This window comes from Caballeronia mineralivorans PML1(12), assembly GCF_001028175.1.
GTDB lineage: Bacteria > Pseudomonadota > Gammaproteobacteria > Burkholderiales > Burkholderiaceae > Caballeronia > Caballeronia mineralivorans.
Map to the genome: position 1 here is coordinate 57,672 of NZ_AEJF01000108.1, position 57,671 is coordinate 115,342.

Here is a 57,671-nt window from a genome sequence, read left to right on the forward strand (position 1 = left end):
TCGCTGCGATAGCCAGTGCCGGAGCGTTCGAAAAGCCTACGACCGCGGTAGCCGCTCCTGCACCGCAAACGCCTACAAGAATCGGTGCTTTACGGCAATTAACACGCCCGATCCCCCGACGTTCGAGCCAATCGGAACCGATTCCACCGATGAAAGCACCGAAGATTCCACCCAGAAACGGAATCGCAGCAAGCACCCCTGTCTTGGCAATACTGACATGAAACTCTAGTTCAAGATAAAGCGGCAGCCAGCCCGAGAACATCAAGCCCACCCAGCCGAGGCTGAAGGCACCAATCATGAGTCCCCATGTCGTCCTGAAGTGGAAGAGCGCTTTCCAACGCGCAAACGTAACGGGTACGTGAGACGCCCCTTTTACTGATCCGCCTTCGCCATCCGAAAGGAGCCGTCGCTCGCCGTCCGAGAGCTTTGCGCGACTCAAATCTCGATACATGACGAAATAGACAATGGAAAAAACGATTCCAGCGACACCCATGCACAGAAACATGTTCCGCCAGCCGAGATGTAACATCGCGCCAGTCAGTAAAAGCGGGGCAAGAAAAGGGCCGAGTGAGGTGGAGGACGTGTATACCGCAGTAGCCAAGCCGCGCCTGCGGATCGGAATCCATGTTGAAACCATCTTGGCGTTCGTGGGCGCGGTTGGTGATTCAGCGACGCCAAGGACAATGCGAGTGGCTAGCATTGGAAGGTAGCCACGGACAAGACCACCGGCCAACTGTGCGCACGACCACACCATGATGGCGCACGTCATAAGGTATCGAGCGCCAAGCCGATCAACGAGGTAACCTGCCGGCATGTTGCACAAGGCATAACTGAACGACCAGGCTGAGAGAAGGGCGCCCAGTTGCACTGCCGTGAGGCCAAGGTCAGACCGCATATGAACAGCAGCAATACTGATCGTACTTCGATCAAGGTAATTTATAACAGTCATTGCCAATGCAAGAATGACAAAGGTCACCTGTTTTCTGCGGAGACTACTTGCAGCAATCCGATCGTCCGTCAATATTCCCAAATTTAATTCACTCATTATTTCACCTGAAACCGTTTATTCGTAACGCTTAAAATTAGATCCAAGCAAGCCGCGCGATGCTGACCCTCTTGGCTGCAAAACCAGATAAAACGTGTCTGTCCAGAAATTGGAAGCCCCCAATGACGGAGAAAGGTTATCTCCTAAACAATCGCTACGCGGCGATCTAACGATCGGATATTGGAAATACACACCTTTTTTATCAAAACATAGGACTACTTTACATAGCAAATACTACCTGTTTAGCCGGCCAATTTGCCTACTGCCGGCTTTCGAAGAACGGACCACCTCGATGATGCTGGGGCCACCCTCTATGTGTCAGATTTTGTACCATCGCCTGGTATTGCCAGCGATGCTTCTAAGTTTGACCAGGCTGATGGGAGCCCAAAAAACACTTCTTGAAGTTGAACTTGGAGATCGTTTTTCTCGGTCTAGGTTGTCCTGCAGATTTACCAGTCGATCGTGTTGGTGGGTTCTACGCGTTGCGCTGGCTTTCCTGGGCCGTTAGCGGATTCCAGCCTCAGCGAGTCTGCGAGCAGCGTTGTATAGGTGCGTTTGAACAGCAGTGCGTGCGGCCATTGGATCGCCCGAACGAATAGTCGCGGCGATAGCCATATGCTCTTCACGGACTTGCCGTGAAAACCGCTCGCTCATCGCTTCATTGTGACGCGTCACAATAACGCCGGCCTCGAAGTACTGATTTAGAAATGTCAGTGTTTTGATAAAATAGGGATTGCCCGCAACAACTGCGATGGAATGGTGAAACCCGACATCTTCGGCGACCCCATCGCGTCCCTCTGCGACCGCGTCGTCAATCTTGGTCAGAGCAGAATCAATTTCCAGCATTTGGGCGTCAGTACGGTGCGTCGCTGCCTCAGACGCCGCTTCGGCCTCTATTGCGCGTCGCAGCGCAAGTAACTGGAAAATGGAGCCGCCCTCCGTCGCCTCAGCGTAGTCGATTCGCAAAGGACGGATCGCCCCATGCACTGATATATAGATCCCGCTACCTTGCCGTGGCTCCACAACACCCTCGTTTTTCAGTCGGGAAATCGCTTCGCGAATCACCGTACGGCTAACGCCGAACTCCTGCGCCAAGACGGCCTCCGTCGGCAGTTTACTGCCTCGCTTAAAGGCTCCATCGGCGATCTCGGCGAGCAACTTCTGCGCAACGGTGTCGCTAAGTGCCACGATTGGTAATTTTTCTAACATGAAAGTTTCAGAGAGCGTGCGTTGGTAAGTCATATTGTTATAGTACAAATTCGCGGTTGTCGAAGCATTCGGATAAACCCTTTACAAGAGCGTCTGACGGGAACGTATGGAGATCTTTTAAGCAACTATCCGCACGAGGAATCTTCTGTCCAAGCCTTATCCCACCTTAAGTTCCACGACTTGTCTCCAAACGCACAATGCCCATTATCAATTTCAGTGATATTTGATATCACAGCGAATCAAACCCAATCTCGGGATCCTCGAGACAGGGATAGGACAACGTCGCAACGACTACCGCAGCATCAGGGAAGTGCGTCTGTGGATGCAGCGCCATGAGGGCGGCGGCTGTCCGGCTGCCGGGTGTTGATCTCGACATACTTGTGCCATACCTCAAGCACGATCAATTAGCGCGAGTTTGCGTGGTACTCACCGACAAACCCGCTGGAAAGGCGCGCAAGTGGGTCCTCGCGTTGCACCACCCCTGATCAGCGATAAGTGGCGTGTGTCACTTCAAGCGCGAGCGTCCCGACAACCCGTCCTGAGTTGCATTGACCGTCTCGGGAGTATCGCGTCCGCTTAACGAAGGCTTGCGCCCGATATGCCATGCACCCTCACGAGGCTGTTGCCGCCACGTGCGCAGAGTGGCGGTGCCGGCCACGCCAATCGAAAGCGCTGCGCGAGTCCCGTCTCAACAGGCGCCCGAGATCTTCAGGCGTTTGCACGAAGCCGATCCACGACGACCCATGCCATGAGTTGGTCAACGCGGTGATCGCGTGGTCGGCGATGCGCGCAAGCCCGAAGCGCAGATACGCCTCGGGATCGACATCGTTAAGTTTGGCCGTGCCGATGAAGCTGTAGATCGCGGCAGCGCGTTCGCCGTCCGAGTCAGCGCCAGCAAACAGATAGTTGCGGCGACAATGCAATTATGTGCACTGAAAAGGAAACGGGCTTCGGGTTCAGCTCGCGCGGGCCGGCGTCAGGTGAACCGGACACGATGCTCCCAAGGCTGCTACGTCGATGCAAGATGCCATCACTGGCCGCTTACGGCGCTCCGCGCCCACAAGATCATAAACGAGATGAAGAAGGCAAAACGACAACTACTCCTCGGGTAACATTCCCTCGTGAGGCAACACGAGCGGACTTCCTAGTTGTCGCGCACCACCGGCTTTGTAAGCGCATGCAGTCCAAGGGGTCCCACGTGGCGTTTGGCTATGAGGCCGGATCGTGTGGGTTCGGACTGCACCGCCAACTGACGGACAAAGGTCATACTTGCATGGTCTGCGCGCCGTCACTGATTCCCAGGACGCTTGGCGAGCGAGTGAAAACTGATTGCCGCGATGCGGCCAAGCAGGTGCGATCGCTGCGTGCCGGGGGATCTCTCGCCTGCGCACGTGCCGACGGTCGAGGACGAGGCGTTCCGTGATCTGGTGCGTGCCTGGGGCGCGGCCAAATAGGATCTGAAGCAGGCACGGCAGCGTCTGAAGACATTCCTGCTGATTCCCGACGTGCGTTACTCCGGCCGCGCTGACTGGGGCCCGGGACACCGACGCTAGACAGTGGCTATCCATTTGATTCACCGTGGCAGCAACTCGCATTCGAGGAGCACCGCCGCACGATCGAGTACCGACTGACCCAATGCGAACGGCTGGAGGCAGCCCTGCGCGAAGTGGCACCACAGTGGCGTTTCTTCCATGTGTGAAGACTCTGCAGGCACTACGTGGCATCCAGTTCACCACGGCGATCGGCCTGCTGGCCGAACTCGGTGTCGCTGTCCACGCAGAATTGACCCTAACAGCAATGCGCGCCGTTTGCTGGTCAAAGTAGCGTGGTCTTACCGTCACCCGGCCAAGATCAGCCAAGCGATCCAGAAGCGACACGAAGCGCTACCCAAGCCCATCATGGACCGTGCCTGGGATGATCAACTGCACCTGTGCAAGCGCTACCGCAGACTTACTCACGCGGCACCCCCCCCCAACGTTGCTCTGGCAGCCGTCGCCCGTGAGCTGGCGGGTTTCGTCTGGGACCTCGCACAGATGACGCCCATCACCGCAACCGTGCAGGCCACGTAAAACCATCGGCTCAGGCCTCAGTCACGCGAGGGAGGATCAAGAGTCTTCTGAAGGCGGTGCGGCGCGGTCGGCGAACAACCCGCGAAGATCCTACGAGATGACATCTGATGCTGACTCCCAGTCATAGAGCGCGGAAGGTTCGCCAGACGGAGCCCTGTAATGTGCTAGCCAACCCACGAATATCAGAAGGATCCACCGTCGAAGTTACAGGCTGCGCCGCCTTGAGGAGATTCAAAAACACAGTGATGCACTAAGACAACGCGACCCGCGGTTCTTGACTACGGAAGTCATATCAGGAGCTAGTAAAGATCAACGCAGTCGGGTGGGCTACCGTTCTTTTAAGACAGAGACTGTATCCGCTCGTTTACCAAGCCACTCCACTCCGTCAAGATTGCTCGCGACGGAAATTCGCTCTGTAATGTGCGGGCGACAACTTCATTGCCTTTTTGAACGCTGTGCTGAAGGCACTTTCCGATGCATAACCCAATTCGTTGCCGATGTTAGCGACGGATCGGGCACTTTGCGTTAAGTACACAACGGCGCGCCGCATCCGCAAATCGCGCAAATATGCCTGTGGGGTAACGCCCACGCTCGTGCGAAATCGGCTTGCATAGCTGGTGCGAGACATATTGCAAGCATCGGCAAATTCTTGAAGTGTCCATGGATGCTCGGGACGATCATTCATAAGCCGCAGTGATTTAGAAATCCGTTGATCTTGGGTCGCGAGTGGCCAGCGTCCGCCGAGCGCACCAGCACTCTCCGAGGCCGTCTCTCGGTAGGCTCGAAGCACTCGGAGAAAGATGATTTGTGTCAACTTATCTACGGTCGACTTAGCGCCGATGTCGTTAGCCCGGACCTCATTAACAAGTTCGTCGTAAAGTAAATGCAATGTAGATTGACTGTCGTGACGGGCTCTGATAACAAAATAGTTTGGCAGTACGTTCATTAACATGTTCCCTGCACTTTCTTCGAGGGAAACAAAACATGCCAACGCCACGCAAGCCGACGAATGGTATGCGTCGCTTGTCATTTGCGCATCCTGGTGAAAGGTGACTTCGCCGCCTAAAGGCGCATCAATCGCACTTGACATGGTGTACGCATTTCCGCGTCGCACCAGGAAGAAATCTCCCCGATCCGCAAAAATCGGAAGGCCCCCCTCCAATGCGAAATAACAACGGGACTTCATCACGAAGAGCTTCAGAGATTTTGGGGATGGCAGGCGTGCGGCCCATTGTCCGGATGCAAGTACGGCACCGCTGATGCTGCAGCGCGCCTCGGCCAAGTCGACAAGATCTGAAAATGCGTCGGACATAATGTTGTACGAAATAGCAAGAAATGCGTACTCAAGAGTGTGCAAGAAACAAAAAATCCCGGCTACGATCCATCCCACTGCAGCGTACCACCAAATTGAACAGCGAAAAGGCGAATGAAGCTGCCGGATGCCACTCGAAACCTTTGGCGGCCGCCACGAGAAAGTGTCCCCAACAACAATGCGTCGCTTTTAGGCGCCAATTTAAGATGCAGGAGAATTGACTTTGACCGGTCCGTCCACCACACCCGTACGTTCCGATCGCGAATTGCCTAAATCGGCAGATGTGGTCGTCATCGGCGGCGGTATTGTCGGGGCATGTATTGCGCTGGAACTTGCGGAGCGTGGCGTTCGGGTAGTGCTCTGTGAGAAAGGCAATATAAACGAAGAGCAGTCCAGCCGAAACTTGGGATGGGTGCGGCTCACAAACCGTGCACCCGCCGAGATTCCTCTCATGATCGACTCGATTGGCCTTTGGGCAGATATGGATCGCCGGTTAGGTCGCGCCACGGGCTATGTGAAGTGCGGGATCGTGTTCTCGGATCGCACGGACGCTCAGGCCACGCAACGCCAAGATTGGTTGCTCAACTTGCGCAATACCGGTTTCCGCGTCGAGGAGTTAACAAAGGAGGCAATGGGCGCTCGTTTTGGTGGCAGCTCATTTCCCGCAACCTACAGCATATTCAGCCCTTTCGATGGACGCGCCGAGCCGCAGCTTGCCGCGCCCGCAATCGCCGAAGCGGCGCGGGATCGAGGCGCACTCATTTTTCAAGATTGTGCAGTGACTGCCATAGAGAAGTCTGGGGGAAAAGTTAGCAGTGTTGTCACTGAACGGGGCACAATCGCCACATCGACGGCGGTGATTGCTGCGGGCGCGTGGAGCGGTGCATTGTGCGAGAGCTTGAATATTCCGCTGCCGCATCTGGATGTTCTGGCTACCGCCTTTCGCACCACCGCCATCAACGACGGACCCGACGTCTCATTTGGCACCGGTGATTTCGCGGTCCGCAGGCGGCTCGACGGCGGATATACCGTTGGAAGCTTTCGTTCGCGTGCCGAGCTCGTGCCGAACTCATTTCGGTACGGTTGGAGATTCCGCAGCGCCCTACGTACACCCAATATGGGTATCCATGTGGGAAAGCGCTTTTATCGCGAGCTGAAACACACTTTTGGCAAGGCCGGCATCTTGGATCGCCTCGCGGGTGGACGGACCCTCGATCCCACGCCATGGTTTTGCCAAGACGCGGTACTTGACGAAGTGGCCGCCTACTTTCCGTTTCTTCGACAAGCGCGGGTAGCGCAGGCCTGGGCCGGCTGTATCGACGTGACGCCGGAGCAAATTCCGGTTATCAGCACGCTTGGAAAAACGCTAGGTCTTCACATCGCCAGTGGTTTTTCCGGCCACGGCTTCGGATTGGCACCAGGTGCAGGCCGACTCATGGCCGACTTGATCACGGGAAGATCCCCTCGCGTGGATCCGGCTCCATTTCAATTTTCTCGATATCAACGATGAGGAAATCCGACGCCAGCGGGACGTCAGCGTCGCCGAGCGATTAGCACACCTTTTTAATGAGACTATCGAAAACATGGAAATAACCACCACTGTCGGCCGCAACGGCCGTGTTTACGTACGAACCCAATCGAAGACCGAGAAATGGGTTAAATACTCGCGAGCCATCAAAGACGGCGAATGGGTGTTTGTATCGAACACTTCCGGTTTCCGTTACGACGAAAACCGCATTGATGAAGGCATCGTAGATCAAACGCGGCAGATGATCCTGAATATCAAGGCCGCGCTGCAAAGCGTTGGCGCGGCGCCGGAGGACATTGTCCGTGCCGTGATTTATTGCCCGCGTCCAGACGAATTTCCAAAAGCGCTCGATCTCATCGCCGGATTTTTTTCCTCCATTGAGCCTGCCGTTACCGCAGTTTGTGCGCCGCTCGCGGAACCAAGTCTCCTGATTGAAATGGAAGTTACCGCGCTAATGAAGCGCGCATAAACTTTAGCGGGAGAGATGTCCTGCTGCGGCGCGGCGACGCGCGAGTGCGTCGGTTCAAGATGTAGCGATGAGTAACCCGGGGCATAGTGTAAAGAGCATGATTTCAATAAACGATGTATCTAAGTGGTATGGAACGCAGCGAGTACTCTCGGGATGCTCGGCGACCATCTCAGAGGGGGAGGTTGTTGTGGTTTGCGGGCCGTCTGGTTCCGGAAAATCCACTTTAATAAAGACATTGAATGGCTTGGAGTCTATTCAGTCGGGACGAATCATCGCGGCGGGATGTGACCTGGCCGATCCCAAGACTGACTTGAACGCGTTGCGTTCGAAGGTAGGGATGGTTTTCCAACATTTCGAGCTGTTTCCCCACTTGACCGTGGAGGAAAACATCCTGCTTCCGCAGGTGAAGGTTCTCAAGCGCTCTCGCTCCGATGCGCGAGAGCGGGCAAATACACTGCTGCGCCGTGTAGGTCTGTCGCAAGTGGCGATGAAGCAACCGTCCCAGCTCTCTGGTGGGCAGCAACAACGCGTCGCCATTGCCCGCGCGCTCGCGATGGATCCGGTTGTGATGTTGTTTGACGAACCGACGTCTGCCTTGGATCCTGAAATGGTCAACGAAGTGTTGGACGTGATGACCGAACTGGCGCGGCGAGGGATGACGATGATCTGCGTGACACATGAGATGGCCTTCGCGCGGAAAGTCGCATCGAGGGTGCTGTTCATGGACCAAGGGTGCATCCTCGAGGATGGCGCGACGGAAGCGTTTTTTTCCCATTCCAAAACAGATCGGGCAAGGAAATTTTTGTCACAACTCGCTCACTAGAGCTTTCAGGCTAGGAAGGAAAAACATGAAATTACCAACCCTACTTAAAGCAATCTTATTGCTGCCATTGGTCGCAGCATCTATTGCGAACGCACAGGGCCAATCGGACGGAACGCTGACGCCGGGTAACCTCCTGGTCGGCGTGGATGCCAACAATAAACCGTACACGTATGTCGAGGATGGAAAGCTAACTGGATTCGATGTCGAAGTTCTGCGCAGTGTGGCGGAAAAAATGAACCTTGATGTTGATTTTCGTATCCAGGACTTCAGTGGATTATTGCCTAGCGTCGCAAATCGCCAGGTGGATGTGGCAGCGGGATGTATCGGCATTACGGATGCGAGATCCAAGATTGTAGATTTCAGCGACGGGTACTTATTGGGCATTTTGAGTCTCGCCGCGTTGCCCCATAGTCCAGTCACATCAAACCCGAACTCTCTCAAAGGAAAGCGAATTGGCGTAGTTCAAGGCACGATCGAGGATACGTCGGCCGACACCTTTATCGCAGGTGCACAGATCGTGCGCTTTCCTAACGTCAACGCGGGATTTCTCTCGCTGCAATCGCGGTTCATCGATGGCTATCTTATCGACAAGTCGCAACAGGATGCCTTGGCAAAGAAATATCCAAAAATTGGCTTGATTAGCGTGATCGATCTGACCGCAACGACCTTGATTGCTGGCTTTCCAATGCACAAAGGAAACGATGCGTTTAAAACTAAGTTCAACGCTGCATTGCGGGCAGTGGTCGCTGATGGAACATGGGCCAAGCTTTACGAAGAATATTTTCCGAATTACCCGATTTCCAAGGCCCTTCCGCCTGGTCTTAAGTGACGCTTGACAATTGATAACCTCTGGATATCCTGAACGATGGATGAACTCCTGAACAACTTTCTCGATTGGTCCCTGCTAATCGAGACGTTCCCGGCGCTACTCAAGACCGGCTTGCTAAACACCCTTGTCCTGTCCATGGTGTCGACGGTGTTAGGGATTATCGTCGGAATGGTTTTGGCGCTTTTTGCAGTGTCTCGGAAACGATGGTTGACGATCCCGGCGTTGCTGTATGTCGACATATTCCGTGGTCTTCCCGCGGCACTGATAATCTTGATCGTTGGGCAAGGACTCGCGCCGGTCGGACTATCGCTTTTTGGCCCAAATCCTTACCCGCTTGCCATCGTCGCTTTGGCATTGATCGCATCTGCTTATATCTCGGAAATTTTCCGTGCTGGGATCCAGAGCATCGGGCCAGGGCAATTGAACGCCTGCCGCGCGCTGGGGATGAATTACTGGACCAGCATGCGCTACGTGATCGTTCCGCAGGGCGTTCGACGAGTCCTGCCTGCCCTTGCGAACCAATTCGTTTCAATAATCAAAGACTCGAGCCTCGTTTATTTCTTGGGCCTGTTGACGTCGCAACGCGATCTTTTCACCATTGGTCAAAACATTTCGGTTAACTCTGCGAATCTAACGCCACTGGTAACATCCGGCTTGGTTTATCTCGTCATAACGGTTCCGCTCACGCACGCTATTAATTACGTCGACAGGAGAGGTCCTTTGATCTCCCTTCGCAAAAAGAAACCTGCCGTTGCTGTCGATGAAAATGGTGGTGTTGTGGAAAAGTCGGTCGCTTAACCGGGTGAACTCGAACGTATCGGGAGAGGTGATCGTTAAATCTCGTTGAGTGAGCTCTAGTACGTTCCAGCATGACAAATCTCAACAATTGAGGACTACAAAATGAAAGATACGCCCCGGAATGGTATGTCGATACCAAGTATTCCAGGCGTCAAGATCGCGGCGGGGATTGTTGCGTCTTTGGTTTGTCAACTTGCGTCGGCTCAAAGCAGTGTCGTACTTTCTGGCCTCGTCGACGACGGCATCACCTACACGAATAACGTCAAAGGTCATTCGGTCTGGCGTACCGATCAAGGTTTCGCGCAAAGCGGGCGCTGGGGCCTGAAGGGCATTGAAGAACTCGGCGATGGCTGGGCCGCGAATTTCGTTCTAGAAAATGGCTTCGATATAAATAGCGGCCGCTTATCACAAGGAGGCCGCGAGTTTGGGCGGCAGGCTCGCGTTGGATTGACATCCGCGAAGTTCGGCACGGTGTCGATGGGACGACAATATGATTCGGTCGTGGATTTCCTCGGTCCACTTACTGCAAACGGTGGGTGGGCGGGTGCCCCATTTTCGCATCCGTACGATAACGACAACACCGATAATTCGTTTCGTGTAAGTAACTCACTGAAATATCTGAGCCCGAATGTCTATGGTTTCACTGGTGGAACAATGTTTGCTTCCGGCAATGACACTGACTTCTCTAATAACCGCGCCTGGAGCGTCGGCGCGCGTTATGACCGAGGACCAATCCTCGTGGGCGCAGCCTATCTCCGCGCAAACCGATCAGGGCAAACCGCTGCGGGAGCAATCAGTACGACAGATGCGGTTATTTCCGCACAAGGGCAGCAGATCTGGGGCGGTGGCGTCAACTATAAGGTCGGGAAAGGCGTAATCGGCCTCAGCTATACCAACTCCGTATTCTACGGTCCAGGGATGAATAATCTCACGGGCATCGAATACAACGGCTCGAAAATGTCGTTCCAAAATATTGAGACAAGTGTTCGGTTTTTCGTGAAGCCCAACCTTCTGGTGGGCGGCATGTACACCTACACGAAAGGCGAACACACGGAGTCCGCGGGTGAACAGCACACGCATTGGAATCAAGCGGGACTCATGGCGGATTACTTCCTTTCCAAACGTTCGGACTTGTACGCGATGGCAGTTTGGCAGCGCTTGGGGGGCGATCACACTGGCGCAGGTGGGATGCAGGGCGCGCTCCTACTCGGGGCAGCGGGCGTGTCGGCCACCAGCAACCAAGTCCTTGTTCACGCGGGTATTCGCGTGAAATTCTGACAGCTCGCTTGCGTTTCGCCAGCGGCTTGAAAGCATTTCCCCTTCCTCGTTGCCGAATGGGATTCCAGGCCACTCGGGCAAAAAAAGCACAGTCTTCACACAAACCCATGTTAGCCGGCATGATGGGCGCCGACCCGGTCGAGGACCTCGCGTCTGCCTGGAACGGATGCAGAAAGCTCGGCGAGCAATTCGGATGCTCGGTCGTTGTGACCGCCGGCCCGCATGGCGCGGCGTGGAAGGATCACGCGGCTGACTATGGAACAGTTGCGGGCGAGAGAGTTGACGTCATCTCATCGCATGGGGCGGGGGATACTTTCATCGGACATCTGGTTGCACAGTGGGCAAGCGGGGCGCAGCTCGGCCAGGCGGTCGCCATCGCGAAAAGGCAGGCTGCAGTTTTCGTGTCGACGCCTCGAACAATGGCAGTCGCAGCGTGAGCGAGCCGCCTTTTAGTCCATTGACCCCTGCCAACGGAGCAGTTCCGTTCGACGCGGTGTTATTCGATTGTGATGGAACATTGGTTGAGTCGGAACCGATTACGTTCCGCGTCCTCTCGGACATGTTGCACGCGGCTGGGTGGAAAATATCCGCCCACGAGTTCTCGGAGCTCTTCTTTGGACAATCGGTGAAAAGTCGGTTCGATCTCATTCGATCGAGGACAGCAGTCGTGGATATCGAGGCCTGGTATCTCGATTACCGCGACAGACGCGATCAGGCGTTATCGCGAGAGGTTGCTGCCACGCCTTTTGCCGGTGAAACCGTGAAGCATCTGGCGTGGCACTCAGTTCGACTTGCAGTGGTTTCTGCCTCGAGCCGATCCAAGATCACACTACAACTTGACAAGGTTGGACTGACTGACTGGCTGGTTCGGTGGCCACATCTACAGTGGACAACACTCGCGACGAAATAAACAAATAAACCGTGGCCGGACGTGTACCTTGAGGCCGCATCGTTGTTGGGTGTCGATATAAGACGGTGTGCAATCGTGGAAGATTCTCCTTCCGGGGTATTGGCAGGAGTGTCTGCGGGCGCGACGGTGTACGCGTACAGTCCGTCGCACCGCGAACTAGGTCAATGCGGCAGACTGCTCGCAGCAGGCGCGAAGGACGTGTTTGGGGATATGCGGATGCTTAAGCGCCTGTTGACCGGAACGAGGATGGTGTGACAGTCGGGCGGGGAAAACCAACCCTATCGTGCCTTCCGGACAACCAGCTCAACGTGAGGTGATGTGAGGTTGTAGCGCACGCAGCCAGCAGGCAATGGCGACCGCGCCACCATCCGGCGAACCGAGCGCGCGGGCACCAAGATAGCTGGCCCGCCCGGCGCGCGGTGACATGTGCGCCGTATCCTGCGCGCCGGACTCCGCCGCGCTCACTGCGGCCGCCCACGCTTCAGCGGCATTCAGGCCACGCTTTAAACCCCCATCGAAAGCCTCGATAGCTGGCACCAGGGCATCAAGCATGGTGCGATCTCCTGCCTTCGCTCCGCCCAGTTCACTGATAGCGTCGGCGCTGCTCCTGAATGCAGCGGCCCAATCCTGAGCGGTCGGTTCAGCTGCATTCGCCAAGCTGCGCGAAGCGCGCACCAGCGCAGTAGCGTAGAACGGCCCAGAGCTTCCAGCGATTGCCCTTCGCAAAGCAGTGCCCAGTGTTGCAAGTGCACCGCTCGGAGTCGTCAAAGCGGTCGTTGGGACAGCCACGATCGCATCCGCTGCGCGCTTCATGCTTGCTCCGAGATCACCGTCGCCGGCCTTCGAGTCGAGATCCGTCAGGATCGCTTCATTGGCGATCAGCGCGTGCGCAACCGCGTCCAGCGCGGGCTTCAATCTCTGCGCCCAGCCGGCATCGTTTTCATGGGTGACCGTGCTGTTGGGCTCGGACGTGAGGTTCGATGTGACCGCGATCGGAATCCGTATGCTTTGATTCACCTTCCCGCCACTGGGCCATGAACGAGCCTCGGTTTCCAAATCCAGCAACGCCAGCCGTTCATCGTCGACGCGCAGCACGGAGATGGAGCAACCGGGCATATTGAGGGCCGAGAGCAGCGTGCCGCACCACGCTCGCTCGACCGTCACATTGCGGTGGGTGAGATTGTCGAACGCGGCGCGAAGCACAACGGCCAGTTCCATATCGGGCGTGGCGCCAAGTCCGTTCACCAGCAGCACGACACGCTCGCCGCTCTTTACTTGCAGATCTTCGATGATGTTTGAAAGCAGCGTCTCGGTCAGATGGTTTGCGGGCATTGGGGCCCTGCGCTCCACGCCTTTCTCGCCGTGAATTCCAAGTCCGAGCTCGATCTCGTTGTCCGCCAAGCTGAAGCCGGCCTTGTCGGCACCCGGTAGCGTGCATCCGTCGAGCGCAACGCCCATCGTCCCGAGATCGGCACAAGCTTCGCGGGCAGTTGCGGCTACTTGAGCCAGTGAAACGCCACGCGCGGCCATAGCGCCTGCAATCTTGTGCACCAGTACCGTACCCGCGATGCCACGGCGCTGATTGCGCTGGGATTGGGCGCGAAGTGACACGTCATCGGCCACGGTCACTATTTCGACCGGAATTCCCTCTGCTCTGGCAAGCTCCGCTGCAAGTCCGAAATTGAGCCGGTCTCCCGTGTAATTCTTCACAATCAACAACGCACCGTTCGGACCAGACGTTGCGCGGATCGCTTCGAGAACGGCGTCGGTGGACGGAGAGGTGAACACTTCACCGCAGACGGCGGCACTGAGCATGCCGGCGCCGACGTAACCCCCATGCGCCGGTTCATGCCCGCTGCCCCCGCCGGAGATGATGGCTACGGGGCGTTGCGGGGGCGCCGGCACTCCCCGTCGGACAAGAACGTTTTCATCCCCGAGAATAGCGACGTGCGGGTCCAGGCGGGCAAGCCCTTCCAGCATTTCGCGGACAACATTCGACGGGTCATTGAGAAGTTTTTTCATGGCTGGAGGCAGTGACAGTTTCGGATCGATTGGCGCTGAGTTTGCGATGCGTACTGATGCACTTACGCACTGACAAGCGCAGCACGAGACTCGACGACCGCGGCCGCGAGCACCGAACGCTCTGTTGCGACATCGAACGCGTGGGGCGCGTCAGGCTTGTGTTGCAACGTGATCGTCTTGCCAATTTCCAGTCCGGGCTGCCGCTCGAACTGAGCAACGACCAAACAATTCCCGACCGTCACCTGGACCATGACCTGAGAACCCAGCGGCTCGACCAGCTCGATACGTCCCTGCATCCAGCCACTTGCGGAATCCGTGAGACCGTCGCCGTCCGCTGCCGGAAAGAGATGCTCGGGACGAACGCCGGCGATGACTTTCCGGTTCGACAACTCCTTGAGCGCCCGGGCCATACGGTTAGACCCGCGCAGCTGGAAACCCGCTCCTCGCATCATCTCGCCGTCGCCATCTATCGTTGCTTCGAGGAAGTTCATCGACGGGCTTCCGATAAAACCAGCGACAAATCGATTAATGGGCTCGTCATAGATACGCTGAGGCGTGTCGATCTGCTGGGCGACGCCATCGCGCATCACAATGATTCGATGCCCCATGGTGAGCGCTTCCAACTGATCGTGTGTCACGTAAAAAGTTGTGACCTTGAGTCGCCGGCACAGCTTCGTGATTTCGCCGCGCATGTCCACGCGCAGCTTCGCGTCGAGGTTCGACAGCGGCTCATCCATGATGAAGATGCGCGGTTCGCGGACAATTGCTCGCCCAAGCGCAACGCGCTGCCGCTGTCCGCCGGAAAGCGCTGCCGGTTTGCGCTGCAAAAGCGGCGTCAGTGACAGTGATTCGGCAACGGTACGCACGCGCTCGTCAATGCGCGCCTTGGGCCAGTTGCGCACCTGCAGGCAAAACGCCATGTTTTCGTACACGCTCAGATGCGGATACAGCGCATAGTTCTGGAAAACCATGGCGACGTCCCGATCAGTTGGCGACAGGTTCGTCACATCCTGGCCGTCGATGAGTATCGAACCATCGGTTGCCTCTTCAAGTCCGGCGATCATCCGCATCGTCGTGGATTTTCCGCAGCCGGAAGGACCGACGATCACGATGAACTCACCGTCCTCGGTCGTGAGATTGAGCGATTCAACGGCGTCCACGCCACTGAATGTCTTCTTGAGATTTCGAATTTCAACAACAGCCACGTTTGTCTCCTCAATAGGGTGTTGCCAGCTCTTTGCCAGTCCGTCTGGAACCGGCACGCTGGCCGCTAGGCGGTCCGCTTTTCCTTAAATCGATCAAGCCGCTCCCGGAACTCCGGGTAGTACTGCTCGTAGATCTCTTCCCATTCCGCGAGCGGCTGGATAAACCGAACGTGCCGCTGAAAGGGCAGCCGTGTCTCTGATGACTCGATCGCATCGCGGGCGATCAAGGCGGCGCCAAGCGCAGTCAGCTCGCTTTCCTCGACCGAGGCGACTGCCTCGCCAAACACGCTCGCGCGCAGTTGCAGGAGCGCATCGGAACGCGCCCAGCCGCCGACCGCATAGATGGGCGTGGCCGATGAGCCCGTGTCTCGGATCGCTTCAAGCATCCGGCGGGCGTACAGACATGCCGATTCAAGCGTTGCCCTAAGCTGCACAGCGTCGCCATATGGCACCGGGTTGATTGTCGGAACCAGACCACGTTTCAATGCCTCGGCAATGTCCCCGGCCTCGCTGGGCTTTCCGGGCAAACGGCCGCCGGCAAGAAATGATCGTAATGCGACGCCTGCGTCTCGTGCGCGGAAAGGCTCCAGTGCAGCCGAAAACTCATAAACCCCAAGACAGGCGACACCGGGCGTGCCTAAAGCCGGTACGGAAAACGCCACGAAGGGATCAGTGCGCGGCTCAACGCTCTCGATCTCCGTGTACATGAGATTGGCGGTGCCCAGGGAGTCCACCAATGCCTGCCCGTTCAAACGCCGTACCGCAGAGGCGGCGATCGGATGGTCATGCCCGCCGGCCACAATAAGCGTATTGCCGGAGGCCGCTCCACTCTCGAGCAACGGACCCGCTGCAACGGTTCCGACTACGGTGCCGGCGGCGAGAACGGGAGGCAGTGGAGGCGCGCCACACGCGCCGAGCATGGCGGGCATCCACGTGCGACTGAAGACGTCATAACAAGCGGTGCGGGTCGCAAGCGTTTCACTGATGAACGGCGTGCGGCTCCACCAAGCGGCCGCGTAGTCCGTCAGCGTCAACCACAGTCGGGCGTCCCGCATGACCTCAGGGCGATTCTCGCGAAGCCACAGCCACTTCGCCGCCGTGCGAGACGAATCGATCGAAACGCCTGCGCGTGAAGACTCTCCAGCGAAGTCGCGCAGTCTTTCGCTTTCGTTGTCGGCACGCTTGTCAAACCAGGGGATCGCCAGGTCAAGCGGCCGCAAATCGTCGGATACAGGAACCCCATCTTCGCCAACGCCCGTGATCGAGATCGCGCGCAGAGGAGTCGCGGCACCGGTAGCACGCCACCCTTCGATAACCAGGCCTTCAAGCGTGGCAACAAGCGCCGAGGCGTCCGTTGCTGGCAGGCCGCCCTGCATGCTCCGCGGAACAGGAATCGCCTTGGTCCATACGGACCGCGCTGACCTGTCAACGAGGATGACCTTTACATTGGTCGACCCAACATCAATACCACATACAAGGGAATCCATTGCTAGCCTCTGCCTCTCGTCTTCCCTTGCGTAAATGGCATCCGGGTAAATCGCTTCGTGGCCATTTAAATCCCCATTGACGACTTAGGCGAAGCTAAGCTGCGTCTTGACCGCGTGCCCCGACTCCATGCTCTTTACAGCCGCGGCGAAGTCCCATACAGAAAAGGTATCGCCGATCAGTTTCGCGGCCTGTTGGGAAATGTCGGACATGAGGTCAACTGCCCCCGCAAACTGATTCGCCAACGAGTTCGAACCGATAATGCGCAGTTCGTGTTCGTAGACAGTGAACGGGTTGATATCGACCTTTGCGTCAACACCATGGACGCCGACCTGCACCAGCACGCCCGTCTTGCGGATAAGACCTAACGCTTGGCGCAGCGCCGGCATTGCGCCCGCGGCCTCGAAAATCACTTCGTATCGCTCATCGCGTAGTTCGTCGGGCGATGCGGCCCTGTTCGCACCGACTTCAAGAGCGATTGCATGCTTCGCAGGGTTCGGGTCAACGACGGTCACATCGGCCGCACCGAAATGCTTCGCGATGATCGTAGTGAGCAAGCCCATTGTTCCCGCACCCATCACCAGCACGCGCCGGTCCTTGATCCCCTGAGCGGACTCGACTGCGTGCAGCGCGCAAGCAAGAGGCTCGATGAGCGCGGCCACGCCATGCCCGATGCTCTCCCGCACGACAAACGCGTTGCCACCGGGAACGGCCACTTGCTCGGCCGCCGCACCGGCGCGACCGACCCCGATGGGCGTGAGCGCATTGCATAGATGCGGTTTGTTTTCCCTACACCATTCGCAATGTCCGCACGAGACATTGGGGTTCACCGCGACAAAGTCGCCTTCCTTGATACCGTTCACATTACGTCCGACCGCCAGCACGTGTCCGGCGAATTCGTGCCCAGGCGTGACCGGGTAATTCGTTCCCGGAAATCCATGTTGGCAGATGTGCAGATCGGTTCCGCAAATTCCACACGCAACGGGTCTGACAATGAGTTCGTCCGGCGTTAGTGTCGGAGCGTCGAGCTCGACGACGTCGATCATGTGATTGCTTCCAATACGGACAGCGCGCATTTCGAATCCTCAAGTGTTAGATCAGGAAAGACCAATTACCGAACCGCGCCGAACGTCAGACCGCGCGTGAGGCTCTTCTGAGCCAGCCAACCCGCCGCGACCACCGGGATGTTCAAAAGCGTTGCGACGGCGGCGACCTGAGCCGTGTACAGCTGACCGAAACTCAAGAACTTTTGCAGGAAGACCGGCAACGTGCTGACTGTCGTCGTGAGATTGACCGCGAGGAAAAACTCATTCCATGCAAAGATTCCGCATAGCAACGCTGTAGAAGCGAGGCCCGGCATGATCAGTGGGACGACGATCAGCAACAGCTCCCGAAAGAACCCCGCGCCATCAACACGTACCGCATCGAATACTTCAACCGGGATCTCGTTCATGAACGATCGGATCATCCATATCGCAAGCGGCAGATTCATCGACGTGTAGACGACGATCAGGACCGAGGCGCTATTCAAAAGCCCGAGGCTCTGCGCGACAAGGTAAATGGGTACGATCCCCGCTGCAATCGGCATCATCTTCGTCGAGATGAAAAAGAACAGGACATCGCGCCATTTTTCCACCGGCCTCACACACAGGGCGTAAGCTGCCGGGACCGCAAGACAGGTCACGATGGCGGTTGATATGCCCGTCGCCAGCACTGAGTTGATCGCGAACGAAGCAAACTCATTGTCGAAGATCTGGCGGTAGTGTGCCAGCGTAGGCTTGAAAAACAGCAACGGAGGTGAGCTGACGGCATCCTGCTCGGATTTGAAACTTGTCAAAACCATCCACGCGATCGGCGCAAACATGGCGAGAGCGCCCAGCCACGTCAACACAGTTATCAGCGCATTGAATGCGCCCTTGCCGACTTTGGAGTTCATGCGCGGCCTCCGGTGCGGAAGATACCGGCAACGACTTTCAGCATCGGCATCACGAGCGCGATGGCGATGGCAAGCGAAATGATGCCGTAGGCCGATGCCTGGCCAAGATCAAAGGCGCTAAACGCCTCGAGATAAACGTAGTAGGACAGATTCGTCGTGGCGTACGCCGGGCCCCCAGCGGTGAGGGTGGCGATAGCAGCGAAATTTTCGAGCACATACATGGACGCAAGAAGCGCCGTCAGCTCGAAGAATGGTCGCAGATGCGGCAACATCAGGCGACGAAACGTGAGCCAGCGGCCAGCGCCGTCAATGGCGGCCGCCTCGGTCACTTCAACGGGAAACGACTGCATTCCGGCAAGCAGGATCAGCAACGCGAACGACGACCATTGCCAGGCGGTGAGAATAACGATCGAAAGGCGAGGGTATTCGCTGACCCAATTGATCTTGCCCAAGCCAAGCGCCGCAGTTGACCAGCCAAGGAGGCCGAAGGTCGGGTCGAAGAGGCCAGCCTTCCAGAACAGTGCGGCGGCCACCGGCATGACGAAAAACGGCGTGATGGCGAGGGTTCTGGCAATGCCGCGCCCTCGGAAGTTACGATGCAGGCCGAGCGCAAGGAGCGTCCCGATCACAATGGCGCCCGCGACGATGCTGAGCGTCATGCCGGCCGTATTGGCGATGGCTTTCAAAAACACCGGATCGGTAACGGCACCCAGGTAGTTCTTGATGCCGACAAACCGCCTTGAGGAGGTCGACACCAGATTCCATCGGAAGAGGCTGTAGTAGAGGGTGATGACAAAGGGCGCCTGGGTCACCGCAATCACGACAAGCAATGCCGGCAAAAGCGGCGCCCTGAGCCGCCAGACCTTCAGTTGTTTTCTCTTTCCATCAGTCATTGGTTGCGCGACTTTGGGTGGAGCAGTAGTAACGCTTGAATAAGACATGACCGTTCTTCCCAGGTTGAAACAGCCGGCGTCGCGGACGCCGGCTCCGTTCTGATGAACTCAACGTGACTTTCGCATTACTTGGTGTATCCGCTGTCCTGCATGATGTCGACGATCTTCTTCTGGGACGCGTCGATCGCCTGGTCAACTGTGATCTGCCCGCTGATGGCGCCGGCAAGCTGCTGCGACGTGAAGTCGCCAATCTGTTCAAACTCCGGAATATCGACGTACTGCACGCCGGTGTAAGGGACTGGCATGATGGTCGGATGTAACGGATCGGCTGCGTTGATCGATGCGAGCGTCAGATCGCCGAATGCAACAGTGGCTTTCTTGTATTCCGGAATCTGGTAGGTTGACGTACGTGAACCGGGAGGCACCTGATCCCAGCCCGCTTTCGTGCCGGCCAGTTTGATGTACTCGGGGCTGGTCAACCAAGCGATCAGCTTCCACGCCGCTTCCTGGTTCCGGCTCGTCTTCGGGATGGCAAGCCCCCATGCCCAGAGCCAGCCGGAGGCCTTCGTCGCGTTCACTGGCGCCATCGCAAAGCCGATGTTGTCTTTCAAGCCCGGGGCCGCTTGTTCGAGGACCGGACCGGCAAACACCGTATCGTCGTACCACATCGCCGCATGGCCCTGAGTGAACAGTTGCAGACATTCCTGCCATCCATCTTTTGCCGCATCTGGTTGCCCGTGCTCGCGAAGCAGATTGACGTAGAAATTGATTGCGGCCTTTGTCTTGGTTTCGGAGAGTTGCGGCTGCCATTTCTCATTGAACCAACGGCCGCCGAACGTGTTGATCACCGTCGTCAAAGGCGCAAGATTCTGACCCCAGCCAGGAACGCCGCGCAGGCAGATTCCGGCTACCCCCGCGCTCTTGTTATCGAGCTTGGCTGCGTACTGGGAGACCTGGTCCCAGGTGGGCGTCGGCAGCATCGTCAAGCCTGCCTTGGCGAAGAGGTCTTTGCGGTAAAAGACAAATGATGACGATCCGTAGAAGGGCGTCGCGAAGAGCTTTCCCTGATACGAGACCAGATTGCGGATCGGCTTCAGAAGGTCAGCCTGGTTCCACGCGGTATCCGCGCTTGCATGGGTACTCAGATCGGTGATCCAGCCCTTCTGCGCCCACAGCGGTACTTCATACGCGCCAATCATCACGACATCGTACTGACCAGACTTCGTCGCAACATCCTTAAGCACCGCTGGCCGCAACTGGTTCTCGGGAAGCGTCTGGAACCGCACTTTGATGTCGGGGTACTTCTGCTCGAAATTTCCGATCAACTTCGCGGCCGTCTGCATCTGCGGATTCGCCGCGAGGGCGACCGTCAATGTCACCGGCTCGCTGTAGGCGAGGGTGGAAAATCCCGCAATCGACGTCACGGCAAGGACAACCGACAACGTCAACGAACGCAACTTCGCTTGGCTAACCATTTAAGTCTCCTAACTTTGTTGTTTGATGACGTTGAGCGGATCAACGTCTGAAATGACACGAACACTGGTCGTTATTTAATCGCTACTTAGTCATTCCCTACGGCTGCCTGCGCTTCCACCGTTACCTTCACCACATCACTGCGCAACCACGACGTGTAGAAGTCGAAAGGTTTGTTATTTCGATCCCATGAAACGGACGTAATCAACAACAGCGGCGTGTGAGCCGGAACGGCGAGCAACTTAGACAGCTCTTCGGTCGCCGCAACGGCCTCGACACTTCGGCGTGCGCGGAATACTTCGAAACCCGCCGACTGCAATACCTTGTTCAGTGAGCCGCCGCCGGACATCACCTCACTCGATCGCACTGCTTGTTCAATCTCCGGAAGCATGTAATTGACTGAATAAAGCGCGAGATTGCCGTCAAGACGTCGAACCCGTGCGAGCTTGAATCCGTCGTCTCCGCCCTCCAGATCGAGCGCCACCGCTGCAGCATCAGGTAACGGACAGCACATAGCTTCTATCACTCGCGTTTCAACTTCGCGATGGTGATGGTCGACCTCGGCTTCAAAGAAGCCCTGGGCCACCTGTAGCAGCCAGCCCGAACCGGTCTGCTCGGCGACAAACGCTCCACGACGCGGCACTACTTTGATGCGGCCCTCGTCGACCAGGTGACGCAACGTTTCCCGGACGGTTGAGCGCGCGAGGTCGTAGTCGCGGCAAAGGTCGCTCTCGGTCGGCAGCCTGTCCCCGGGCGCGTACTCGCCACGGTCGATTGCCTGCTGCATCAGCGTTGACAGTTGCAGGTAGTACGGGACTGGCGAGGTTCGGTCGATACCACGCGGCGGACGAATAGCTTTATTCATAAGATCCGTTTTGTAGGTGTTGTACGTACAAGACGTACCAAGTATATGCGTGTGTTTTGGCCAAGGGTAGGGAGGGATAAACCCTATCTTGGTGCGACGAAATTCGTGTGTAATATGTTGTACGTCTTGTACGTACAGTACGTATTTAGTCATCAATTCATCAACCGGGCCGCGTCCGCACTGCGCCCCAACAGCATTCAAGGGAACCGTCATGTCAATGGAATATCGCCTGCGCCGCACTCTCCCCAGTGATCGCGTCGCCATCATAATGCCGGTGGATCACGGCTTGATTTTTGACCGGATCGAAGGACTGGAGACGCCGTCTGCGCCTTTCTCAGCATGGGGAAAAAACGATGTGACAGGCTTCATGATGACGCCGGGCCAAGTGCGGCAAACGGCAGGTTATTTCGCGGCCAATCCGCAGCTGACGCGCGTGCTCACCATCGACACCTACTATGACTACCGAGAGATGGACGGCGGCGGATCACACGGCCTGATTACCGATATTGAAGAAGCCGTGAGAATGGGCGTGGACGCGGTAAAGATGCTGTTTCCATGGAACATGTCCAATGCAGAGCGCGTGGCGATGTGCACACGTGTTGGGAAAATCGTCAATGAATGCAACCGCTGGGAGATTCCCTTGGTTCTCGAGCCGGTGATTATTGGCGCGCCCCGTACTGAGGAGGTGATCGAGCAAGAGGAGAAGATCGCGCGAATCGCATATGACCTTGGCGCGCATATCATCAAGATCGCGTTTCCGGGCGAAGATCGCACGCGACGTCTCGTCGAAGAACTGAAGGTCCCCCTCGTTATTGCCGGCGGGCCCCTCGCGGGGAACCCAGCGGACACCGTCGATGCCGTTGCGCAGACAATCCGTTCGGGCGCTCGCGGCGTGATTGTCGGCCGTAACATATGGCAGCGCGAGCGTAGCGAGGGAGAGAAGGTGCTGGCTGATATAGCCAAACTCACGCGAGAAGTAAAGTTCAACGACTGACATTTGCTCGAGAAGTCGAACCGCGCTACGAGGATTAACACGCAGAAGTAATGCCCGCGATGCTATCTGCGTGTTTTTTCAGGAATTCGCAGCTCGCTTTCATCGATTACCGCTTCTGCGCCAACTGCCCTCGCAAGAAGCCGTTAATTGTCGACAGCGCATCCGAGTGGACGGAGCATGCGCTTCGTAGTATCCGACTATATATTACGGACGTCGAATCCGGTTGGTGACCGAACGACAGCGCGCGGAAAAGGGCCTTGATGCGCGTCGGATTTTCAATCTCGTGCGTGCGTCATGGGGTGCCCTTCTATGACCAGGAAGTTGTCAAGATCTTTTGTAAGCGCCCGGTGATGGCACTGATAAATCAACCTGACAGCGCCGTACGGAGGCATGTCGATTTTCAATCTTGCCTATACTGCGCCCCAATTCGGTGTGTCTGGCGGTGTCTGCATAACCGCAGGAGGTGTGGTGAAGGTCGCCTTACGTAGAGGCGTTTTCGTTGAAGGTACGCACCCTACCCTGAGAGGCGGCGGCTGGTTGACGGTCATTCCCGCGGACGGAAACCTCTCTACAAACCTTGGAACATCAGCAGAAAAGACCAGGGTGATAACAAGCACACTTACCAGTGCCGTTACGATCGGAACGATCCAGATAAGCAGTGTTTGATAGCTGCGCCTAATGACGGTACTGGGTGGAATGAAGGAATTCATAAAAAGTCCTGCTGATTGAAAGAATGCCATCCTGCGGATGTTGATGAGACTTCCCGGTGCCAGTCCATTCCCTCGCCGGGGAAAAACTTTATCGTTAGGTTTGCACACATCCAAGCGGCAGCGCTCAAGTGGGACGTAACCCATCACCACGGCATCCATCATCGTCTTAGTTGCTCGCCCGACGTGACGGCACGGTGCACATTGGCATCGTGAATGTCGGGGTATATGCCAAAAACAAACGTGATGTACAGCAACCCCGCAAATATGCCGGCTAGTGAACCCCAAATATCTCGAGACAATGCGCCTCGCAGGAATTGGAGGGGAACGCCGACCAGCAGGTACACGGCAACGAATATCAGCGCGACCATCAAAGGTGGTGGCGCGCTCAGTGCAAAGAAATTCGCAATCGCGAGCATCACAACAAATCACCAGGCGGTTCGAGTTTGTGCGGGGCAGGTGCAAACAAGGCACAGGCAGTCATTTCGAGCCTTGTGCGTCGGGAGGTGCATGTTCGCGACCTGCGCCAAAGACCGGGGAGCGGCCGGAGTTAGCGGAGCTGGGCGAGCAATGCATCTGCTCCCTTGTCAACGCCAACCTTAGCCGCCCCAAGCGATCCAAAGCTGGCAGTGATGTTCATCGCATTCGGATACTGCCTGGTCAAGTAGGCGTTCAGCAACTTGTTATTCGACGCATCGTAGATCTCGACGACGTAGGACACCGATCCGCCAAAGGCGCTCTTCTCGCCTCGAACCGCCTGCACGCCGTTATAGATGTTGCCGAAAATGTCGAAATGGGTGACTTGCCCGGCCACTAGTTTGGTCGACTCGGCGCCAGTCAGGATCAGTTTGACCCGAAGTGTGCCGGGTGCCGCCTTCACTGTGGGCTCGAACATGGTCCCCAGCTTTTTCATGAACGTCGTCCTCAGATACTCAGCAAGGGCCGCCTTGTCCTCATCACTCAGGTTTCCGAACTGGCTATCTTTGCCATCGTAGATTTCGACGGGATCAACCATCACATTCGAGTAAGACCGCCAGTTCACGGCCGTCGAATAGCGATAGGGGACGCGGCTGGAATCGTCCTGAGCGTTCGGCTTCAGGTACGACGACGACGGAATGCCAGAGTAAGGAACGGGCTGTACACCCGCACAGCCTACCAACGAAAAAAATGCGATACCGCACAGTAGTGGGCGAAGATTTTTGATGAGATTCACTTTGGAGTCCAGGTTGGGCGCTCGCGAGCGATTGCGCCGATCGGATGGCCATTTGCCAGCTTGCGCCAGCACGCGATTAGGTATAAAACCGTCTAGACGGTTCGCAAACGGGTGCATCAAAACACGTAGTTGGCAAAAGCACCATAGGTAATCTGGTTCTTCTTTTCCACGACGGGGCTGCTGCCAACTGCTCCCGGCAGCCTCGTTGCGACAACCCGCGCGCCGAGGTTCCAGTGTTTGTTGAACTTGTAATTAGCACCTACTGAGAAGCGGACTGCAGCGATGCCCGATCCCGGGTTGTACTGCGGCAAGCGCGATCGGGCGCTATCAGCTTCGCTGATGCCGAAGAAAGTCTGGTTGTACTGGCTGCTCGCCCAGGTCACGCCCGGTCCTGCAGTCAGAGTGAGCTGGCTGACGGGGCGATATGCGCCAAGCAGGTCGAACGATGCCGTCGTGCCCTGATGCTTTCCGCCAATGTCCTGCGAGACAGCAGCGACTGCGGAAAGCCACTCAAGGTTGTAGCTGGCGAACAGCGTCGCGTGCGCTGTTCGGTCGATATCCCCCAGCCCATGCAAATGTGCATCGTCAGATTCTTTGCGGGGCTTGACGAAGTCGTAGGAGACGGCAACGCCCACACGAAAGCGGTCGTCTCGGTACAAAAAGGCCCCAAGCCCAAAAGGAACGTTTGCGTCTGGCACGGACCCGAAAAAGAATCGTCCATAGCCTACCCCGATGAGAGGGGCGGGCGTAAACCGGTAATCTCTTGCGCCAGGATACTTTGGGACCATGAATGCGCCAGCACCTAGCGAGAAGCGCCATCCGTCGGCAGTGAGCTGATCGTTCGTTGATGACGCGGCAGCAGACGGTGCGGTGCTGGTTTGCGCCATGGCCTGGCCGAAAGGCAGGGAAGTGGCCAACAAAATTAGGTATCCTGAGCATACATGTCGCTTCGCAGATCGCATTTGCTTCCCCATGAAATGTGAAAAGGTACTGGCCGGTCGACTGGCTATTTGATCGAGCCGGGAGCCGGGAGCCGGGAGCCGGGAACCGGTCCGGAACATCCATTGACCAAGAAAAGCCGTCTGGACGGTTTTTATTGGTCTTGTAAACATTACGGAAGGAAGTCTATCATGAAAGTTCAGGGAAAAAAACGTCTGGACGGTTTTTGTAATAGAATTATCGCTACGGTCTTCACGCCATGGCCTAACGCACACGGTCTGATCGCTTCCAATGTTCCCGTGTCGTAGAGTAGGTGTGTTCGTCCGGACCCCTTGGGGGCCCGATCAACACTGTCTCCGTTTGGGGGGGATCGGAGTAGCTATTTTTGGGAGACAGAATTTTGGAAAGTCCTACGCGTTCAGAGCAAACCCGAAACGCAATTGTCGAGGCGGCGTTGACAATTCTGGATCGAGACGGTGCAGCCAAGCTAACTTTCGAGGCGATTGCCCGTGAGTGCGGTATAAGCAAGGGTGCGGTGACGCACCACTTCCACTCCAAGAGTGCTCTGCTCAAGGAAGTGTTCCAATATCGAAGCGACAGTTTCGAAGTTTTCCGGCGCAATTACCTTGCGTCCCGAACGCCGGAGGATGGGCAGCAAGCACTGGCGTTACATATCGCGACCACGCGTGAAATGGTGGAGCGGTCGCGGTCGCCCGCTCGCGCCATGTTGTCCATCCTTGCGGATGATCCAACCCCGATGGAAGTGCCCAGGAAAATGTTCGCGCAGCAAGTGGAGCAGATCAGGAAGGAGGCACCGGACCCGGATCTCGCATTGTTGCGTTGGGAGGCAGGATGGGGACTCGCACTATACACACTGTTTGGCCTCTCTCCGTTGTCTGACGAAGAGCGAAGCCGTCTGTTCGACCAATTGCTTGACAATAGTCGATGGACGTCCTTCGAAAGGCCATCCCGATCGGATTGATGCGATTGTATCGGCTCTCCCTTCTGTTGCTTGACGCGCAATGATTCAACCTAGTAATTTGTTGTGCCTGCCGGCATCCGCCGATGCACACTCAATCAGGACAAGATGGACAACTCGACCCGTTCGGAGCGCTCAAGAAACACCGCGATCAAGGCGGCGCTCGCCATCCTTTCACGAGACGGTCCCGGTGGCCTCACTTTTGATGCGCTTTCACGTGAAAGCGGTATCAGTAAAGGGGGGCTGCTGCATCAGTTTCGTACAAAGACGGGCGTCCTGAAGGCACTGCTGGATTATCAGAGACGATACTACGGCGAGGTTGAAATTGCTTATCTTCGATCCCACCATGTTCCCGAAAGGGCCCAGCGTCTTGCTGCGCATATCGCGACAATGAGGGAGACCATCAACCAGCGGTATTCGGTCAATCGGGCCGTTCTTGCCGCGCTTGTTCAGGAACCGGAACTTCTCGATAGCATTCGCGAGACTCACGCGGTGAACTTGACGAGGCTTCGAGAGGACGCGTCTGACGGGGATCTGGCGGTGTTTCGTTGGGCTGCAGCGATTGGTCTCGCTTTCACCGATCTGCTAGGCATGTCTCCACTTTCAACCCAGGAGCGCGAAAGACTGTTCGAACGATTGCTTGACGAAGAATGTTGGCAGGGCGGGGCACCGTCAGACACATCGACGGCTTGAACGGAGGCTGCGGATGGACATAGTTAGTCTATGCTTTTCCCAGTCGCGGTTACAGTGGCCTCGGCTTGACAGTTCAGATCTTCGGAGGGCGCTGTTCAGCCATTTCATCCCGTGCGGCGTGCATGAGGCCGTCTACATTCTCGACGGGTTGATCAGGAATACATCCGACGTGCAGCCCGATACCGCTCACGGCGCGACGCAGGCGCAAAGCACGCCGGTATTCGGTCTCACGCACCTGCTCGGAATCAACCTGATGCCGCGCATTCGCAACATCAGGGATCTGAGGTTCTACAAGGCCGACCGCCTCAGGTGCTATAAGAACATCAGCTCACCGTTTCGCGAGTCCATCGACTGGGCACTGATCGAACGACATTTCCCCGACATACTGCGCGTAGCCATCTCGATCAAGGCGGGCAAGATGAAATCCTCGACGATCCTGCGCCGCCTGGGCTCGGAGACCCTGAAAAACAAGTTGTATTTTGCGTTCCGCGAACTCGGCCGTGTAATCCGCACGCTGTTCCTGCTGAAATACATCAGCGATCCGCAGATGCGCCGCACGAGTGACGCCGAGACCAACAAAAGCGAACAGTTCAACGGTTTTGCGCAATGGCTGATGTTCGGCAACCGGAGCGTCATCGCCGAAAATATCCGGCACGAGCAGCGCAAGGTCATCAAGTGCAATCAGCTCGTCGCGCACATGGTGATCCTCTACACCGTGCAATGGATGTCGCGCGCGCTCAAGGCACTGCAGGCGAACCTCGTAGACCGACGAGTGGACGCAAACAATTAAGGTATGCCCATAGATACAACATTCTTCGCGTGAAACCGTGAGTTGGACTTACGGCCGACACCGAGCATGCGCCGCAAATTCGGACCATCTGGCCCAGCAGCAAGATTCCGACGCCTACCCGCTGTGGATGGCGGTCGATCTATATCACACGAAGCGATCGATCGCTGAGCGAGTTGAGGGGACGCTTAGGCAGTGGCACATACGGAAACTATCCAAGTTAGCGTATTAATTCGGTAACCTAATTAATTTGACATAAAAAGAATGATCGAAATTTAGTTCGCATTCCTATGCGTATTAAGGCGAGCGGGTTATCAATTTATGCAGTGGGCCGCTGCACAAATTCGGATATATGGTGCCTCCAAGGTGCGAGGTGACAGTCTGCGCATGGCGGGGAGGGCTGCTGGTTAGATGCAATGTCCGTGCACGATGGGGCGGCAAAAGGGGGAAGTGCGTGAATGCTCCTCACGGACCTGGTGTCGTGCAGAGGCTGTCAATGAGTCTCATCGTCGTTGCTCTCCAGCCAAGCCGGAATATCACGCTTGCCGTTGAGCACGCGCCAGACTTCCACATGAGCATCGCGCTCAATATAGAAGATTAGGTGCGGATACCGATCCAGTGGCCACGACCGCAGGTCTGGGATACCCAGCTCGTACGCGTAACGGGGAGATCCGATGTTCGGGTGCTTGGAGAGACGCTCGTAAGCCTGCTCGATCTCCGCGATGAATCCGAGCGCAGCCTGCTCCGAGCCTTCGTCTACGAGGTAGTGCGTCACCTCGTCCTCGACGTCCTGCCTGGCTAGCCTTGTCGGTATGACGGGCTTAGCCCTCATTTGCGAGAAGTACGCACGCGAGCGCGCAGCGATTCGAAGTAGTCGGCGTCAACCGGGGCGGCGAGGCCGGACGTTGCGCCCTGCAGGATTATTGCGCGCAGACGCTTGCGATCTTGGTCTTTTCGGATCAGTTCGCGGACGTATTCGCTACTCGTGCCGTACCCGCCCTCGCCAACCTGTTCGTCGACGTAGACCTTCAGCGAATCCGGTAGGGAAATGTTCATAGTCGTCATAAAACAACTCTAGCACGCTTTGGCAAATTTTGCCAAAGTGATGCGGTGTTATGAGCGGCTGATACAGAGTGACTGCTACGGCTTTGGTGCGCATAGACTATGAACGGTAGTTGACGTCGGGCGAACAAAGCACCGGATATGCGACCGTGCGCGCGGTGTTCGACCGTACGCTTGGTCAATTCATAACGTATTCATTTGACATAATGCTAATTATCAACTTTTAAGCTGTAGAGGCAATATCCTAATGTCGTACTTAGGCAAAGTACAAATGTCGTAGCCAAGCCGTTTTCGGGCCATGCTGGATGCCGGTTCTTCAGACTGCCGGAGTTCATCGTGGCGCTTACCGGGATGATCACCATGACGATGCGCGAGCTGGATCGGTTCAAGGTCATTCAATCGGTGGTCGGCTACGGATCAATGGGCACGCTCGCGGCTTGAACCTTCTAGTACGCGCGGCGCTCACAACGGCGCGCACAGGAGTTGGACGCCATGTCGCGGTCGACATCCGCCTGAGCTAGGGCTAGGACTCACACCCCTATCTGCACAGCGCCTTAGGATCTCCCGGTCTAACCGTTGCATCGAGTTCTGGCCGTCAGCCTCAGATGCGCTTCGCAGCTTCGCGTTCGCTATCAGTCACGCGCGCAAGGAATCGCTCGGCCGCCAAGGTAAACGACTGTTTCCATATCTGCTCCGCGTGATCAAATTCGTGTTGTTTCAGTGCTTTGGCCAAAGCATCAATGCGCTCGACAGCATCTTTTTCACGATCCGTATAAGACATGTTCAGCAGATTGTTGAAGCGCACCACTTCAGCCGTCAACTCTTCAAAGTAGCGCGCCGTCTTCTCAAGGTGACTTGCCTTGACGATTGCTTCCTGAAACTCGAGATGATTGTTGATCGAGGCATTCTGGTCCGACTCCTTCGCAAACCGTAGCGCGTTGCGAGCCAACCGCTCCATGTCACGGAGCACGGTACCGGTCAACAGTTCCGGGTTTGCCGCGAGCGCACGAAGGGCGATTGTTCCCAATGCGGACCGGAGCGCATACACCTCAAGGATGTTCTCCGGATTGATCTCTGCCACAACAGCACCCCGGTTTGGCCGTACCTCGACAAAACCCTCCCGGCTCAAACGCTTCAATGCCTCTCGCACCGGATGGCGGGAAACGTTCAATTGATCGGTCAGCCGGGCCTCGATCAGGCGCGTCCCGGGCGCAAATCGCCCGGAAACGATCGCGTCGCGGATCTGCATGGCAGCATACTCGACGCTGTCGACCGCCAGCTTGGGAGCGAGAACCCCTGCCTGCGTCTTTGTTCTCAGAGTCACCGAAAGTCGCCTTGAAAAATGTTGATAATCGACATTGTACGGTAGTCTGAGCAACCCGAAAATGATGGCCAGCAGGCGCCGGCGAAGCATCCCGGCATCGCAGGGTTCAGGGTGTCTGGACACCCGCCGTATTAAGAAACACCGCGTAGAGTGATGTGCTAGCGGTAATAAACAAGCGATTTCGCCGGGGGCCGCCAAAGGTCAGATTTGCCACCGTTTCTGGTGTCCTTATCTTGCCGAGCAGCACACCGTCAGACGAATAACAATGCACGCCGTCCTCGGCGGCCACCCAGACGTTGCCGAGGACATCAACTCGCAAGCCGTCCGGCACACCCGGTTCGATTTCGGCAAACACACCGCCGCCCTTCAACGTACCGCTACTCTCGACCTCAAACACCCGGATGTGGTGAGGTGCATGTGGATCGTGCGTACGGCCTGAATCTGCCACATACAGCAACTTTTCATCTGGCGAAAAAGCCAGGCCGTTCGGCTTATCGAAGTCGTCGCATACGATCGCAAGCTGACCGGACCGTGGGTCCAAGCAATAGACATTGCATCGTCCTATCTCGCTGTGCGCCTTGTAGCCTTCGTAGTCCGTCAAAATCCCATACGTCGGGTCAGTGAACCAGATGGTTCCGTCTGATTTGACCGCTACATCATTGGGAGAATTCAGCCTGCTGCCTTCATAACGTTCCGCCAGTACCGTGATCTTGCCGTCCAGCTCGGTACGCGTGATGCGCCGGCCGCCGTGTTCGCAGGTTATCAACCGCCCGGACCGGTCGCGTGTATTACCGTTACTGTAATTCGACGGGAACCGAAACACGCTGACGTTTCCGGATTCTTCTTCCCATCGAAGCATGCGGTTATTCGGGATGTCGCTGAAGAGAAGATAGCGCCCGTCCGCGACATACACCGGCCCCTCCGCCCAGCGCATGCCAGTATGAAGCTTCTCGAGACTACAGATAGGAATCAGGAAATCGGAAAACCGAGGATCGTGCACTTCAAAATAACTCATCGTGCCTCCTTCTTTTCTACGACCATGCGCCCATGATGGTGACGCCGGACTGTCAACATCCGCATCTCGCGCCCCCATCGCCCGTATGGTCAGAGCGAGATGGTCAGCCGCTTCTGTTCCTGCTCACCTGCGCCCCGGTACGCCGTGATTTCGATCTCGAACAGATATTCCGGGCCGCCCAGCGGCGAGCAGGTGACGCAGCTTGCCGGATCGATACCCCGGAAGCGCTCACCGATGAAACCCATCACGTCGACCACGTCGGATTGACGGGGGATAAACACGCGGGAGCGCACCACGTCCCCAAGCGTTGCACCCACAGAGGCCAGTGCACCCTCCACATTCCTGAAAGCCTGCTCGGCCTGCCCCACTGCTGTCTCCGGCATCTTGCGCGTCTTGTAGTCCCGCCCGGCGGTCAGCGACATGAAGATCCAGTTGTCCACTGCGACCACTCTCGAATAGCTTTCACGGTCTTCAAGAATGCTGCCAGATTTGACTTTAGTAATCTGCGCCATCTTTCTTTTTCCTTGATTTCACAAAAATGATTAGAATGCCGAACAATTCCTACGAAGGCAAGGGAGTCGACAACGCCATGTCAGCTCCAGCCGCCGTCCACCACGAAGCTCTGTGAGGTGCACATGCGGCTGTCATCCGATGCCAACCAGAGTGCCATGCGTGCGATGTCGTCCGGCATGACCAGTTCCTTGAGACACTGGCGGCGCTGGATCTCGGCCTTGCCTTCTTCCGTTACCCAAAGTTCGAGCTGTCGCTTCGTCATGACCCAGCCCGGCACAAGCGTGTTGACACGGATTCCCTGCTGGCCGAGGTCTCGCGCCAGACCGCGGGTCAATCCCTCGATGCCGGCCTTGGCCGCGGTATAGATCGGCATTCCGCCAAGCCCCACCCGCCAGCTGAAGGAGCCGACATTGATGACGGATCCTCCTCCACGTCGAACCATGCCAGGCACGACCGACTGCGTGCAGAAGAACAGGTGCCTCAGGTTCAGCGCAATGCGCTCGTCCCAGTACTCGACCGAAACACTATCCAGTTCATGCCGTTCGTCATGCGCCGCGTTGTTGACCAGCACATCGATATCGCCATACGCCGCGCAGTGGTCCGCAATAACAGCCCGGATGACTTCTATGTTGCGCAGGTCTGCGTGGAGGAAAACGGGCTTCGTGCGCCCCTGCTCGTCCAGCTTGTCGAGAAGCGAACGCGCCGCCGCTTCGTCGCGTTCGATAAAGACAACCCGGGCGCCCTGACGGTAGAACTGCTCGACGTGCGAGGCGCCGATTCCGCTGCCGCCACCGGTGACCAGCACGTGGCGATTCTCCAGGCTGGGGTACTGTGCAAATTTCATCACGATTCCTCCGCTACCATTTACAACGGCGCGTACAACGCCGGCATCTTCCCTACGCTGACATCAACACGCTCAACAGCGAGCCTCGGTGATTGCCTGACCGGCAAGCCGTTCCCGCCCGACATTTCCGATCGGACCCATTTCCTTTTCCACCAGCGGCAAGACTTCAGAGACGAACCGCTCCATCGAACGTCGTGCCCGGTTGAGCGGCATGCATCCGAACTGAAAATTGCACGCATAGTGCGTCGGATTCAGCCGGCGCAGATCCTTGATGATCCGCGCGGCCACTTCTTCAACATCGCCAACAACCGTATTGGCCGCGTATTGCTCGATCGTCTGCTCCCCTTTGAACGGCTCGTCACGAATGAAGCTGCCATCCATGGGAAGGTCGTTAAATCGGAGGTGGTGAGCCATGCGCCCAACATAGCGCGCCCGCTCACCTGCCTCGAGGGCCTCCGCACGGCTGTCGGTGACATGCACGTACTGCATGATCCCGAGGGGTTTCGTTTTGGGATCGACACCGATTGATTGCCAGTTCTCCTCGAGCTGATCGACCATCTTGTACAGGACCTGCGATCCGAGCGTACTGGCCGCGAGAAACGGCGTAGCGTTGCTGTGCTGGATACGCTTGAGCAACGGAACCTGGCTCGTTGTCACGTACACCGGAGGCATCGGGTTTTGCAGCGTCCTGACTGCGAACGTCGATTTCGGCACCTTGATGTACTTACCCTCGAACTCGACCTCCCCGTGGAGCAGCACGCTTTCAACGACGTTCCAGTACTCAAGGAACATCTCGATCTTTTCTTCGATGGGCAGGCGAAATCGCTCGAATTCGAACTGCTGGTAACCCGTACCCACACCGATCACGGCGCGCCCTTCCGACTGGATATCAAGCAGCGCGATTTCCTGGGCAACACGCACCGGGTTGTACAACGGCAGTACGATGACCCCGGTGCCGAGTTTGATGCGCTTCGTCCAACCCGACGCGTACGAGGCCATCATTAACGGCGACGCACACATCGAGTAATTGCAGAAGTGGTGCTCCGCAAACCATGCAATATCGAAGCCCAGATTTTCCGCAGCCTGGACCATCGCCTTGGTGTCGCCCATCACACCAGCGGCTCCCTCGGGATGATCACGCAGCGTCATGAGACTGAAAATTCCTAATTCCATCAAATTCTCCAGATTACGTTCCAATCAATACAGCTACTGTTCAGCAGCCTTCGCGCATCGCTTAAGACAATCCACCGTGGGAAGGCGCCGATGCAGAACCCATCACACATTCGCTAGCGCAGGAAGCGCCGCCGTAGCGGCATACGCTCCATTTTGGTAAATGAGGGGACTAACCTCTTCCGCGAACCGGACATCTTCAACCTCGCCGATCACGACCACGTGTGTGCCGTACTGGACCGTGTGTCCGACACGGCATCGCAGATTGGCCTGCGCGTCGGTCAGGTAGGGAATTCCCTTCTCGTCGCCTTTCCAGTTGCCCGCACAGAACCTCTGCTCGCCCTTGAACTTTCCTCCGAACGCGCTCGAGACTTCCACATGGGATTGCTTCAGCACGTTGACGTAGAACCGCCCCTCAGCCAGCAGCGGTCCAATCACGGACGAAGATGCATTCATGCATATGACCATCGAGCATGGTTCGACCGACAAGGATGTGACGGCAGTGGCGGCCATGCCAAACCAAACTCCTTCGCGTACGCAACTGATCACGCTGACGCTCGCAGCCAGCCTGCGCATGCATTGACGGAAGTCGCTGTGAAGATCGACGGTACTCATGGCCTGTCTCGATAGAGTGTGAACATGCTTAAATATTGCAGATTATCTACAATCCGTCAAATGAAATTTCCGAGTTCGCCAATACTTTCAGACCTATGGGCAAGCCCTTTATCTCCCTACGCAGCCACCTCCCGCCGCCCTGCTAACGCAACGGCCAATGCCGGTGGCCCGGCAAGCGCTTTGAATATCAGAGGGTAATGCCGCCGTCGATAATCACCGTCTGACCGGTCATCATCCGCGCACCGAACCCCAGGTAGGCGATGGTTTCCGCCACGTCGCCCGGCGTTGCCCAGCGCTTGAGAGGCGTCTTTTCGATTGATTCACTTCTATGCTCTTCCGTCCAGCCTATCCCCCATGAGCTTTCCACCACGCCCGGCGCCACGGCATTCACGCGAACGTTCGGAGCGAGTGCACGGGAAAGATTTTTGGTGAGATTGATCACCCCAGCCTTCGACGCGCTGTAACAGATACTGCTGCTCACTGACCCGAAGCCTGCGATCGATGCTGTGTTCACGATCGCGCCCTTCGCCTCAGTCAGCGCTGCGGCAGCGAATTTTGAGCACCGAAACACGCTCATGAGGTTGGTGTTCATGATGAACGACCAGAGATCTTCGCTGATAGAGTCGAGATCAGTAACCGGAATCGGCTTCGTGAGTCCGGGTGCCCCCGCGTTATTAACCAGCAGATCAAGACGTCCCAGCTCCTCGACGGCCTTTTTGACCATCGCCTCGACGCTTTCTGCTTTGCCAACGTCACCAGGCGCCGCGATCGCGGTGCCCCCTGCGGCCAGGATGCCCTGCACGGCTTCCGGACCACGCGGATCGTCTGGAAGGAAGTTGACCGCCACCGCGGCCCCGGAGCGCGCGAGAAGCTTTGCAGTTTCCAGGCCGATACCCGACGCCGCGCCCGTAACCAGTGCTGCGCGATTTTTGAGGTCAAACGAAATCATGGGAGTCCTTGCTTATTCAAGTGGATGTTGCTCAGCGAGCACGCAACTGGCGCGCCAGCCGCTACGATTTATTGCCTGTCTTTCAGGCTCTGCTCAGGCTCTATATTCTCGCTGAAGGAAACGCTGCGTTCTCTCGTCGCGGGGATTCTCAAGGACCTCCGCCACCGTCCCGATTTCGCAAACACGCCCCGAATGGAGGAAGGCGACGCGGTCTCCTGACTGGCGCGCGAATGAAATGTCGTGCGTCACTACGACCATCGTCATTCCCTCCGATTTCAGCAGGCGCATCGTGTCGAGTACCTCTCCCACCAGTTCAGGATCGAGTGCCGAGGTGACCTCATCGAACAGCATGTAGGTAGGTTCCATGGCAAGCGCGCGGGCAATAGCGAGACGTTGCTGCTGGCCACCCGACAGGCGGGACGGGAACAGGTTCTCCTTGTCGCCGAGACCCACATGCGCCAAGTGCTTCTTCGCAATCACGCTGGCATCAGTGCGGTTATGTTTTGCAACCAGCCGGAGCGCGAGTGCGACATTTTCGAGAGCCGTGAGGTGCGGAAAAGCGTTGTATTGCTGGAATACGATCCCAAGCTTCTGCCGTAGCCGGTTCACGTTGGTGTCTCTTGCGTGAACGTCGATACCGTCGACAAGGATGGATCCACCCTGAATCGGCTCAAGCCCGTTGATACACTGGAGCAGCGTCGACTTCCCGGACCCACTGGCCCCCAGCAAGCACAGCAGTTCCCCTTTATTCACGTCCAGATCAATCCCTTTGAGGATTTCGACGTCTCCGAACTTCTTGTGGACCGAACGGATTTCGATCATGATGCGAGGCCTTTTTGCAAATGAGCGCTGTAGCGCGAGACGGGATAACAGATCACGAAATAGAACAGCCCGACGCCGAGCAGAAGCGGCAGGGTCTCGTTGGTACGAGATATGAGAATCTGTGCCGATTTCATGAACTCCACGTATCCGACGACGCTCACGAGCGCGGTATCTCTCGTCAAGCCGAGCAGAAGCCCGATCCACGCACTGAGACCCGTGCGAAACGCCAGCGGCGCGGAAATATGGACGAGCGTCTGAAAATACCCGATGCCTAACGAGCGTGCCGCACGGATATAGGCGTAGGGTACCGTTGACAGCGCGCCTCGGACCACTTCGGACGTAACCACGGTCATGGACGAGCTCAGGACAATGATGCTCAACCAGAAAGTGCTGAAGCCGGTTCCCGACATCGAAAGCGCACTGTTGACTAGAATCAGCTGGATGATCAGCGGAACGCTGCGCGTGATATCGACGTATGGCGCCGTGACGATCCGGACTCCCGACGATGCGTGTCGAAGCCATCCGAGCATGATTCCTCCGATCGTCCCGATTGCCCCCGCAAGAATGGAAACCATCAGGGTATGGACCGCTCCGACGAGTAGGAACTGCGCGTCGCTCCAATGAAAACCTTGGTCGATTAATACAAACTGCATATGTTATGTCCTCAACGCACGACGAAACACAAGCCTTAATCCGAACTCGGTGGCCTTCGCAAGCACGTAATAGATTGCAGCAGTCACGATGAAGAATTCGAAGCTGCGGAACGAAACCGATTGTGCGGCATTAGCGGCACCGCTCAGCTCCCTCAGACCAATGAGCATTCCCAATGACGAATTCAACAGTGCCCATACCGCCTGGTTGGTGAATGGCAGGATCACGTGCCGGAAAACCTGCGGAAATATCACTGTCCGGTATGCCTGCCACTGACTCATGCCCAGTGACCGAGCCGCCCTTAGCTGCTGAGGAGGAACAGCGGTCAGGCCCCCGCGAAAAATCTCTGCGAGGTAGCCCGCGTTGTTGAATGTCAGTGCGATGAGCACCGAAGAGAAGCTCGAGATGTTGATGCCGAGCGCACCGGCACCGAAGTACATCATGTACACCTGAAACAGCGTCGGCGTATTTCTCGCCACCTCGATCCATGATGCTGAAAACGCGCGGGCGACTCCCCGTGCGTTTTGTCTTGCGATCGACAACGGCATTGCCAGCAATGTTCCAAACAGCACTGAGAGACACGTGATCTCGATCGTCAGCCACGCCCCGGCCATCAGTTGGGGCCATGCATCCCACACTAGAGACCAGTAAAAGGTATAACCAAACACATGTACTCCCAATAAGGCGTGATCCTGATGGCGTTTGTATCGCTAGCTCAGTAATCGACACTCTTAAGGCTGAGCGGCGCCGGCTCGCCCGGTGCAATGTACTTGTTATAAAGCTCCTTATACCTGCCCGATGAGACCTGATTCCAGATGAACAGCTTCACCCACTGCAGAAACTGGTAGTCGTCCCGCTTTACCGCAATCGAGTCCATATCAGCCAAGTCGGCTGTCGCGCCAATGACGAACGTCGGGAATTTGCCACTCTTGACCAGCAGGTTGGCGGTGGACGCCGACACCAGGATTGCGTCGACCTTCCCCTGCTGAAGGGCGAGATATGCTTCGGTATCCGAGCCGAAACCCGTATAGGTCGTCTTTGGATCCTTCCACTGTGCAATGGACTTATTGATGAACTGCTCCGTTGACGTGCCGTTGACGCCTCCTAGCGGATGTCCCTTCATACTGCCGGACGACTGGATGTTCGTGCCTTTTCGGGTAAGCACAACGGTAAGGTAGTTGATATACGGTTGACTGAACGCCACAGAAATTCCGCGTTGTGCTGTGTTCGTCGTCGAGGCCACCAGGACGTCAATACGATTCGACACCAGCGCGGGAATACGGTCGGGAGATGGCGTTTCGACGATCTCCGCCTGTGCGCCGAGTGCCTGTGCCATATCCTGGCAATACGCCACATCAAAGCCGTCCGGCTTGTTATCCGGCGTCCGAAAACCGGCAGGCGGCGAATCCAGCATGACACCGCAGCGCAGCTTCTTCGACTGGATAACAGAGTCGAGCGTTGATCCGTAGCTCGGTATCATGGCCACCGCAAGGGCGGCCGCCATCATGGCGCGTACCAACACATTAACCTTTGACATGTCCTGTCCTTTGCTAAAAAACAGGCCGCGATTCTTCGCGGTACTGTTTACTGGATTGATTCCGGGAGGTGAAGCGCGTGCCTGATACTGCGCTCTCTTTCTTGCTGCTTTGCCACCACCAACCGTTGGCTATCTGCACGCGGTAAACGCAATGCGACCCCACGGTAACGCTCAGTTCGCATCTTCGACGCACCCCGACGCCTGTCAACTTCCCCGTTTCAGGGACATCGGAGAAGTTGCGCAGTGACACTAAATTAAGTAGATTATCTACAATTGTCAACTGAACAAAAACCCTACCGAAGCCGGCACTGGAGCAGGTTAATGTTCATAGATCGTTTCCCCGCCGCATTTCCGAGATCCCCAGGCGTCGGTCTGCTGACCGCCACGGCTGCAGTGGCGGTTATCGGCAACGCGCAGGCATTCAGGTCAGGTCGCGAATTTGCGGCTTATCTTGGACTGGTGCCGCGACAGAACAGCTCGGGTGGCAAAGTAAAGCTTGGCAGCATTAGCAAACGCGGCGATGTGTACCTGCGTACGCTGCTCATTCACGGCGCACGAGCGGTCATCTCGAGTGCGAAACATTTGCCTGAGCGGCTACGAAACATGCTGGTTCGACGCCCTACCAATGTCGTGGCCGTTGCATTGGCTAACAAGCTCGCACGAACTATCTGGGCATTGCTCGCGTACGGTCGACGCTATCAAATTCCAGCGCCCCTACCGGCCTGACACTTCGTTGGATCACGTACAAATCCACTCACGGTTGCATTGGTGATATTGAGCGGTGGCAAGACAGGTTGGACCGCGCAAGGATAAACCTGGGACATTTCTCGGACTTCGAGTCCGTTAAAAGTAGATTAGGATCCTTGCGGCGAAATCCATCGGGGCCGGCGGGTATGTTCCGCGATCGAGTCCGGATATAAGTCCGCAATCACCCTCCTCGCCAAACACAATATCTCCTTGCAAATGGGAGGCGACCATATAAGAAATGTCGTAGCAAGGCTGTTTTCGGTCCATGCTGGATGCCGGTTCTTCAGACTGCCGGGGTCCATCGAGGCGCTTACCGGGATGATCACCATCGGACCATCAGATCACTGGATAACGCGGGACGCTCGCGATGTCTTCTGCGATCCGTCGCGCTTCGATTCCGATTTCGCGCAGCATTCCCGTCGGCGAGACGATAAAGCCACAGTAGTGTAGTCCGGCTTCTGTCCCCGCTGCTCTCAGTTGCCCGGCCTCGAGGACACTGCTCTGCTGTGCCAGAAAACAGTCGACTCGTGGACGGAAACCCGTTGCGACGACGATTGCATCAAAGCACCGCGAACGTCCGTCATCGAATATCACGTCGGTCTTACTCATCTCGCATACGCCTCCGAGCACCTCAATGCGGCCTGCACGGACCAGCTTGACCGTGCCAACGTCGATGAGCGGGATTCGCGCCTTCGTCTTGATCTGCGCGACGGGACCCATTGGAAGCTTGCGGAAGCCGAGCTTGGTAATGTCTCCGACTGAGAGCCGCACGAGTGGCGCAGCTAGCGCATCGACGAACCGGGCGGGGAAGCGGCTCAACGCAATGGACATGACGAGTACGGGTAGGCCGAGGATCTCGCGAGGGATGATGTTTACCGGGCCGCGCACCGCCATTGTCACTTGCGCTCCGTGTTCGTGCAGATCGATTGCAATCTCTCCGCCGCTGTTGCCAAAGCCGATCACGAGAACGCTCTGGCCGCGAAACGGCTCGCCATTGCGGTACTCGCTACTGTGTATGATGAGGCCGCCAAAGCGCTCTTGGCCGGGCCACCGCGGCACGTAGGGGACGCAGTTGTAACCGGTGGCCACAACCACGCTCCGTGAGTGGTAGGTACTGATCGTAGTCGTCGTAATCCATCCACCGTTACCGGGCCGTACAGTCAGGACCTCCTGGCCTAGATGCGGCGCGAGCTCAAAATACTGGGCATACTGCTCAAGATACTCGACCACCTGTTGGCGCGACGGGTAACGCGGCGTTCCAGCGGGAAACGGAAGGTAAGGCAGGGCCGAATGGTCTCGGCCAGTGTGAAGATGCAAGCGGTCATAGTGACGCCGCCAGCTCGAACCGACCGCGTCCGCCCGATCCACGATGACAAAGGTCACTCCCCTCTTCTTCAGACACGCGGCAACCGCGAGGCCTGCGGGCCCAGCACCTACCACGAGCGTATCTATCGGGTTGTTCATGTGCGCTCTCATGAAACGGATTTTCGCAATGCAGTGGGCTCTCCCTATCCCAGATGCGAAGATGTCGACCAGGTGGTGGACGGCATCCAACCCGCGTCGCCGCTCGTCGCGAGCATGTGTCGGGCGGCACTATCGATGCTGAAACCCTGGTTCCCGTGCTGATGAACGGAGGACTACCATCCGAGGGCGCATCGCATTGTTGAAGCGCGACGCATCGATGACGATGGCGGCGTCGAATCGCTCTCCCTGTGCCTCAAGCTTTATTTAAGGTCGGCGGTCGCCGAGCTGCGGGCGTGATCGCGCTGGATCAGCAAATGCCGCCGTCTTCCCGGTCTTGGCTGCCAGCGAAGCTTGCACATCCTGCGACGCGACCAGCGTACCGTTGAGCGGCGGCTCTTATTGTTGGCCGGGGCGAGCCGGCGAGTGCCGCGGCGAGAGTGATGCTGTTGAAAAAGTCGCCGCACGCTGTTGCCACACCATAGGCAGGAAAATCGACCTTTCAGTCCGGGATGGGACGTTCAAGCCCTCTGTAGAATGTCCATCGCCTTTTCGGCATCGTCCAGCGAGTCAATCGCGAGATAAGCAATGAACTGTGTGCCAAGTACAGCCGCGGAAACGCCGCGGAGGTTGATCCCCCCGTCTGCCAACATCTGGCTCAATTGCGCGATGATCCCCAACTGGTCCAGACCCATTACACGGACGGAGTGAAGGCTCGGGGTGACATTGAACCCCACCTGTGTCGCTGCATGGATCTCCTTGTCCCCATGCAGCGGTGCGACAAACACGACCCCCTTGCCCGATGCTTCCGGCGTGCGACGTGCGACGACGAACTGCAAGTCTGCGCCAGCATCCCGCAAAGCGCTTAATACTCGCGCAAGCCCGCCCGGTTTGTCCTCGATGGTAGCTGCCCAAACATCGACGCGTTCTACGCTCAGTTCCATGGCAGTCCCTCCCGCCTGATGCATCTTCCAATGAAAATCTACTCCACCAACGGCACGCGAGCAAGGCCGGCAGCGTAAGCGACACACACCCATGAAACATATGACATGACGAATACAGATAGCGAACCCCTTGCGATCCTCAGTCTCCTGTATTAACTTAATGGCATCCGGGGTACCGCTGTCATCCTCTTCTCAACGTTCGGTATAAACGTTGAGGTAGCGAGGATTTGTATGCCCGCGATTCAAATCGCATGGATTCTTCTCGGCGTCAGTGTTGCCGCTGAAGTACTCGGCACCATCGGCCTCAAAATCTCCGCTGGCTTCACTCACCTCCTTCCGGCTGCCTTCACCATTACTTGCTATACGGGCGCAGTGTGGCTCATGGCGATCTCGACCAAACATATCGAGATCGGCATGGCCTACGCCGTGTGGGCCGGAGCTAGCACAGCCCTGACCGCTCTTGCCGGCATCGCGTGGTTTGGCGAATCCGTCACCGCCCTCAAGCTACTGGGTCTAGCCTTGGCCGTCGTTAGCCTGATTGTGCTCAGCCTTAGCGAAAGCCCTCCATAGGGATTATCGGTTCGACTGCGAGACAGAAAAGCGTACCGCCTTCGAGCGGTATCACATCAAACGATCCTCGAGCCTGGGCATGCATTCATCCTCGTCCTTGAGCCGGCTTTTGGCGGATTGTTCGGTTACCTTTTGGGCAGTGATCGCCTGAGCGTCATCAATCTTTTCATAGCAGTCCTGATCATTATCGCCATGGTCATGACCGAGTACAGGCCAAGGATGCGTGCCGTGTCGAGTTAGGATAGTGTGACTGCGACACTGCCGCTTGTTGTGGATAGTCGAGTTGACGTTTGTAAGCAAATGACATGTCTACGATTTCTGCAAAACCGACTTTTACTTGCTCCAGGTATAGAGATCACTCGGGTCGAACTTCTCTGGCGGCCATCGCCATGCTCATTGTGACGCTTAATCACCTCCATCCCTATTCTTGACGTAGTCCGTCAGGACAAGCTAAATACACCTACTGCACTCGGACCACCAAAATTAGTGCCGCAAGCGGAGGCTTGTCTTTTTCCCAGGAGCGCCGCTGTGCCAACTCGATGTTGACTTTTCCCGGCGAGACGGCCGTCACGACCAGTTGTTCTTGCACGCTTCCTGCAGCAGGACGATCGTCTGATAGACGAGGAGGCTCACTCAGACCCTCGATTCGAACCTCCACCGCATTGCGATCGCCCGAGACTGTGTACGACCAGGTATAGCCGGATGATCCCCTGCCTTGCAAAGGAAGGGCATAGGTCTCCCCTGGTCGAAGTACGATCTCTGTAGGCACGGCTTGCCCCTCCCCTATGCTGCCCCTATGACAGGCCCGGTATGCCAGCCAGCGCCATCGCGCCAGAAGTGCTGCAACTGGCCATCAGTGCGCAAGGCAACCACTTCCAGGTCAAAGCCATAGGATCCCTCGATCAGTGCTGTCACGGCCTGAACATTAGAGCCGAAGGTCGCGCTTGTCCGCCACTGCATGTCACCTTGATTATCACGCCACCAATGCTGCACCTGGCCGCCGGCAGCAACGCATAATTCGAAATTGCCAATATGATTCTCGTCCGACGCTCCGTACTGGCCTTCGATCATGCAGGGAGGGCTGACAATTCCGGATCCGAATATCAATCCCGGTTTCCAGATGTTGCCACTATCGTCGTCGCGCCACCAATGCTGCATCTGGCCGCTGTTGAGCACAGCAACGAGTTCCAGATTACCTTGGCTTCCGTAGTGAGACTGAATCAGCGAAGCGCCGCTCAAGGCAATATTGCTCCCAAACCGGCCACCGTCATTCCAGGTCCAAGGCGGACCGTTGAGGCGCCACCAGTGGTTCAGCTTGCCATCGGCGGTATGCACTACGACCTCGAAATTACCCGGAGCGCCGTAGTTTCCCTGGATGAAACCAGGGACTCCGTCCGCGTCCGTCGGTCCGAACACGCCGCCGTCGGTCCACTTCTGGCCGCTCTGGTCGAAGTAGAAATGATGCAGGCGTTTGCCCGTGGTCAGATACACGCATTCGAAGTTGCGATTATAAGTAGTACCGGTGAGCGTGGGGCAGACCGCAGCATCGTTGGCGCCGATGAGTCCCGCTGTATTCCACGTGAGAGCAACCCCATCGCGCCAGTAGTGCACGACCTGGCCGCCAGGAGAAGCAGCGAGTAATTCGAAATTGTCGTGGGCCGCACCGTCGCCGCTTTCGATCATGGATCCGTTATGCACTCTCCGTTTTGTCCACGGATCAGTATTCGTTCCTTGAACGCCCAGTTTTGCCCAACTATCGATGTCGGCCTGACCATATCCGATCCAGCAGTATCCGCTCATGCCCCAACTTGTCCCCCACGAGTTTTTTATCAGCCATGCCTGTTTGGTATCGTCATAGCCTACGATGCACACGCAGTGGGTGCCGCGGAAGTAGTTGGTGGGGCTGGTGGGCCCCTTGATATATACCCCCGTCGCGTAACCATCGAAGTCGTGGTAGACGGAGAAAGTGACGCCAAGCGGACCTACGGCATCGAGCCATTTCTTCTGGTCGTCGATACTGCCGAGTTCCACGTGAGGAGAGATCTTGACGGTTCGTCCACTGCGATCGGCCGTCGGCGTGTAAGGCGGATCGTTTGTGCGCCACGGGTAGCATGCGGGGTCGCAGATTCCGTTCGAGGCGATCCAGTTGAGCGCCGCAGCGGGGTCACCACCGTTCGCGCATTTGAATCCCATGCCATCGTGAACGTCTCCCTCCGACCGTTTGCTCCAGACGAAATGTTCAATGCGCGCCATGCTCTCGACAACGGCAGTGGCGCAGAAGGCCCAGCAGGATTCGCAGCCATCCTGGTCCTGCACGGTCGTGATCCAGGGCCATCCCCAACGAACGCGCCAGTCAACAGCGGTCGCGACACCCGCACCGGCAGCTGGCGCGGCGGCGCCCGGACTGATCGCTGCATCAAGCGCAATCTGAAGCGGGCCCAGGATCGGCGACCGTATAAAAGCTGGGGCGACGACGAGGCCAAGTTCCTTGCGACGTGTAACGATAAAATTGTTCGGGGCGGGCAACAAAATCTGCTTCAGATCAAGGACGGGAACGTCTGTGGCGCGGCGCAGATTTTTCGTGTCGCCGCCAAGCGAATGGGTAGCAATTGGCGCGTTGTCCGCTAACTTGGGGTCGGCGCTCCATGGCAGCGCTACCCCCCCAATGTGATCGCGCAGCGTACCGGCAGTGAATTGGTTCGGCATGTATCCTCCTTGGCTATAGTGCGAATTTCTCCCTTAACGCATCTGTTTATTGCTTTACAAATTAGTAGGTGTGCTAATAATATAATTATCATTTCTTGATCTACAAACGTTCAGGAAACAGGTTATCTATCTATTGAATCCGTGATCATTTCCATCGCTCGGAACGCAAACATGAACTAAAGCGACCGAATCATCGGTGGCCGTTGCGGCAGTGGAGTGCCGACGAGTTCGAAAGACAATCGCCACGAACGCACTGTGGACGGCGTTTTGGACGCGCAGGGAAGGTTTATGTCGGCGTGTTCAGCGCAATGCTTGCTCCCTCTCGCTTAGTCACTAGCTGAACCAGAGTGCGACACTGCCGGGCGGATATGCAAAGAGACTCTTAACGGGTTAACTTATAGGTCAATTTTTAAAGGCGAACGGTAAAGTTACAAAAAATATATGCTGGCTTGTCAAGCTGACATTGGGTCTTCACGTGACCTTTTCGTGACATTTAAAATTATTGCGCTTAGTGCTGTTTTTGGCACGATTGCCTGCCCACTCGTGAGTCGTTCATTTGAAATCCCGCACGAATTTCTTGGGGTGAGTGCATCAGGAAATTCACGTGTAACGCGGCGAGTGTTCGCCAGAGAAAATGTCCGTGCCAGTCCGGCGCCGTTTATATGTGCGCGGACAATTTTTCCTTGGACAGGACGTAGGCGCCTTCGAATACCTGTGGGCGCTCCGTAAAGAAATTGAAGTAGCCGCGCGGGTGACCGGTACAGACCTCAATCAATTAGGTCAAGACAACTGTGCTGGTAGGCACGACCACGCTGTACATGTCAAACAAGATTCTTCCCCGTCAGAATAATCTGTTCTTAAAAGCCCCAAGCGATGTCGGCGTTTCGTAAGCCAGCGGCAGGCTTTTGCGCGAGAAAAAACACGAGGAGACCCGATGAAAAAAACGACACTGGCCGAGCCTCCGCCTCCTGGCTCCGCGCTGCGATCCAGTGCCTCGCCGACCGGACGTAAGCCCACCCGCATGGCAGGAAACGCGGCCCTGTTATGCGTATTGTCGATGTCAAGCGTGCAGTTCGGCGCGGCGCTTTCTGCGCCGACAATGAACACCTTTGGCTCGTTCAGCACGACGTGGATCCGGCTCTCCTGGGCGGCGATCGTGCTCGCTCTGATCGTCCGCCCGAAGATTCACACCTACTCACGCTCGCACTGGTTTGCAGCAGGTTCACTGGGTGTCGCGATGGCTGGCATGACCCTATGCTTCTTCCTCGCCATCCAGCGCATACCACTGGGACTGGCGGTGGCTATCGACTTTCTCGGACCGCTCACGGTTGCCACCATCGGTGTGCGCCGCATGCGGGCACTGATCTGGCCGCTGCTCGCCTTAGCGGGTGTGCTGTTGCTTTCGCGGGATCGAGCGGGCTGGGTCGGGGAGCCGCTCGGCGTCCTGCTCGCAGTTGGCGCGGCAACGGGCTGGGGCATCTATATCGTGCTGATGAAAAAGACCGGCGCGATGTTCAGCGGCCTTGAAGGTTTGTCCGTCTCGCTGATCGCGGCCGCCATCGCCGCCATGCCCTTCGGCTTGCTGCAAAGCGGTGGCCACATACCCTTCGCTCAGGTGGGTGCGACCGCCGGTCTTGCACTGCTCGTGCCATTGCTGCCGTACGCGCTCGAGATGGTCGCGCTACGGCATATGCCGGCCTCCTCGTTTGGTATTCTGATGAGCGTCGAACCAGCGATCGGTGCGCTCGCCGGCTTCATCGTGCTGCATCAGCCGATGACCGCGATGCAGTTAGCCGGCATGTTTCTCGTCGTGTGTGCAAGCATCGGGGTGGTGGTGTTAGCACCCTGAGCAGGATTGCGGCAAACCGTCGCAAGGAAGGTAATCGTAAAACATGCGATTGCCGCGGGCTCACAAACCCCGCTTTGCCCGCCAGCAATCTGTCCAGCCAACTGCTAACATGCGAGTCGCCGAGGCGGGAACGCGCACGCGTCAAGCCTCTCTCACACTCTCTAACCTGCCATGTCTCTGCTCAGCCTGCTCGTCCCATGGGAGCCTTCTTTCGGGCTCGTGGCAGTTTTCATTGTTGCGGCGGTGCTGTTTGCACGAGGGTCGCGCCGTGTTCATATCAGCGTTGCCCGACGTGCAGCGTTTTGGGTCGGCCTTGCGCTCTTTTACATAGCGCTTCACACACGGTTCGACTATTACGCCGAGCACGAGTTCTTTGTACATCGGCTACAGCATCTGGTGCTACACCATCTAGCTCCGCTGATCCTGATGTCCGCCTATCCAGGTAGCGCGCTTCGAGCCGGCTTGCCGTTGCGATGGCGCAGTGCACTGCGGCGTTGGCAACATCGCCGGCCAGTGCGCATCGTAGCCGCGGTCGTGCTCAACCCCACCTTCATCTCCGCGACCTTCGTCATCTCGGTTGTCTTCTGGCTGATTCCATCCGTACAGTTCGTTGCGATGCTGGACTGGCGTATCTATACCTTCATGAACTGGTCAGTCGCGGTGAGCGGCCTGCTGTATTGGTGGATGCTGCTCGATCATCGGCCCCATCCGCCAAGCCGTACCCGGCCGGGCTTGCGGGTTCTGTCGCCTGTCATCACGATGACGCCCCAGATCCTGGTCGGCGCGATCATCACGTTCTCGTCGCACGACCTGTATCCGGTTTTTACGCTTTGCGGCCGTGCGTTCACATCGGTTCCGCCCGCGCTCGACCAGAGCCTGGGCGGCCTGATCATGTGGGTGCCTGCCGGTGTACTTGAAGCCATTGGCGCAATGATGGCCTTGCGCCACCTGATGCGCCTGTCCGAACTCCCTGCGCGAGTGCCGCCCAAATCAAGGCCTGCGAAACGCGGGGTGAAGCCGGTCCTTAGAGATCTTTAACCAGCCGCAGCGCATCGTAGATAGCCGCGTGCGTATTGCGAGCAGAGACAGCATCGCCAATTCTGAATAACTGAAACTTACCCTCGGCATTTGAACTGCGCGTCTGTACTCTGCCCTCAATGAGCTGATCGTAATCGACTGCACCCAGGTTGCTCGATAGCGGCTTCAGGTCAAAATAGAGGTCATCCATGGGGATGGTGCCGTGATTCACCACGACCTGGTCATAGCGTTGCTCTTTTCGAATGCCACCATAGTCGCTTCCCACGACCGCCACCAATTCACTCCCCTCTCGATAAACCGCCTCGAGCCGATAGGTAACCGTGAACGTGACATCGAGCTTCTGTAGCGAGCGCATGTACGGCACCAGGTTCATGCTCATCACTTCAGGCGAGAAGGATCTGTCCGGCGTCATGATCTCGAGCTTGCCACCGGCTTGAGCGATCACCTCTGCTGCCTGAAGGGCGGAATGGTCACCGGCGTCATCGAAGAGCAGGACGTTCGATCCGGGTTTGACATCGCCTGAAATAATGTCCCACGCCGACACGACAGGATCGTTACCCGCGCTTAGTACGTCCGTGTGCGGCAGACCGCCGGTCGCAACGATCACAACGTCTGGGTTCTCCGCAAGAACGGCATCGGATTCGGCCCACGAGTCGAATTTAAACTGCACGCCATGACGCTCGCACTGAGCCATGCGCCAGTCGATGATGCCGATCATTTCCTTGCGTCGCGGGCTTTGCGCCGTCAGCCGGATCTGACCTCCGGGATAATGCGCCGCCTCATGGACGACCACATCATGTCCACGCTCACCGGCCACGCGAGCGGCCTCGAGTCCTGCCGGCCCTGCCCCGATGATCACCACCTTTCGCCGGACGTCGGCGCGCGCAATATGGTGAGGCATGGTGAGCTCACGCCCGGTCGCCGCGTTGTGAATGCAGAAGGCAGCGCCGCCTTGATAGATGCGGTCAAGGCAGTAATTCGCCCCGACGCATGGACGAATATCGTCCTCGCGTTTTTCGATGATCTTCCGGACGATATGCGGATCCGTCATATGAGCGCGAGTCATACCCACCATGTCGATTTTTCCCGACGCGATCGCGTGCCTTGCGGTCGGGACATCGGAAATTCGGGCTGCATGGAAGGTCGGGAAAGCGGTTGTTTCGCGAATCTCCCCCGCAAAATCCAGATGCGGCGAACTCTTCATGCCCTGAATCGGAATGACGTCGGTGAGTCCCGCGTCCGTATCCAGATGACCGCGAATCACGTTGAGAAAATCGACCAGGCCGCTTTCCTTTAGCTTCCGTGAAATCTGCAGGCCATCCTGTTTCGTCAAGCCGCCTTCGATCATCTCGTCGGCCGTGTATCGCACGCCGACCAGAAAATTCGCGCCCACACGCTTGCGAATTGCCGTGAGTACCTCGAACGTGAATCGAAGGCGGTTATCGATAGAACCGCCATATGGTGCATCCAGCGTGTTGGTCAAAGGCGACCAGAACTGATCCATCAAATGACCGTAGGCTTCGAGCTCGAGTCCATCGAGCCCGGCAGCCATCATCCGTTCCGCCGCGTCTGCATAGTCCCGGATGATGCGCTCGATGTCCCAGTCTTCGAGCTTCTTCGGAAAGGCCCGGTGCGACGGTTCGCGGTTATGCGACGGTGAAATCGCAGGTAACCAGTCGCCTTTGTCCCATCGGGTGCGCCTGCCTAGATGAGTCAACTGAATCATCACGGCCGCGCCGTGCTCATGGCATTCGTCGACCAGTTCCTTCATCCAGGGCACGACCTCGTCCTTGTAGGCCAGGACGTTATTGAATACCGGAGGGCTGTCGCGCGATACCGCCGCCGATCCTGCCGTCATGGTCAACGCAATGCCTGCCTTGGCGCGCTCGACGTGATACGCGCGATAGCGCTCCTTGGGCAATCCATCTTCTGCGTAGGCCGGCTCATGAGATGTCGTCATGATCCGGTTACGCAAAGTCAGGTGCTTGAGTCGATAGGGTTGCAGAAGCGGATCATTCGTCATGGCAGTGCCTTCAGACATTGTTAGGGACAGTCGCCGTTCTATTGCGGCAATTACAGCAGCAGGCGCGGGATCGTTTCGTCCCAGCTACGCTCGCGCACCATCTGCCCGTTTTCCTCGGCGCCTAACGTGCCTTTCAGATAAAAGCGTTCCTTATCGGAGGACATCTGCACTTCGCTGCGCACAAGGATGTCCCACCCTTCGCGTCCCATGCGCAGCGATTGCGTCAGCGTATATCGGGCGCTCAGTGGATCGTTGCCTTGGACTTGCAGGACACGCTTCAGGTTGTGCTCAACGGTTGTATCGATGTCGGTGAACCGCTGAACGCCTTCCCCAAAGAGGCCGCCAATGCCTTCGGTAACGTACGTCCATTCGCCTGTTGTCAGGTCGTAAGACGACGTGCGCGTCATGCTCCCGGTACGTACTTGCTCGGCGGGCGTCGCGGGACCCCGCACGGGGGCGTGGAACTCGAGCGGCGGCTCGTCCGCTTTCGCTTCACGTATCGGCAAATGAAGCACTGTATTGCCGAGCATAACGTCAACCGTCGCGTCTTCGGGCGCGGGCCAGATCAGCGGCCAATAGGTCGTCGCCAACGACAATCGAATCCGGTTTCCGGCTCCAAATTCATGGGCGCACGCATCGAGCGTCAGCCGCACGCGATACCGTTCGCCCGGGGTCAACGCGGCAGGCTCAACGGACCCGTCACGGTGCGTCAGGTTGAAAACGCCATAACAAACGCGTGTTACCGCGCCGTCCGGCATGACTTCGGAGAGCCGTGCGCAGAGGTAGGCGACCGGCCGGTCGCTCGATACATCCACTTCCAGTTCCGGCATGCCAAGCAGCGCTAGTGGTTCGGTCAGCGGGGCGCTGTCGAATACTTGTGCGAGGCCATCGTCGATACGCTGGTCGGCCGGGGACTCCCCTGCCACGCCCGTTCCCATCCATTCGCCGGCAGCCACGCCGTGTCCTTGCGGCGTATGAATAAGCACCCGCGTCGCAGTCTCAGGAGCCGTGCGTGTCAACGTTCCATTGCCCAGGTACAGGGGCTGCATCGTGACCCCAAGGCTCGGCCATGCTGCTTCGGAAATCCATCTGCCTGGTGTCGTGGCGTAAGTCGTCTGTGGAGCACGCGGTGTCTCCATCCATACGCGCAGCGCCGGGCGGTCCAGCGCATCATGCGCGTCATCAGTGCGCAGCCATCGGTTCCACCACTCCAGGGCTTCCTGCAGAAAACCGACGGCAGGTCCGGGTACGCCGTCATGCGGATAGATATGCGCCCAAGGTCCGATCAGGCCTTGCCTCGGCACCTGCAAGCCGTCCATCAGGCGGAACACGGCATTCGTATAACTGTCAGCCCAGCCGCCGATCGCAAACACCGGGCACTGGATAGCGGACCAGTCCTCGCATATCGAACCATGACGCCAGTAGTCGTCACGGTGCGGATGTTCCATCCACAGCGCGGGAAAGAACGGCAGCGTGTCGAGCCGCTCGAGCCACGCAGCACGCCATTCGTCTCCATACAGCAGCGGGTCCGGCGGACGGCCCTGATAGGCGAGCATGATGCTGCCCCACCACAGGTTGTCGTTGAGCAGGCAACCGCCTTTGTAATGAATGTCGTCCGCATAACGATCGTCGGTCGAATAGACTGTGATGATCGCCTTCAATGCAGGCGGCCGGCGCGCGGCGACCTGCAATGCGTTGAAGCCTCCCCACGATTTACCCATCAAGCCGACCGCTCCGCTGCACCACCGCTGCCGCGCAATCCATTCGATGACCTCGAGCGCGTCGTCCTGCTCTTGCAGCACGTATTCATCCGCCATCAACCCATCCGACTCGCCGCTGCCGCGCATATCGACGCGCACTGCAGCGAACCCTTCCGATGCGAAGTAGTGATGCATCGGCTCGTCGCGCGAACGAGTGCCGTCACGCTTGCGATACGGGATGTATTCGAGGATGGCGGGCACGGGCGCTGCGTCGGTCCCGGCGTCGCCGGGCAACCAGATGCGCGCTGCGAGCCGCGTCCCGTCCGCAAGCGGAATCCAAAGGTGCTCGATCACCCGCACCTGCCCCGCCTGCTCATTGTTCCGCTGCATACTTCAACTCTCCCGTGAACGTCTTCGATTCGGCCGGTCGTGCACTGTGCAAGAGATTTTCATCGAGCCATCCGATCCGCAGTTCGGGAACCGATGACAACAGTCGCTTCGTATAGGCATGGGCCGGCGCATTGAACACATCGGCCGTGGCGCCTTGCGCGATGACTTCACCACGCAGCATCACCGCGACGCGCTGCGCAATGCGCCTCACCGTGCCGAGATCGTGGGTAATAAAAAGGTACGACAGCCCGATGCGTTTTTGCAGGGACTCCAGCAACGAAAGAATTCCGTCTGCGACCAGTGGATCGAGGGCGGACGTGACCTCGTCGCAAATCACCAGATCGGGTTGTGCCGCCAGTGCGCGCGCAATACAAACGCGCTGCTTCTGTCCGCCGGATAACTCAGTCGGTTTCCGGTCGATGAACGTTTCCGGCAGTTCAGTCAGACGCAGCAATTCCAGCACACGTTCACGAACCTTATCCTTATGGATACCGAAATAAAATTCCACCGGACGGCCGATGATCTCTCCGACGGTGTGCATCGGATTGAGTGCGACATCGGGTGACTGATAAACAAGCTGGATGCGTCGCTTTAGTTCACGTGAGCGTTCGGCCAGATGATGCGGCAGCAGAGCGCCGTCGAAGCGCAACGTGCCGCTCTGCTGCTCAATGAGCCCCACGATCGATCGTGCAACCGTGCTCTTGCCGCTCCCGGATTCGCCAACGAGCGCCAGTGTTTCACCGCGCGCAAGCGTTAGCGCAACGTCACGCACGATCGCCTTGCCGTGATAACCGGCATTCAGTCCTTCGATACTAAGCAGCGGCTCGGTCGCATGAGGAGGACCGGCGCGCAACGTGCCAGTCACGCTGCGCTCAGCGACCAGACGCTGGGTGTATTCCTCACGCGGCGCGTTCAGCACCGCGTCCGTCGTACCCTCCTCGACCATCCGTCCGTTGCGCAATACCATGATCTTGTCTGCAACCTGAGCCACCACAGCCAGATCGTGCGAGATGTAAAGCGCGGCCGCGCCGAACTCACGCACGATCCTGCGCAACACGACCAGCACCTCTATCTGCGTGGTGACATCGAGCGCCGTAGTTGGCTCGTCAAGCACAAGGATTGATGGCTTGCACGACATCGCCATGGCGACCATCGCACGTTGCAATTGCCCGCCGGAGACCTGATGCGGATAACGCCGCCCGAAGGTGTCCGGGTCAGGCAGATCGAGCGACGCAAACAACTCGCGCGCCCACTTCTGCGCTTCGTCTCGGCCCATTAATCCATGCCGCAGCGGTCCTTCGCAAACCTGCTCGCCGATCGTCAGCGCCGGATTGAATGCCGCGGCCGCGCTTTGGGCCACATAGGCGACCTTGGTAGCGCGTAGCGCACGCTGCCGTTGAGGCGTTACGTCCAGAATATTCTCATCGTCCAGCCACACTTCGCCACCGGTGATCCGGCAGCGGCCCCGCGCATAACCGAGTGCTGCCAGTCCGATAGTCGATTTACCCGCGCCGGACTCGCCGATCAACCCGAGCACTTCTCCTTGCGCGAGCGTCACGTCGACGTTGTCGACCAGCACCTGGCCATTGGGCGCCTCTACCCGCAACGCACGCATCCTCAGGACCGGATTCATGCGATCGCCCCCGCCTGCCCGACCGCTCGCACCGACAACAGCCAGTCGACGATCAGATTAATGCCTACAGTCAGCAACGCGATCGCCGCAGCCGGGACAAGTGGTGCGATGCCGCCGAAATTGATCACCTGCGCGTTGTCGCGGACCATGCCGCCCCAGTCGGCGTACGGCGGCTGGATGCCCAGCCCGAGAAAGCTCAAGCCGGCCACGAACAGGATCGTGAATCCGAAGCGCATGCCGAACTCCGCGAGCAGCGGAGGCACCGCGTTCGGCAGGATCTCGCGGCGGATGATCCACGCGAGCCCCTCTCCACGCAGCCGCGCCGCTTCCACATATTCCTGCACGGCGATCCCCTGTGCGACGAGCCGGGCGAGCCTGAACACGCGCGTTGAATCGAGAATAGCGATCGTGCCGATCAGCACCGGCATCGACGTGCCCAGCACCGACAGGATCATCAGCGCGAAGATCAGCACCGGCATCGCCATGAGCGTGTCGACGACGCGCGACAGCACATGATCGACCTTGCGTCCCAGCACCGCCGCCGCAAATCCCGTGACAATGCCGAGCGAGAACGACAGCAGCGTGATTGCGAGTGCGAGGCCAAGCGTCGTGCGTCCGCCGTACAGCAGCCGCGAAAGCATGTCGCGCCCGATGCTGTCGGTGCCCAGCCAGTGACCCGTACCCGGCATCATCCATATGTCGCCGACGGTCTCAGTCTCTCCGTGCGGTGCGATAAGCGGTGCACACAGCGAGGCCATGGCGATTACCGCGACAATCGCCATCCCAATCGCGGCGCTCATGGGCATCTGCTTGCCAAACACTTTCATTGCCCCTTACCTCGCATGCCGCAAGCGCGGATTTGCCCATACCGCGAGCACGTCGGACACGGTATTCAGTCCGACATAGGCCGTTGCAAAAAGCATCCCGCACGCCTGGACCACGGGCAGATCACGCTTCGATACCGCGTCCACCATCAACTGCCCGACGCCCGGATAAACGAACACGACCTCGACCATGATGACGCCGACGATCAGATAAGCCAGATTGAACGACACAGCGTTGATGATCGGCGCGAGCGCATTAGGCAGCGCGTGGCGTACCACGATCCACCACTTGGGCAAGCCCTTCAGGATCGCGGTCTCGGTGTACGCGCTGCCCATTACGGCGAGCACGGATGCTCGCGTGGTGCGCAGCATGTGCGCGGCGACGACGAACAGGAGGGTCAGGGTCGGCAGTGTGGTTGCATAGATACGCTCGGAGAACGCCATGTCGGGCGACACGGCGGCCAGGCTCGGCAGCACTGGAAACTTGACCGCGAGCAAGAGCAGCAGGATGTAGCCGACGAAAAACTCCGGCATCGATACGCTCGCGAGCGACAGCACGCTGGCCGCCCGGTCGAACACGCTGTCTTGCCAGATCGCCGACGCAATGCCGACCAGCACCGACAGCGGCACCGCGACGATCGCCGCGTAACCCGCGAGAAACAGCGTGTTGTACAGCCGCGGCAACAGGTCCTCGCCAACCGGACGTCCGTTCGTCAGCGACGTCCCGAGATCGCCGTGGATGAAATGCACGAGCCATTGCGCATAACGTTGAAGCGCTGGATGGTCGAGGCCGAGCGACGCACGCAACGCCGCGACGGTTTCCGGCGTCGCCGACTGCCCCAGAATGGCTGACGCTACGTCACCGGGCAACAGCTCAGTGCCCACGAAGATCAGCACCGAGACGAGCCACAGTGTCAGCACACCGGCCAGCACCCGGTGCAAAACAAGACGCTTCATTACGACTCCAGCCAGACGTGTTCCGCGAGCCGACCACCCATGAAGTTAAACAGCGGATGCGGCGTAGCGCCGCGAAGCTTGTTGCTGGTTGCATCGATATAGTCGGCGAAGAGCGGAATCATCGCGCCGCCGTTATCGCTCACCATGAGCTGCATCTCGCGGTACAACTCGCGGCGCTTGGTGTCGTCGAGCATGGCGCGCGCTTCGGAAAGCAGCGCGTCGAACTTCGGATCGCGCCAGTGCGTGTCGTTCCACTTCGCGTCGGACTTGTACGCAGTCGAGAGCATCTGGTCCGCAGTCGGCCGTCCGCCCCAGTAGCCCATGCAAAAAGGCGCCTGCATCCACACCTTGTCCCAGTAGCTGTCAGCAGGCTGGCGGCGGATTGAAAGCTGGATGCCGGCAGGCGCGCATTCCCCCTGAAACAGCGCAGCCGAATCCACCGCACCGGCGAACGCGGCATCCGACGTAGACAACTCGATCTTCAACTCCGACAGCCCCGCCTTCTTCAGATAGAACTTCGACTTGTCGGGATCGTATGCATGTTGCGGCAAATCCGCGGCGTGGAAACGGTCGGTCTTCGGAATCGGATGGTCGTTACCGATCGACCCGTAGCCACGCAAGATCGTCGTCAGTTGCTTCTGGCGATCGATGCCGTATTTGACGGCGAGCCGCACGTTGTTGTCGGAGAACGGAGCCGTCGCGCAATCCATCAAGAACGTGAAATGCTGCCCACCCGCGGAGCGAACGATGTTGACCGTCGGGCTGCGCTTGAGCAGGTCGACGGTCTTGAAGTCGACCCGGTTGATTGCATGGACCTGGCCCGAGATCAGCGCGTTCGTGCGAGCGGTGGCGTCGTTGATCACGATCAGCTCGACCGCATCCACATACGCCCCATCGGCCTTCCAGTAGTTCGGATTGCGCTTGAACAGCGAGCGCACCCCCGGCGTGAATTCGCCGAACACGAAGGGGCCCGTGCCGATCGGATGGCTCCAGTCCTTGAAGCCGTTCGGCACCACCAGCAGGTGATAGTCGGACAGCAGGTAAGGCAGGTCCGCATTGCCGCTTTTCAGCTTCATCGAAATCTGCAGCGGATCGATCTTCGTGATCTCGGTCACGAAGGCGAGACTCGACTTGATCGCCGACTTCGAAGCGTCGCCGCGATGCAGGTTGATCGAATAGATCACGTCGTCTGCATCGAGAGTCTTACCGTTGTGAAATACAACGCCCTTGCGCACCTTGAGAATCCATTCGGCAGCGCCCGGTTTCGCTTCCCAGCTTTCAAGCAACTCGGGCTGCGCGTGCATCTTTGCATCGATCTCGACCAGGCCGTTCATCAGCATGTACGCCTGATTGAGCGGCACCCAGTCGGGCAGCAGTGTCGGATCGATGGAGTCAGTTGTGTTGCCCCCGCTCATGCCGAGCTTGAGCAGGCCACCGCGCTTGGGCTGCGGTGCGGCAAGCGCGCTGGCCGGGAGGATCAGGCCAAGCCCCGCGCCTGCGCCGAGCGCTGCGGCACCCTGGAGAAACTGGCGGCGGTTCAATTGGCGATCCGGATTCTTATGCAGCGGCAGGTCAGGCAAGTCCCCTTGATCGTCGAACGGCTTCATGCTTGAACTTCTCCTCAGGGTGTCAACGCGTGGGATTGGGGTGCTTGCGGGCTCGCTCAATGCAAGCGCTTTTTTAATCGGGCAACGGGGTCAGAGCGGTGACCTCGCGGCGAGTATCGGTAGGCAAAACTATGCGGTCAACGCACTTTATTTTCACTCTCGCATAACAACAGGTAATATGAACGCCAGCACACTGGACGTAAGTTGCCATGCGAGCAACTCAAGCGTGTCCCCGCAGAAAACTGGAAGCGCGAGAAAT

The 57,671-nt window shown here is 57.6% G+C and carries 52 protein-coding genes and 5 pseudogenes (2 of these 57 cut by a window edge); 19 read left to right on the forward strand and 38 right to left on the reverse strand.

The genetic code is table 11. The features are described from left to right. The 3 genes and pseudogenes from EOS_RS17075 to EOS_RS17085 form a co-directional block, all read right to left on the reverse strand. Positions 1-1,045, reverse strand: partial view of an MFS transporter gene (locus EOS_RS17075; protein ID WP_047847845.1) — the 5' portion only. Its footprint begins 299 nt before the window's first position; 1,045 of the gene's 1,344 nt are visible here — the first part of the coding sequence; the start codon lies at positions 1,043-1,045; its stop codon lies off the left edge, out of view. Between the two features lie 504 nt (positions 1,046-1,549). After that, positions 1,550-2,254, reverse strand: coding sequence for a FadR/GntR family transcriptional regulator (locus EOS_RS17080; RefSeq protein WP_047847846.1), 705 nt, complete (start codon positions 2,252-2,254; stop codon positions 1,550-1,552). Between the two features lie 708 nt (positions 2,255-2,962). After that, positions 2,963-3,168: pseudogene (locus EOS_RS17085) on the reverse strand (transposase domain-containing protein); the annotation flags it as partial. A gap of 110 nt (positions 3,169-3,278) precedes the next feature. On the opposite strand from EOS_RS17085, the pseudogene EOS_RS48155 reads away from it, so the two are divergent. Then, positions 3,279-4,323, forward strand: a pseudogene (locus EOS_RS48155) (IS110 family transposase). A 385-nt stretch (positions 4,324-4,708) separates the two neighbouring features. Here EOS_RS48155 and EOS_RS17095 read toward each other — a convergent pair. Next, positions 4,709-5,680 carry an AraC family transcriptional regulator gene (locus EOS_RS17095; RefSeq protein WP_152693133.1) on the reverse strand — a complete coding sequence of 324 codons (972 nt, stop codon included), beginning with the start codon at positions 5,678-5,680 and terminating at the stop codon, positions 4,709-4,711. Positions 5,681-5,858: 178 nt separating this feature from the next. Between EOS_RS17095 and EOS_RS17100 the strand changes: the two genes are divergently transcribed. From EOS_RS17100 to EOS_RS49265, 9 genes and pseudogenes are all read left to right on the forward strand, one after another. After that, positions 5,859-7,145, forward strand: coding sequence for an NAD(P)/FAD-dependent oxidoreductase (locus tag EOS_RS17100; RefSeq protein ID WP_047847849.1), 1,287 nt, complete (start codon positions 5,859-5,861; stop codon positions 7,143-7,145). 73 nt (positions 7,146-7,218) lie between these two features. Next, positions 7,219-7,632 (forward strand): Rid family hydrolase, encoded by a 414-nt coding sequence (locus tag EOS_RS17105; RefSeq protein ID WP_047847850.1) that lies wholly within the window; start codon positions 7,219-7,221, stop codon positions 7,630-7,632. Positions 7,633-7,729: 97 nt separating this feature from the next. Next, a complete protein-coding gene (locus EOS_RS17110) occupies positions 7,730-8,455 on the forward strand; it encodes an amino acid ABC transporter ATP-binding protein (RefSeq protein ID WP_047847904.1) in 726 nt (241 codons plus the stop codon). A 25-nt stretch (positions 8,456-8,480) separates the two neighbouring features. Continuing rightward, positions 8,481-9,284 (forward strand): ABC transporter substrate-binding protein, encoded by an 804-nt coding sequence (locus tag EOS_RS17115; protein WP_047847851.1) that lies wholly within the window; start codon positions 8,481-8,483, stop codon positions 9,282-9,284. A 36-nt stretch (positions 9,285-9,320) separates the two neighbouring features. Continuing rightward, positions 9,321-10,082, forward strand: coding sequence for an amino acid ABC transporter permease (locus EOS_RS17120; RefSeq protein WP_047847852.1), 762 nt, complete (start codon positions 9,321-9,323; stop codon positions 10,080-10,082). Positions 10,083-10,184: 102 nt separating this feature from the next. Then, positions 10,185-11,360 (forward strand): porin, encoded by a 1,176-nt coding sequence (locus tag EOS_RS17125; RefSeq protein WP_235442849.1) that lies wholly within the window; start codon positions 10,185-10,187, stop codon positions 11,358-11,360. A gap of 119 nt (positions 11,361-11,479) precedes the next feature. After that, positions 11,480-11,797 carry a PfkB family carbohydrate kinase gene (locus EOS_RS17130; RefSeq protein ID WP_160312506.1) on the forward strand — a complete coding sequence of 106 codons (318 nt, stop codon included), beginning with the start codon at positions 11,480-11,482 and terminating at the stop codon, positions 11,795-11,797. A gap of 56 nt (positions 11,798-11,853) precedes the next feature. Continuing rightward, positions 11,854-12,270, forward strand: a complete 417-nt coding sequence (locus EOS_RS49260; RefSeq protein WP_407639151.1) for an HAD family hydrolase — start codon at positions 11,854-11,856, stop codon at positions 12,268-12,270. A gap of 15 nt (positions 12,271-12,285) precedes the next feature. Beyond that, positions 12,286-12,525, forward strand: a pseudogene (locus tag EOS_RS49265) (HAD family hydrolase); the annotation flags it as partial. Positions 12,526-12,573: 48 nt separating this feature from the next. Here the strand turns inward: EOS_RS49265 and EOS_RS17140 are convergent. The 8 genes from EOS_RS17140 to EOS_RS17175 all read right to left on the reverse strand — a co-directional run bounded on the left by EOS_RS17140 (position 12,574) and on the right by EOS_RS17175 (position 22,362). Then, a complete protein-coding gene (locus EOS_RS17140) occupies positions 12,574-14,292 on the reverse strand; it encodes a dihydroxyacetone kinase family protein (RefSeq protein WP_047847854.1) in 1,719 nt (572 codons plus the stop codon). 62 nt (positions 14,293-14,354) lie between these two features. Further along, positions 14,355-15,497: an ABC transporter ATP-binding protein gene (locus tag EOS_RS17145; RefSeq protein ID WP_047847855.1), complete on the reverse strand. Its 1,143-nt coding sequence runs from the start codon at positions 15,495-15,497 to the stop codon at positions 14,355-14,357. A gap of 65 nt (positions 15,498-15,562) precedes the next feature. Next, positions 15,563-16,984 (reverse strand): FGGY-family carbohydrate kinase, encoded by a 1,422-nt coding sequence (locus EOS_RS17150; protein WP_047847856.1) that lies wholly within the window; start codon positions 16,982-16,984, stop codon positions 15,563-15,565. 84 nt (positions 16,985-17,068) lie between these two features. Beyond that, positions 17,069-18,028, reverse strand: a complete 960-nt coding sequence (locus EOS_RS17155) for an alcohol dehydrogenase catalytic domain-containing protein (protein ID WP_235442850.1) — start codon at positions 18,026-18,028, stop codon at positions 17,069-17,071. 65 nt (positions 18,029-18,093) lie between these two features. Then, on the reverse strand, positions 18,094-18,918 hold the full coding sequence (locus tag EOS_RS17160) for a carbohydrate ABC transporter permease (RefSeq protein WP_047847858.1): 825 nt from the start codon (positions 18,916-18,918) through the stop codon (positions 18,094-18,096). Beyond that, positions 18,915-19,811, reverse strand: coding sequence for a carbohydrate ABC transporter permease (locus EOS_RS17165; protein ID WP_053063918.1), 897 nt, complete (start codon positions 19,809-19,811; stop codon positions 18,915-18,917). Before EOS_RS17165 ends, EOS_RS17160 begins: the two co-directional genes overlap by 4 nt. 125 nt (positions 19,812-19,936) lie before the next feature. Next, positions 19,937-21,286: an ABC transporter substrate-binding protein gene (locus EOS_RS17170; RefSeq protein ID WP_047847860.1), complete on the reverse strand. Its 1,350-nt coding sequence runs from the start codon at positions 21,284-21,286 to the stop codon at positions 19,937-19,939. A gap of 86 nt (positions 21,287-21,372) precedes the next feature. Then, entirely contained in the window at positions 21,373-22,362 is a 990-nt protein-coding gene (locus tag EOS_RS17175) for a GntR family transcriptional regulator (RefSeq protein ID WP_235442851.1), read from the reverse strand. Here EOS_RS17175 and EOS_RS17180 point away from each other — a divergent pair. Further along, positions 22,361-23,143 (forward strand): class I fructose-bisphosphate aldolase, encoded by a 783-nt coding sequence (locus EOS_RS17180; protein ID WP_047847862.1) that lies wholly within the window; start codon positions 22,361-22,363, stop codon positions 23,141-23,143. The two genes, EOS_RS17175 and EOS_RS17180, sit on opposite strands and share 2 nt — an antisense overlap. 868 nt (positions 23,144-24,011) lie before the next feature. Here the strand turns inward: EOS_RS17180 and EOS_RS17185 are convergent. From EOS_RS17185 to EOS_RS17195, 3 genes are all read right to left on the reverse strand, one after another. Then, complete coding sequence (locus EOS_RS17185) at positions 24,012-24,272, reverse strand: hypothetical protein (protein ID WP_200908660.1); 261 nt, start codon at positions 24,270-24,272, stop codon at positions 24,012-24,014. 128 nt (positions 24,273-24,400) lie between these two features. Beyond that, positions 24,401-25,063: a DUF3313 domain-containing protein gene (locus tag EOS_RS17190; protein ID WP_047847906.1), complete on the reverse strand. Its 663-nt coding sequence runs from the start codon at positions 25,061-25,063 to the stop codon at positions 24,401-24,403. A gap of 116 nt (positions 25,064-25,179) precedes the next feature. Next, entirely contained in the window at positions 25,180-25,980 is an 801-nt protein-coding gene (locus tag EOS_RS17195) for a MipA/OmpV family protein (protein WP_160312507.1), read from the reverse strand. A gap of 422 nt (positions 25,981-26,402) precedes the next feature. Between EOS_RS17195 and EOS_RS17200 the strand changes: the two genes are divergently transcribed. From EOS_RS17200 to EOS_RS17210, 3 genes and pseudogenes are all read left to right on the forward strand, one after another. Continuing rightward, positions 26,403-26,984 carry a TetR/AcrR family transcriptional regulator gene (locus EOS_RS17200; RefSeq protein WP_053063920.1) on the forward strand — a complete coding sequence of 194 codons (582 nt, stop codon included), beginning with the start codon at positions 26,403-26,405 and terminating at the stop codon, positions 26,982-26,984. A 105-nt stretch (positions 26,985-27,089) separates the two neighbouring features. Continuing rightward, on the forward strand, positions 27,090-27,674 hold the full coding sequence (locus EOS_RS17205; RefSeq protein WP_047847865.1) for a TetR/AcrR family transcriptional regulator: 585 nt from the start codon (positions 27,090-27,092) through the stop codon (positions 27,672-27,674). Positions 27,675-27,747: 73 nt separating this feature from the next. After that, a pseudogene (locus tag EOS_RS17210) lies at positions 27,748-28,425 on the forward strand (Tn3 family transposase); the annotation flags it as partial. A 529-nt stretch (positions 28,426-28,954) separates the two neighbouring features. On the opposite strand, the gene EOS_RS17215 reads toward EOS_RS17210, so the two are convergent. The 13 genes from EOS_RS17215 to EOS_RS17275 all read right to left on the reverse strand — a co-directional run bounded on the left by EOS_RS17215 (position 28,955) and on the right by EOS_RS17275 (position 38,963). Further along, positions 28,955-29,293: a type II toxin-antitoxin system RelE/ParE family toxin gene (locus EOS_RS17215; protein ID WP_047847867.1), complete on the reverse strand. Its 339-nt coding sequence runs from the start codon at positions 29,291-29,293 to the stop codon at positions 28,955-28,957. Continuing rightward, the gene (locus EOS_RS17220; RefSeq protein WP_047847868.1) at positions 29,290-29,526 is read right to left on the reverse strand and encodes a type II toxin-antitoxin system ParD family antitoxin; all 237 of its coding nucleotides are present in this window, start codon (positions 29,524-29,526) and stop codon (positions 29,290-29,292) included. Before EOS_RS17220 ends, EOS_RS17215 begins: the two co-directional genes overlap by 4 nt. A 598-nt stretch (positions 29,527-30,124) precedes the next feature. Continuing rightward, on the reverse strand, positions 30,125-30,937 hold the full coding sequence (locus EOS_RS17225; RefSeq protein ID WP_053063921.1) for a GntR family transcriptional regulator: 813 nt from the start codon (positions 30,935-30,937) through the stop codon (positions 30,125-30,127). 16 nt (positions 30,938-30,953) lie between these two features. Next, the gene (locus tag EOS_RS17230; RefSeq protein ID WP_047847869.1) at positions 30,954-31,862 is read right to left on the reverse strand and encodes an SMP-30/gluconolactonase/LRE family protein; all 909 of its coding nucleotides are present in this window, start codon (positions 31,860-31,862) and stop codon (positions 30,954-30,956) included. A gap of 89 nt (positions 31,863-31,951) precedes the next feature. Continuing rightward, a complete protein-coding gene (locus EOS_RS17235) occupies positions 31,952-32,374 on the reverse strand; it encodes a Rid family hydrolase (protein WP_047847870.1) in 423 nt (140 codons plus the stop codon). A gap of 80 nt (positions 32,375-32,454) precedes the next feature. Continuing rightward, complete coding sequence (locus tag EOS_RS17240) at positions 32,455-33,219, reverse strand: SDR family NAD(P)-dependent oxidoreductase (protein WP_047847871.1); 765 nt, start codon at positions 33,217-33,219, stop codon at positions 32,455-32,457. 72 nt (positions 33,220-33,291) lie between these two features. Next, positions 33,292-34,392 (reverse strand): LLM class flavin-dependent oxidoreductase, encoded by a 1,101-nt coding sequence (locus EOS_RS17245; protein WP_047847872.1) that lies wholly within the window; start codon positions 34,390-34,392, stop codon positions 33,292-33,294. 102 nt (positions 34,393-34,494) lie between these two features. Next, positions 34,495-35,004 (reverse strand): flavin reductase family protein, encoded by a 510-nt coding sequence (locus tag EOS_RS17250; RefSeq protein ID WP_047847873.1) that lies wholly within the window; start codon positions 35,002-35,004, stop codon positions 34,495-34,497. Between the two features lie 187 nt (positions 35,005-35,191). Beyond that, on the reverse strand, positions 35,192-35,953 hold the full coding sequence (locus EOS_RS17255; protein ID WP_047847874.1) for an SDR family NAD(P)-dependent oxidoreductase: 762 nt from the start codon (positions 35,951-35,953) through the stop codon (positions 35,192-35,194). A gap of 93 nt (positions 35,954-36,046) precedes the next feature. Next, entirely contained in the window at positions 36,047-36,775 is a 729-nt protein-coding gene (locus tag EOS_RS17260; RefSeq protein ID WP_047847875.1) for an amino acid ABC transporter ATP-binding protein, read from the reverse strand. After that, positions 36,772-37,428 carry an amino acid ABC transporter permease gene (locus EOS_RS17265; protein ID WP_047847876.1) on the reverse strand — a complete coding sequence of 219 codons (657 nt, stop codon included), beginning with the start codon at positions 37,426-37,428 and terminating at the stop codon, positions 36,772-36,774. The genes EOS_RS17260 and EOS_RS17265 overlap by 4 nt, the downstream gene beginning before the upstream one ends. Positions 37,429-37,431: 3 nt before the next feature. Next, the gene (locus EOS_RS17270) at positions 37,432-38,094 is read right to left on the reverse strand and encodes an amino acid ABC transporter permease (RefSeq protein ID WP_047847877.1); all 663 of its coding nucleotides are present in this window, start codon (positions 38,092-38,094) and stop codon (positions 37,432-37,434) included. A gap of 47 nt (positions 38,095-38,141) precedes the next feature. Beyond that, positions 38,142-38,963, reverse strand: coding sequence for a transporter substrate-binding domain-containing protein (locus tag EOS_RS17275; RefSeq protein ID WP_047847878.1), 822 nt, complete (start codon positions 38,961-38,963; stop codon positions 38,142-38,144). A 360-nt stretch (positions 38,964-39,323) separates the two neighbouring features. Here EOS_RS17275 and EOS_RS17280 point away from each other — a divergent pair. Beyond that, a pseudogene (locus EOS_RS17280) lies at positions 39,324-39,689 on the forward strand (IS110 family transposase); the annotation flags it as partial. A gap of 357 nt (positions 39,690-40,046) precedes the next feature. Here EOS_RS17280 and EOS_RS17285 read toward each other — a convergent pair. Continuing rightward, positions 40,047-41,174, reverse strand: a complete 1,128-nt coding sequence (locus EOS_RS17285) for a flavin-containing monooxygenase (protein WP_047847879.1) — start codon at positions 41,172-41,174, stop codon at positions 40,047-40,049. 518 nt (positions 41,175-41,692) lie between these two features. Then, positions 41,693-42,115 carry an ACT domain-containing protein gene (locus tag EOS_RS17290; RefSeq protein ID WP_047847910.1) on the reverse strand — a complete coding sequence of 141 codons (423 nt, stop codon included), beginning with the start codon at positions 42,113-42,115 and terminating at the stop codon, positions 41,693-41,695. 231 nt (positions 42,116-42,346) lie between these two features. Here EOS_RS17290 and EOS_RS17295 point away from each other — a divergent pair, with 231 nt between their 5' ends. Further along, positions 42,347-42,685, forward strand: coding sequence for a DMT family transporter (locus EOS_RS17295; protein WP_047847880.1), 339 nt, complete (start codon positions 42,347-42,349; stop codon positions 42,683-42,685). Between the two features lie 460 nt (positions 42,686-43,145). On the opposite strand, the gene EOS_RS49270 is transcribed toward EOS_RS17295, so the two are convergent. Next, entirely contained in the window at positions 43,146-43,454 is a 309-nt protein-coding gene (locus tag EOS_RS49270; protein ID WP_160312508.1) for a protease inhibitor I42 family protein, read from the reverse strand. A gap of 14 nt (positions 43,455-43,468) precedes the next feature. After that, positions 43,469-45,391, reverse strand: a complete 1,923-nt coding sequence (locus tag EOS_RS17300; RefSeq protein WP_053063922.1) for a C1 family peptidase — start codon at positions 45,389-45,391, stop codon at positions 43,469-43,471. A gap of 1,021 nt (positions 45,392-46,412) precedes the next feature. Between EOS_RS17300 and EOS_RS17305 the strand changes: the two genes are divergently transcribed. Further along, positions 46,413-47,240, forward strand: coding sequence for an EamA family transporter (locus EOS_RS17305; protein ID WP_407639152.1), 828 nt, complete (start codon positions 46,413-46,415; stop codon positions 47,238-47,240). 171 nt (positions 47,241-47,411) lie between these two features. Further along, positions 47,412-48,278 (forward strand): cytochrome c oxidase assembly protein, encoded by an 867-nt coding sequence (locus EOS_RS17310; RefSeq protein WP_047847882.1) that lies wholly within the window; start codon positions 47,412-47,414, stop codon positions 48,276-48,278. On the opposite strand, the gene EOS_RS17315 is transcribed toward EOS_RS17310, so the two are convergent. The 6 genes from EOS_RS17315 to EOS_RS17340 are packed head-to-tail and all read right to left on the reverse strand — an operon-like array spanning position 48,265 to position 57,412. Further along, a complete protein-coding gene (locus EOS_RS17315) occupies positions 48,265-50,301 on the reverse strand; it encodes an NADH:flavin oxidoreductase (RefSeq protein ID WP_047847883.1) in 2,037 nt (678 codons plus the stop codon). The genes EOS_RS17310 and EOS_RS17315 overlap by 14 nt on opposite strands. 50 nt (positions 50,302-50,351) lie before the next feature. Further along, a complete protein-coding gene (locus EOS_RS17320) occupies positions 50,352-52,391 on the reverse strand; it encodes a CocE/NonD family hydrolase (RefSeq protein ID WP_047847884.1) in 2,040 nt (679 codons plus the stop codon). Beyond that, the gene (locus EOS_RS17325) at positions 52,375-54,024 is read right to left on the reverse strand and encodes an ABC transporter ATP-binding protein (RefSeq protein ID WP_047847885.1); all 1,650 of its coding nucleotides are present in this window, start codon (positions 54,022-54,024) and stop codon (positions 52,375-52,377) included. The genes EOS_RS17320 and EOS_RS17325 overlap by 17 nt, the downstream gene beginning before the upstream one ends. Beyond that, entirely contained in the window at positions 54,021-54,824 is an 804-nt protein-coding gene (locus tag EOS_RS17330; protein WP_235442853.1) for an ABC transporter permease, read from the reverse strand. The genes EOS_RS17325 and EOS_RS17330 overlap by 4 nt, the downstream gene beginning before the upstream one ends. 33 nt (positions 54,825-54,857) lie before the next feature. Continuing rightward, entirely contained in the window at positions 54,858-55,805 is a 948-nt protein-coding gene (locus tag EOS_RS17335; RefSeq protein ID WP_047847887.1) for an ABC transporter permease, read from the reverse strand. Beyond that, positions 55,805-57,412 (reverse strand): ABC transporter substrate-binding protein, encoded by a 1,608-nt coding sequence (locus EOS_RS17340; RefSeq protein ID WP_082163398.1) that lies wholly within the window; start codon positions 57,410-57,412, stop codon positions 55,805-55,807. The genes EOS_RS17335 and EOS_RS17340 overlap by 1 nt, the downstream gene beginning before the upstream one ends. A gap of 257 nt (positions 57,413-57,669) precedes the next feature. Here EOS_RS17340 and EOS_RS17345 point away from each other — a divergent pair, with 257 nt between their 5' ends. Continuing rightward, a protein-coding gene (locus EOS_RS17345; RefSeq protein WP_047847888.1) for a LysR substrate-binding domain-containing protein crosses the window boundary here: on the forward strand, positions 57,670-57,671 show a 2-nt sliver of it. 904 nt of this gene lie beyond the right edge of the window; just 2 of its 906 coding nucleotides fall inside the window; its start codon straddles the right edge of the window (only 2 of its three bases are visible, at positions 57,670-57,671); the stop codon falls past the right edge of the window.

Excerpts from the sequence above, each read along its gene's own strand:
- EOS_RS17080 (WP_047847846.1), bottom strand. The coding sequence starts at position 2,254 with ATGTTAGAAAAATTACCAATCGTGGCACTTAGCGACACCGTTGCGCAG.
- EOS_RS17105 (WP_047847850.1), top strand. The coding sequence starts at position 7,219 with ATGGAAATAACCACCACTGTCGGCCGCAACGGCCGTGTTTACGTACGA.
- EOS_RS17110 (WP_047847904.1), top strand. The coding sequence starts at position 7,730 with ATGATTTCAATAAACGATGTATCTAAGTGGTATGGAACGCAGCGAGTA.
- EOS_RS17115 (WP_047847851.1), top strand. The coding sequence starts at position 8,481 with ATGAAATTACCAACCCTACTTAAAGCAATCTTATTGCTGCCATTGGTC.
- EOS_RS17120 (WP_047847852.1), top strand. The coding sequence starts at position 9,321 with ATGGATGAACTCCTGAACAACTTTCTCGATTGGTCCCTGCTAATCGAG.
- EOS_RS17125 (WP_235442849.1), top strand. The coding sequence starts at position 10,185 with ATGAAAGATACGCCCCGGAATGGTATGTCGATACCAAGTATTCCAGGC.
- EOS_RS17130 (WP_160312506.1), top strand. The coding sequence starts at position 11,480 with ATGATGGGCGCCGACCCGGTCGAGGACCTCGCGTCTGCCTGGAACGGA.
- EOS_RS17140 (WP_047847854.1), bottom strand. The coding sequence starts at position 14,292 with ATGAAAAAACTTCTCAATGACCCGTCGAATGTTGTCCGCGAAATGCTG.
- EOS_RS17150 (WP_047847856.1), bottom strand. The coding sequence starts at position 16,984 with ATGGATTCCCTTGTATGTGGTATTGATGTTGGGTCGACCAATGTAAAG.
- EOS_RS17155 (WP_235442850.1), bottom strand. The coding sequence starts at position 18,028 with ATGATCGACGTCGTCGAGCTCGACGCTCCGACACTAACGCCGGACGAA.
- EOS_RS17160 (WP_047847858.1), bottom strand. The coding sequence starts at position 18,918 with ATGAACTCCAAAGTCGGCAAGGGCGCATTCAATGCGCTGATAACTGTG.
- EOS_RS17165 (WP_053063918.1), bottom strand. The coding sequence starts at position 19,811 with ATGACTGATGGAAAGAGAAAACAACTGAAGGTCTGGCGGCTCAGGGCG.
- EOS_RS17170 (WP_047847860.1), bottom strand. The coding sequence starts at position 21,286 with ATGGTTAGCCAAGCGAAGTTGCGTTCGTTGACGTTGTCGGTTGTCCTT.
- EOS_RS17180 (WP_047847862.1), top strand. The coding sequence starts at position 22,361 with ATGTCAATGGAATATCGCCTGCGCCGCACTCTCCCCAGTGATCGCGTC.
- EOS_RS17175 (WP_235442851.1), bottom strand. The coding sequence starts at position 22,362 with ATGACGGTTCCCTTGAATGCTGTTGGGGCGCAGTGCGGACGCGGCCCG.
- EOS_RS17205 (WP_047847865.1), top strand. The coding sequence starts at position 27,090 with ATGGACAACTCGACCCGTTCGGAGCGCTCAAGAAACACCGCGATCAAG.
- EOS_RS17215 (WP_047847867.1), bottom strand. The coding sequence starts at position 29,293 with ATGAGGGCTAAGCCCGTCATACCGACAAGGCTAGCCAGGCAGGACGTC.
- EOS_RS17220 (WP_047847868.1), bottom strand. The coding sequence starts at position 29,526 with ATGACGACTATGAACATTTCCCTACCGGATTCGCTGAAGGTCTACGTC.
- EOS_RS17225 (WP_053063921.1), bottom strand. The coding sequence starts at position 30,937 with ATGCTTCGCCGGCGCCTGCTGGCCATCATTTTCGGGTTGCTCAGACTA.
- EOS_RS17230 (WP_047847869.1), bottom strand. The coding sequence starts at position 31,862 with ATGAGTTATTTTGAAGTGCACGATCCTCGGTTTTCCGATTTCCTGATT.
- EOS_RS17235 (WP_047847870.1), bottom strand. The coding sequence starts at position 32,374 with ATGGCGCAGATTACTAAAGTCAAATCTGGCAGCATTCTTGAAGACCGT.
- EOS_RS17240 (WP_047847871.1), bottom strand. The coding sequence starts at position 33,219 with ATGAAATTTGCACAGTACCCCAGCCTGGAGAATCGCCACGTGCTGGTC.
- EOS_RS17245 (WP_047847872.1), bottom strand. The coding sequence starts at position 34,392 with ATGGAATTAGGAATTTTCAGTCTCATGACGCTGCGTGATCATCCCGAG.
- EOS_RS17250 (WP_047847873.1), bottom strand. The coding sequence starts at position 35,004 with ATGAGTACCGTCGATCTTCACAGCGACTTCCGTCAATGCATGCGCAGG.
- EOS_RS17255 (WP_047847874.1), bottom strand. The coding sequence starts at position 35,953 with ATGATTTCGTTTGACCTCAAAAATCGCGCAGCACTGGTTACGGGCGCG.
- EOS_RS17260 (WP_047847875.1), bottom strand. The coding sequence starts at position 36,775 with ATGATCGAAATCCGTTCGGTCCACAAGAAGTTCGGAGACGTCGAAATC.
- EOS_RS17265 (WP_047847876.1), bottom strand. The coding sequence starts at position 37,428 with ATGCAGTTTGTATTAATCGACCAAGGTTTTCATTGGAGCGACGCGCAG.
- EOS_RS17275 (WP_047847878.1), bottom strand. The coding sequence starts at position 38,963 with ATGTCAAAGGTTAATGTGTTGGTACGCGCCATGATGGCGGCCGCCCTT.
- EOS_RS17285 (WP_047847879.1), bottom strand. The coding sequence starts at position 41,174 with ATGAACAACCCGATAGATACGCTCGTGGTAGGTGCTGGGCCCGCAGGC.
- EOS_RS17290 (WP_047847910.1), bottom strand. The coding sequence starts at position 42,115 with ATGGAACTGAGCGTAGAACGCGTCGATGTTTGGGCAGCTACCATCGAG.
- EOS_RS17295 (WP_047847880.1), top strand. The coding sequence starts at position 42,347 with ATGCCCGCGATTCAAATCGCATGGATTCTTCTCGGCGTCAGTGTTGCC.
- EOS_RS17300 (WP_053063922.1), bottom strand. The coding sequence starts at position 45,391 with ATGCCGAACCAATTCACTGCCGGTACGCTGCGCGATCACATTGGGGGG.
- EOS_RS17305 (WP_407639152.1), top strand. The coding sequence starts at position 46,413 with ATGGCAGGAAACGCGGCCCTGTTATGCGTATTGTCGATGTCAAGCGTG.
- EOS_RS17310 (WP_047847882.1), top strand. The coding sequence starts at position 47,412 with ATGTCTCTGCTCAGCCTGCTCGTCCCATGGGAGCCTTCTTTCGGGCTC.
- EOS_RS17315 (WP_047847883.1), bottom strand. The coding sequence starts at position 50,301 with ATGACGAATGATCCGCTTCTGCAACCCTATCGACTCAAGCACCTGACT.
- EOS_RS17320 (WP_047847884.1), bottom strand. The coding sequence starts at position 52,391 with ATGCAGCGGAACAATGAGCAGGCGGGGCAGGTGCGGGTGATCGAGCAC.
- EOS_RS17325 (WP_047847885.1), bottom strand. The coding sequence starts at position 54,024 with ATGAATCCGGTCCTGAGGATGCGTGCGTTGCGGGTAGAGGCGCCCAAT.
- EOS_RS17330 (WP_235442853.1), bottom strand. The coding sequence starts at position 54,824 with ATGAGCGCCGCGATTGGGATGGCGATTGTCGCGGTAATCGCCATGGCC.
- EOS_RS17335 (WP_047847887.1), bottom strand. The coding sequence starts at position 55,805 with ATGAAGCGTCTTGTTTTGCACCGGGTGCTGGCCGGTGTGCTGACACTG.
- EOS_RS17340 (WP_082163398.1), bottom strand. The coding sequence starts at position 57,412 with ATGAAGCCGTTCGACGATCAAGGGGACTTGCCTGACCTGCCGCTGCAT.